The sequence below is a fragment of the Actinosynnema sp. NPDC059335 genome, from assembly GCF_042752395.1.
Lineage (GTDB): Bacteria > Actinomycetota > Actinomycetes > Mycobacteriales > Pseudonocardiaceae > Actinosynnema.
Window position 1 is genome coordinate 31767 of the sequence record NZ_JBHYXZ010000014.1, and the last position, 56430, is coordinate 88196.

56 protein-coding genes and 1 riboswitch (1 of these 57 cut by a window edge) are annotated in these 56430 nt (G+C 73.1%); of the genes, 42 read left to right on the top strand and 14 right to left on the bottom strand.

Annotated features, from left to right (window positions below; all coding sequences use genetic code 11):
* Together ACFXGA_RS06940 and ACFXGA_RS06945 are read left to right on the top strand one after the other, a co-directional pair.
* Positions 1 to 737, top strand: a 737-nt coding sequence (locus tag ACFXGA_RS06940) for a hypothetical protein (RefSeq protein WP_378084973.1), incomplete at its 5' end; no start/stop codon positions are given.
* Positions 738 to 966: 229 nt separating this feature from the next.
* Positions 967 to 2211, top strand: a complete 1245-nt coding sequence (locus ACFXGA_RS06945; RefSeq protein WP_378084975.1) for a uracil-xanthine permease family protein — start codon at positions 967 to 969, stop codon at positions 2209 to 2211.
* 6 nt (positions 2212 to 2217) lie between these two features.
* On the opposite strand, the gene ACFXGA_RS06950 is transcribed toward ACFXGA_RS06945, so the two are convergent.
* Positions 2218 to 2373, bottom strand: coding sequence for a hemerythrin domain-containing protein (locus tag ACFXGA_RS06950; protein ID WP_378085078.1), 156 nt, complete (start codon positions 2371 to 2373; stop codon positions 2218 to 2220).
* Between the two features lie 57 nt (positions 2374 to 2430).
* On the opposite strand from ACFXGA_RS06950, the gene ACFXGA_RS06955 reads away from it, so the two are divergent.
* On the top strand, positions 2431 to 2826 hold the full coding sequence (locus tag ACFXGA_RS06955) for a MarR family winged helix-turn-helix transcriptional regulator (RefSeq protein WP_378085080.1): 396 nt from the start codon (positions 2431 to 2433) through the stop codon (positions 2824 to 2826).
* Position 2827: 1 nt separating this feature from the next.
* Here ACFXGA_RS06955 and ACFXGA_RS06960 read toward each other — a convergent pair whose 3' ends face one another.
* Genes ACFXGA_RS06960 through ACFXGA_RS06975 form a run of 4 tightly spaced genes read right to left on the bottom strand, consistent with a single transcriptional unit; the run spans position 2828 to position 6107 of the window.
* Positions 2828 to 3850 (bottom strand): quinone-dependent dihydroorotate dehydrogenase, encoded by a 1023-nt coding sequence (locus ACFXGA_RS06960; protein WP_378084978.1) that lies wholly within the window; start codon positions 3848 to 3850, stop codon positions 2828 to 2830.
* A 10-nt stretch (positions 3851 to 3860) separates the two neighbouring features.
* A complete protein-coding gene (locus ACFXGA_RS06965) occupies positions 3861 to 4655 on the bottom strand; it encodes a DNA-formamidopyrimidine glycosylase family protein (protein WP_378084980.1) in 795 nt (264 codons plus the stop codon).
* Positions 4642 to 5274, bottom strand: a complete 633-nt coding sequence (locus tag ACFXGA_RS06970; RefSeq protein WP_378084982.1) for a LysE family translocator — start codon at positions 5272 to 5274, stop codon at positions 4642 to 4644. Before ACFXGA_RS06970 ends, ACFXGA_RS06965 begins: the two co-directional genes overlap by 14 nt.
* On the bottom strand, positions 5271 to 6107 hold the full coding sequence (locus ACFXGA_RS06975) for a ParA family protein (protein ID WP_378084984.1): 837 nt from the start codon (positions 6105 to 6107) through the stop codon (positions 5271 to 5273). Before ACFXGA_RS06975 ends, ACFXGA_RS06970 begins: the two co-directional genes overlap by 4 nt.
* 34 nt (positions 6108 to 6141) lie before the next feature.
* Between ACFXGA_RS06975 and ACFXGA_RS06980 the strand changes: the two genes are divergently transcribed.
* The 3 genes from ACFXGA_RS06980 (at position 6142) to shbA (ending at position 8355) form a co-directional block, all read left to right on the top strand.
* Positions 6142 to 6864: a class I SAM-dependent methyltransferase gene (locus ACFXGA_RS06980; protein ID WP_378084985.1), complete on the top strand. Its 723-nt coding sequence runs from the start codon at positions 6142 to 6144 to the stop codon at positions 6862 to 6864.
* 78 nt (positions 6865 to 6942) lie between these two features.
* Positions 6943 to 7533, top strand: coding sequence for a sigma-70 family RNA polymerase sigma factor (locus ACFXGA_RS06985; RefSeq protein ID WP_378084987.1), 591 nt, complete (start codon positions 6943 to 6945; stop codon positions 7531 to 7533).
* Positions 7534 to 7743: 210 nt separating this feature from the next.
* A complete protein-coding gene (gene shbA / locus ACFXGA_RS06990; protein WP_378084989.1) occupies positions 7744 to 8355 on the top strand; it encodes an RNA polymerase sigma factor ShbA in 612 nt (203 codons plus the stop codon).
* A 7-nt stretch (positions 8356 to 8362) separates the two neighbouring features.
* Here the strand turns inward: shbA and ACFXGA_RS06995 are convergent, their stop codons facing one another.
* On the bottom strand, positions 8363 to 9694 hold the full coding sequence (locus tag ACFXGA_RS06995; protein WP_378084991.1) for a glutamine synthetase: 1332 nt from the start codon (positions 9692 to 9694) through the stop codon (positions 8363 to 8365).
* Positions 9695 to 9730: 36 nt separating this feature from the next.
* Here ACFXGA_RS06995 and ACFXGA_RS07000 point away from each other — a divergent pair, with 36 nt between their 5' ends.
* The 6 genes from ACFXGA_RS07000 to ACFXGA_RS07025 all read left to right on the top strand — a co-directional run bounded on the left by ACFXGA_RS07000 (position 9731) and on the right by ACFXGA_RS07025 (position 16135).
* Positions 9731 to 10831: an amidohydrolase family protein gene (locus tag ACFXGA_RS07000; protein ID WP_378084993.1), complete on the top strand. Its 1101-nt coding sequence runs from the start codon at positions 9731 to 9733 to the stop codon at positions 10829 to 10831.
* A 39-nt stretch (positions 10832 to 10870) separates the two neighbouring features.
* Positions 10871 to 12154 (top strand): DNA polymerase IV, encoded by a 1284-nt coding sequence (locus ACFXGA_RS07005; protein WP_378085082.1) that lies wholly within the window; start codon positions 10871 to 10873, stop codon positions 12152 to 12154.
* 239 nt (positions 12155 to 12393) lie between these two features.
* Positions 12394 to 13035 (top strand): Crp/Fnr family transcriptional regulator, encoded by a 642-nt coding sequence (locus ACFXGA_RS07010; protein ID WP_378084995.1) that lies wholly within the window; start codon positions 12394 to 12396, stop codon positions 13033 to 13035.
* 85 nt (positions 13036 to 13120) lie between these two features.
* Entirely contained in the window at positions 13121 to 13387 is a 267-nt protein-coding gene (locus ACFXGA_RS07015) for a hypothetical protein (RefSeq protein WP_378084997.1), read from the top strand.
* A 168-nt stretch (positions 13388 to 13555) separates the two neighbouring features.
* Entirely contained in the window at positions 13556 to 14473 is a 918-nt protein-coding gene (locus tag ACFXGA_RS07020; protein ID WP_378084998.1) for a hypothetical protein, read from the top strand.
* A 1278-nt stretch (positions 14474 to 15751) separates the two neighbouring features.
* The gene (locus tag ACFXGA_RS07025) at positions 15752 to 16135 is read left to right on the top strand and encodes a DUF3040 domain-containing protein (protein WP_378085000.1); all 384 of its coding nucleotides are present in this window, start codon (positions 15752 to 15754) and stop codon (positions 16133 to 16135) included.
* Between the two features lie 345 nt (positions 16136 to 16480).
* On the opposite strand, the gene ACFXGA_RS07030 is transcribed toward ACFXGA_RS07025, so the two are convergent.
* Genes ACFXGA_RS07030 through ACFXGA_RS07040 form a run of 3 tightly spaced genes read right to left on the bottom strand, consistent with a single transcriptional unit; the run spans position 16481 to position 21327 of the window.
* On the bottom strand, positions 16481 to 18949 hold the full coding sequence (locus ACFXGA_RS07030; RefSeq protein ID WP_378085002.1) for a DUF3488 and DUF4129 domain-containing transglutaminase family protein: 2469 nt from the start codon (positions 18947 to 18949) through the stop codon (positions 16481 to 16483).
* Between the two features lies 1 nt (position 18950).
* Positions 18951 to 20216 (bottom strand): DUF58 domain-containing protein, encoded by a 1266-nt coding sequence (locus tag ACFXGA_RS07035; RefSeq protein WP_378085004.1) that lies wholly within the window; start codon positions 20214 to 20216, stop codon positions 18951 to 18953.
* A gap of 1 nt (position 20217) precedes the next feature.
* Positions 20218 to 21327, bottom strand: coding sequence for an AAA family ATPase (locus ACFXGA_RS07040; RefSeq protein WP_378085006.1), 1110 nt, complete (start codon positions 21325 to 21327; stop codon positions 20218 to 20220).
* A gap of 462 nt (positions 21328 to 21789) precedes the next feature.
* On the opposite strand from ACFXGA_RS07040, the gene mraZ reads away from it, so the two are divergent.
* From mraZ to murD, 8 genes are all read left to right on the top strand, one after another.
* The gene (gene mraZ, locus ACFXGA_RS07045; RefSeq protein ID WP_073899631.1) at positions 21790 to 22221 is read left to right on the top strand and encodes a division/cell wall cluster transcriptional repressor MraZ; all 432 of its coding nucleotides are present in this window, start codon (positions 21790 to 21792) and stop codon (positions 22219 to 22221) included.
* 165 nt (positions 22222 to 22386) lie between these two features.
* Positions 22387 to 23334, top strand: a complete 948-nt coding sequence (rsmH, locus tag ACFXGA_RS07050; protein ID WP_378085009.1) for a 16S rRNA (cytosine(1402)-N(4))-methyltransferase RsmH — start codon at positions 22387 to 22389, stop codon at positions 23332 to 23334.
* A complete protein-coding gene (locus ACFXGA_RS07055; RefSeq protein ID WP_378085011.1) occupies positions 23331 to 23978 on the top strand; it encodes a hypothetical protein in 648 nt (215 codons plus the stop codon). The genes rsmH and ACFXGA_RS07055 overlap by 4 nt, the downstream gene beginning before the upstream one ends.
* 46 nt (positions 23979 to 24024) lie before the next feature.
* On the top strand, positions 24025 to 25929 hold the full coding sequence (locus ACFXGA_RS07060; RefSeq protein ID WP_378085013.1) for a peptidoglycan D,D-transpeptidase FtsI family protein: 1905 nt from the start codon (positions 24025 to 24027) through the stop codon (positions 25927 to 25929).
* Positions 25930 to 26396: 467 nt separating this feature from the next.
* The gene (locus ACFXGA_RS07065; RefSeq protein WP_378085084.1) at positions 26397 to 27974 is read left to right on the top strand and encodes a UDP-N-acetylmuramoyl-L-alanyl-D-glutamate--2,6-diaminopimelate ligase; all 1578 of its coding nucleotides are present in this window, start codon (positions 26397 to 26399) and stop codon (positions 27972 to 27974) included.
* Positions 27971 to 29431, top strand: coding sequence for a UDP-N-acetylmuramoyl-tripeptide--D-alanyl-D-alanine ligase (gene murF / locus ACFXGA_RS07070; protein ID WP_378085015.1), 1461 nt, complete (start codon positions 27971 to 27973; stop codon positions 29429 to 29431). Before ACFXGA_RS07065 ends, murF begins: the two co-directional genes overlap by 4 nt.
* Positions 29428 to 30516, top strand: a complete 1089-nt coding sequence (gene mraY, locus ACFXGA_RS07075) for a phospho-N-acetylmuramoyl-pentapeptide-transferase (protein WP_378085017.1) — start codon at positions 29428 to 29430, stop codon at positions 30514 to 30516. Before murF ends, mraY begins: the two co-directional genes overlap by 4 nt.
* 2 nt (positions 30517 to 30518) lie before the next feature.
* The gene (murD, locus tag ACFXGA_RS07080; RefSeq protein ID WP_378085019.1) at positions 30519 to 31883 is read left to right on the top strand and encodes a UDP-N-acetylmuramoyl-L-alanine--D-glutamate ligase; all 1365 of its coding nucleotides are present in this window, start codon (positions 30519 to 30521) and stop codon (positions 31881 to 31883) included.
* Here the strand turns inward: murD and ACFXGA_RS07085 are convergent.
* A complete protein-coding gene (locus tag ACFXGA_RS07085; protein ID WP_378085020.1) occupies positions 31871 to 32164 on the bottom strand; it encodes a hypothetical protein in 294 nt (97 codons plus the stop codon). The two genes, murD and ACFXGA_RS07085, sit on opposite strands and share 13 nt — an antisense overlap.
* 103 nt (positions 32165 to 32267) lie before the next feature.
* On the opposite strand from ACFXGA_RS07085, the gene ACFXGA_RS07090 reads away from it, so the two are divergent.
* The 17 genes from ACFXGA_RS07090 to ileS all read left to right on the top strand — a co-directional run bounded on the left by ACFXGA_RS07090 (position 32268) and on the right by ileS (position 49004).
* On the top strand, positions 32268 to 33113 hold the full coding sequence (locus ACFXGA_RS07090) for a helix-turn-helix domain-containing protein (protein WP_378085022.1): 846 nt from the start codon (positions 32268 to 32270) through the stop codon (positions 33111 to 33113).
* A complete protein-coding gene (locus ACFXGA_RS07095) occupies positions 33103 to 33375 on the top strand; it encodes a DUF397 domain-containing protein (protein WP_378085024.1) in 273 nt (90 codons plus the stop codon). The genes ACFXGA_RS07090 and ACFXGA_RS07095 overlap by 11 nt, the downstream gene beginning before the upstream one ends.
* A 244-nt stretch (positions 33376 to 33619) precedes the next feature.
* A complete protein-coding gene (locus ACFXGA_RS07100) occupies positions 33620 to 34084 on the top strand; it encodes a DddA-like double-stranded DNA deaminase toxin (protein WP_378085026.1) in 465 nt (154 codons plus the stop codon).
* A complete protein-coding gene (locus ACFXGA_RS07105; protein ID WP_378085028.1) occupies positions 34081 to 34518 on the top strand; it encodes an Imm1 family immunity protein in 438 nt (145 codons plus the stop codon). Before ACFXGA_RS07100 ends, ACFXGA_RS07105 begins: the two co-directional genes overlap by 4 nt.
* Before the next feature lie 80 nt (positions 34519 to 34598).
* The gene (gene ftsW, locus ACFXGA_RS07110) at positions 34599 to 36050 is read left to right on the top strand and encodes a putative lipid II flippase FtsW (RefSeq protein WP_378085030.1); all 1452 of its coding nucleotides are present in this window, start codon (positions 34599 to 34601) and stop codon (positions 36048 to 36050) included.
* A 41-nt stretch (positions 36051 to 36091) separates the two neighbouring features.
* Complete coding sequence (gene murG / locus ACFXGA_RS07115; RefSeq protein ID WP_378085032.1) at positions 36092 to 37195, top strand: undecaprenyldiphospho-muramoylpentapeptide beta-N-acetylglucosaminyltransferase; 1104 nt, start codon at positions 36092 to 36094, stop codon at positions 37193 to 37195.
* Entirely contained in the window at positions 37192 to 38589 is a 1398-nt protein-coding gene (murC, locus tag ACFXGA_RS07120; RefSeq protein WP_378085034.1) for a UDP-N-acetylmuramate--L-alanine ligase, read from the top strand. Before murG ends, murC begins: the two co-directional genes overlap by 4 nt.
* Positions 38586 to 39344, top strand: a complete 759-nt coding sequence (locus ACFXGA_RS07125; protein ID WP_378085036.1) for a cell division protein FtsQ/DivIB — start codon at positions 38586 to 38588, stop codon at positions 39342 to 39344. Before murC ends, ACFXGA_RS07125 begins: the two co-directional genes overlap by 4 nt.
* Before the next feature lie 84 nt (positions 39345 to 39428).
* Positions 39429 to 39941, top strand: coding sequence for a DinB family protein (locus ACFXGA_RS07130; protein WP_378085038.1), 513 nt, complete (start codon positions 39429 to 39431; stop codon positions 39939 to 39941).
* 209 nt (positions 39942 to 40150) lie between these two features.
* A complete protein-coding gene (gene ftsZ, locus ACFXGA_RS07135) occupies positions 40151 to 41479 on the top strand; it encodes a cell division protein FtsZ (RefSeq protein WP_378085040.1) in 1329 nt (442 codons plus the stop codon).
* A 250-nt stretch (positions 41480 to 41729) separates the two neighbouring features.
* Positions 41730 to 42434 (top strand): peptidoglycan editing factor PgeF, encoded by a 705-nt coding sequence (pgeF, locus tag ACFXGA_RS07140; protein ID WP_378085042.1) that lies wholly within the window; start codon positions 41730 to 41732, stop codon positions 42432 to 42434.
* On the top strand, positions 42431 to 43129 hold the full coding sequence (locus ACFXGA_RS07145; protein ID WP_378085044.1) for a YggS family pyridoxal phosphate-dependent enzyme: 699 nt from the start codon (positions 42431 to 42433) through the stop codon (positions 43127 to 43129). The genes pgeF and ACFXGA_RS07145 overlap by 4 nt, the downstream gene beginning before the upstream one ends.
* A 70-nt stretch (positions 43130 to 43199) precedes the next feature.
* Positions 43200 to 43817 carry a cell division protein SepF gene (locus ACFXGA_RS07150; RefSeq protein WP_378085046.1) on the top strand — a complete coding sequence of 206 codons (618 nt, stop codon included), beginning with the start codon at positions 43200 to 43202 and terminating at the stop codon, positions 43815 to 43817.
* Between the two features lie 20 nt (positions 43818 to 43837).
* A complete protein-coding gene (locus tag ACFXGA_RS07155; RefSeq protein ID WP_233812844.1) occupies positions 43838 to 44122 on the top strand; it encodes a YggT family protein in 285 nt (94 codons plus the stop codon).
* Positions 44123 to 44167: 45 nt separating this feature from the next.
* Complete coding sequence (locus ACFXGA_RS07160; protein WP_378085048.1) at positions 44168 to 44983, top strand: DivIVA domain-containing protein; 816 nt, start codon at positions 44168 to 44170, stop codon at positions 44981 to 44983.
* 28 nt (positions 44984 to 45011) lie between these two features.
* Entirely contained in the window at positions 45012 to 45611 is a 600-nt protein-coding gene (locus tag ACFXGA_RS07165) for a hypothetical protein (RefSeq protein WP_378085050.1), read from the top strand.
* A gap of 285 nt (positions 45612 to 45896) precedes the next feature.
* Positions 45897 to 49004, top strand: coding sequence for an isoleucine--tRNA ligase (gene ileS / locus ACFXGA_RS07170; protein ID WP_378085052.1), 3108 nt, complete (start codon positions 45897 to 45899; stop codon positions 49002 to 49004).
* Between the two features lie 412 nt (positions 49005 to 49416).
* Here ileS and ACFXGA_RS07175 read toward each other — a convergent pair whose 3' ends face one another.
* The 3 genes from ACFXGA_RS07175 to ACFXGA_RS07185 all read right to left on the bottom strand — a co-directional run bounded on the left by ACFXGA_RS07175 (position 49417) and on the right by ACFXGA_RS07185 (position 51163).
* Positions 49417 to 49983 (bottom strand): RNA polymerase sigma factor, encoded by a 567-nt coding sequence (locus ACFXGA_RS07175; RefSeq protein WP_378085086.1) that lies wholly within the window; start codon positions 49981 to 49983, stop codon positions 49417 to 49419.
* A 98-nt stretch (positions 49984 to 50081) separates the two neighbouring features.
* Entirely contained in the window at positions 50082 to 50642 is a 561-nt protein-coding gene (locus ACFXGA_RS07180; RefSeq protein ID WP_378085054.1) for an RNA polymerase sigma factor, read from the bottom strand.
* Between the two features lie 68 nt (positions 50643 to 50710).
* Positions 50711 to 51163: an SRPBCC family protein gene (locus tag ACFXGA_RS07185; RefSeq protein ID WP_378085056.1), complete on the bottom strand. Its 453-nt coding sequence runs from the start codon at positions 51161 to 51163 to the stop codon at positions 50711 to 50713.
* A gap of 70 nt (positions 51164 to 51233) precedes the next feature.
* On the opposite strand from ACFXGA_RS07185, the gene ACFXGA_RS07190 reads away from it, so the two are divergent.
* Both ACFXGA_RS07190 and ACFXGA_RS07195 read left to right on the top strand, forming a co-directional pair.
* Positions 51234 to 51782 (top strand): TetR/AcrR family transcriptional regulator, encoded by a 549-nt coding sequence (locus ACFXGA_RS07190; protein ID WP_378085058.1) that lies wholly within the window; start codon positions 51234 to 51236, stop codon positions 51780 to 51782.
* Positions 51775 to 52056, top strand: coding sequence for a DUF167 domain-containing protein (locus ACFXGA_RS07195; RefSeq protein ID WP_378085060.1), 282 nt, complete (start codon positions 51775 to 51777; stop codon positions 52054 to 52056). Before ACFXGA_RS07190 ends, ACFXGA_RS07195 begins: the two co-directional genes overlap by 8 nt.
* Here ACFXGA_RS07195 and ACFXGA_RS07200 read toward each other — a convergent pair.
* On the bottom strand, positions 52053 to 53003 hold the full coding sequence (locus tag ACFXGA_RS07200) for a M28 family metallopeptidase (protein ID WP_378085062.1): 951 nt from the start codon (positions 53001 to 53003) through the stop codon (positions 52053 to 52055). The two genes, ACFXGA_RS07195 and ACFXGA_RS07200, sit on opposite strands and share 4 nt — an antisense overlap.
* 208 nt (positions 53004 to 53211) lie before the next feature.
* On the opposite strand from ACFXGA_RS07200, the gene ACFXGA_RS07205 reads away from it, so the two are divergent.
* From ACFXGA_RS07205 to lspA, 3 genes are all read left to right on the top strand, one after another.
* Positions 53212 to 54693 carry a potassium/proton antiporter gene (locus ACFXGA_RS07205; RefSeq protein WP_378085064.1) on the top strand — a complete coding sequence of 494 codons (1482 nt, stop codon included), beginning with the start codon at positions 53212 to 53214 and terminating at the stop codon, positions 54691 to 54693.
* 67 nt (positions 54694 to 54760) lie between these two features.
* Positions 54761 to 54875, top strand: a riboswitch (SAM riboswitch).
* A 39-nt stretch (positions 54876 to 54914) separates the two neighbouring features.
* Positions 54915 to 56249 carry an aminotransferase class V-fold PLP-dependent enzyme gene (locus ACFXGA_RS07210; RefSeq protein ID WP_378085066.1) on the top strand — a complete coding sequence of 445 codons (1335 nt, stop codon included), beginning with the start codon at positions 54915 to 54917 and terminating at the stop codon, positions 56247 to 56249.
* Between the two features lie 23 nt (positions 56250 to 56272).
* Positions 56273 to 56430: the 5' end (the start) of a signal peptidase II gene (gene lspA / locus ACFXGA_RS07215; RefSeq protein WP_378085068.1), read on the top strand. 427 nt of this gene lie beyond the right edge of the window; the window shows 158 of its 585 coding nt (coding positions 1-158); its start codon is at positions 56273 to 56275; its stop codon lies beyond the right edge, outside the window.

Consider the following 56430-nt stretch of genomic DNA (forward strand, 5'->3'; position numbering starts at 1 on the left):
GGGCGGCCAACCCCCACCCCAAACCCGGGAACATGGTCAACCGCGGGACCCCGCCCAGCAACCACCCCCCCGCCAAGCTCCCCCGCGGGACCGCCCGGACGCGCCGCGTGCTGACCTTCTGGCTGATCGTGCTGGCCCTGCTCGCGGTCGTGGGCACGCTCACCCTGGTGGGTGTGCTCGGCGCGGGCGCCGGCGTCGCCGCGGCCCTCGGGTTCGCCGGCACGTCCGTGCTGGCCGTGCGCACGAACCTGAAGATGAGGGGCATCGACGCCGCCCGCAAGCAGCTGGAGGTCGCGCCGGTGCGCGAGCCGCTGCCCGCGCGCTCGTCGGCCGCGCGCCAGCCGATGGAACGGCTGGAGGACGCCGAGGACACGCTGCGGGAGCTGCTGCGCCAGCTCGACTCGGCGGCGCTGACGTCCATCCCCACCGACTCGGTCGAGCAGGCCCGCGCCACCGGCGCCGAGGCATCCTCCGCGATCCGGGCCGTGTCCCGCCAGCTCCAGGCCGTGGAACGGGCGCGCGACACCGCGCCGCCGCTGGACCGCGCACCGCTGGTCGAGGGCGTGCGCCGGCTGCGGGCGCAGCTGGACGAGGGCGTGGACGGCTACTGCGGCCTGGTCGCCGCGGCCGGTCGGGTGCTCGCCGAGAGCACCGCGTCCAACCCCCGGCAGGTGCTGGGCGACGCGACGGACCACCTGGCCGGTCTGGCGTCGGCGTTGCGCGAGCTGTCGCGCTGATCACGCCCCCGGTGCGGATCCCTGCACCCGGTGGCCGCGCGGCCATCTGCACGAACGCCGACTACGTCACGTTGCGTAACGAAGTTGGGCCAACCTCGCCGCCACAGTGGCGTACGCTGCTGCGATCGTGTGATTATCAGACCGTTACATAGCTGCGGCCACTACTTGGCGTGGCAGGATCCTCGGGTCGGACAGCGTGGTCCGTCCTGGTCGCCGGGGAGGTCGTTGAGTGGCGTTGTGGACCGTGCGCGGTGATGGCCGCCCCACCGATGGCGACGCCGTCGCGCCGCAGGAGCGGCTGAGCTGGCCGCGCACCATCGGGTTCGGCGCCCAGCACCTGGTCGCGATGACGGGCGCCACGATTCTCGTCCCCGCCACCACCGGGCTCCCCGTCAGCACCACGCTGCTGTTCTCGGGCGTCGGCACGCTGCTGTTCATCGTGATCACCCGCAACCGCGTGCCCAGCTACCTCGGTGCGTCGTTCGCGTTCATCGCGCCGCTGTCGGCCGCCCGCGACGAGGGCATCGCCGCGCAGCTCGGCGGCGTGCTCGCGGCCGGCCTGCTGGTGATCATCCTCGGGGTCGCGGTGAAGGCGCTGGGCGTGCGGCTGCTGGAGGCCGTGATGCCGCCGGTGGTGACCGGCGCGGTGGTCGTGCTGATCGGGCTGAACCTGTCGCACCGGGCCACCGACTCGTTCGCCCAGCAGCCGCTGCCCGCCGTGGTGACGATGGGCATCATCCTGCTGTGCGGCGTGCTCGGCCGCGGCTCGGCGTTCCGGTTCTCCGTGCTGATCGGCGTGGTCGCCGGGTGGGCGCTCGGCTTCGGGCTCGGCCTGGTCGACACGGCCGCGGTCGGCCGCGCCGCCTGGTTGGGCCTGCCCGAGTTCCACGCGCCGGAGCTGCGCCCGACGGTGACGCTGCTGGTGCTGCCGGTGGTGATCGTGCTGGTCGCGGAGAGCGTCGGCCACGTCAAGGCGATCGGCGCGCTGACCGGCCGCAACCTCGACGGCAACGTCGGCGACTCGATCATCGCCAACGGCGTGTCCACGGCCCTGGCGGGCTTCGGCGGCGGCTCGGGCACCACGACGTACTCCGAGAACATCGGCGTGATGGGCGTGACCAAGGTCTTCTCCACGGCCGCGTACGCGGTGACCGGCGTGGCCGCCGTGCTGATCTCGTTCTCGCCGAAGCTCACCGCGCTGCTCTCCACCGTCCCGGCGGGTGTGGTCGGCGGCGCCACGCTCGTGCTGCTGGGCCTGATCAGCCTGGTCGGCGTGCGGGTCTGGATGGACAACCGGGTCGACCTGACCAACCCGGGCAACGCGCTGGTGGGCGGCGCGGCCCTGGTCGCGGGCGTGGGCGACCTGACGCTGGAGCTGGGCGACATGGAGCTGGGCGGCCTGGTCTGGGGCTCGCTGCTCGTGGTGATCCTGCACCCGGTGCTGCGCTGGCTCCGCGCCGCCCGCGGCGTCTGACGCCCCTCAGCCGAGGTGCTCCTCCTCGTAGGCGTAGTGCGCCTCCAACCGCTCCTCCAGGCGGTCCAGCTCGGGCCGCAGCCGCTCCGGGTCGCCTGACAGGGCGGCGATCTCCGCGATCACCCCGGCGACGACGCGGTGCTCCTCGCGCAGCCGCCGCAGCCGCGCCGCTGCCGGGTGTCAACCACCGATGACGCCATCCGGGCGTTGCTGCTGCTCATGCCGCGCATCGTCGGCCGGGCGAAGCGGCTCAAGGTGCCGGACGAGCCGGCGTCCCTGGCGCTCGCGCCGCGGCACCTGTCGCTGCTGTCCTACCTGCTGTTCGACGGCCCGGCGACGGTGAACGACCTGGCCGAGCGGCTGGAGGTGGCGCCGACGACGGTCAGTCTGATGGTGGCCGAGCTGAGCCGCAAAGGCGTGCTGGAACGCCGTGAGGACGAGCGGGACCGGCGCAGGCGGATCGTCAGCATCACCGACGCCCGGCGGCCCGCGATCGACGCGTGGCTGGCCAGGGGAGCGCGGGCGTGGCGGGTCGCGCTGGAGCCGCTGACGCCCGAGCAGCGCCGGGTCTTCGTGGAGACCTTCAGGGCCTACGAGGACGCGTTGGACGCGTGAGTCACCGCAGCGCGCGGGTGATCCGCCGCACCAGGCCCGGCCCCTCGTAGATGAACCCGGTGTAGAGCTGGACCAGGCTCGCGCCCGCGTCCAGCATCCGCTTGGCGTCGTCGGCGCTCGCGATGCCGCCGACGCCGATGATCGGCAGCGCGCCGTCGGTCTCCCGGCTGACGAACCGCACCACCTCGCGCGCCCGCGCGGCCAGCGGCTTGCCGCTCAGCCCGCCCGCCTCGTCCGCGAGGCGCCGGTCGGCCGGGGCCAGGCCGTCGCGCGACAACGTGGTGTTGGTCGCGATCAGGCCGCTGACCTCGTGCGCCGCGCACACCTCCAGCAGCTCGCCGATGGCCTCGTCGGTGAGGTCGGGCGCGATCTTGACCAGGATCGGCTTGCGCGGCGCGGACCCGGCCAGCTCGTGCGCGGTCGCGTTGAGCGCGGACAGCAGCTCGGTCAGCGCGCCGCGGTCCTGGAGGTTGCGCAGGCCTGGGGTGTTGGGCGAGCTGATGTTGATCGCGAAGTAGTCGCCGTGGCGGTAGAGCGCGCGCAGGGACGTGCGGTAGTCCTCCACCGCGTCCTCGACCGGCGTGACCTTGGACTTGCCCAGGCTGATGCCCAGCGGCACGGACAGCGGGCCGAGGCGGTCGAGCCGGTTGGCCAGCTCCAGCGCGCCGTCGTTGTTGAAGCCCATCCGGTTGATGATCGCCTCGCTGTCGCGCAGCCGGAACAGGCGCGGCTTGGGGTTGCCCGGCTGGGGGTGCCGGGTGACCGTGCCGACCTCGACGAACCCGAACCCGAGCGCGCCCCACGCGGGCAGCGCGCGACCGTTCTTGTCCAGCCCGGCGGCCAGGCCGACCGGGTTGGGGAACCGCACGCCGAACACGGTGCGCGGCGCGACCGGCCCGCGGCGCACGAGCTTCGCCGCCGGGCTCAGCTTCTCCAGCACGCCGAGGGTGGTCTCGTGGACCCGCTCCGCGTCGCCGCCGTGCATCCGGAACAACGCCTTGCGCACCACGCTCTTGTAGACCACGGCGGCCACCCTAAGCGATCGGCCCTGGCTGGCAGCGCGGGCACCAGTACGCGGGGCGCTCCAGCACCCCCGCGCCCTGCCCGCCCACGCGGACCTTCGTGCCGCAGCGCAGGCACGGCCTGCCCGCCCGTTCGAACACCCAGTGCTGCCGCCCGCGCCCCGGCAGCCCGGTCGTGTTCTGCTCGGGCCGCCACGCGTTGGCCAGCAGCAGCTTGCGCGCCAGCCGGACGGCCTCCGCCGGGTCCACCGCCGACACCGGGCTCCACGGCGAGACGCCCAGCAGGAAGCACACCTCGGCCTTGTAGAGGTTCCCCACGCCGGCCACGACCCGCTGGTCCAGCAGCGCCAACCCCAGCTCCCGGTCGGGGTCGGCGGCGAGCCGGGCCACCGCCTCGGCGGCCCGCCCGTCGTCCCACTCGCCGAGCAGGTCCGGACCGAGGTGGCCGACCAGCCGCGACTCCTCGCCGGTCGGCAGCAGCTCCAGGTCGTGCAGCGCGAAGCCCACCGCGACCCGGTCCGGCACCTCCAGCAGCGCGCGCACCTGGTGGCCGGGCCGCCGCCAGCGCTCGCCCGGCCGGTAGAGGTGCCACGCGCCGTCCATCCGGAAGTGGCTGTGCAGGCTCAGGTCGCCGGAGAACCGGGTGAACAGGTGCTTGCCCACCGAGCGCACGCCCAGCACGTCCCGGCCGCTCAGGTCGGCCGTCGCCCACCTCGGGTGGCGCAGCTCGCCGCGCAGGAGCCGGCGGCCGGCCAGCGCCTCGTTCAGGCGCTGCCCGGCCAGGAAGACCGTGTCACCCTCGGGCACCGGGGTCGAACGCCACCTTCAGGCCGAACCCGACCAGCACGGACGCGGTCAGCCGCTCGGTCCAGCGCCGCACCCGCGGCCTGGTCAGCACGAGCGCCGCCCGGCCGGCCGGCCACACGACGACGACCTGCCACACCTGGCCGATGCCCACGTGCACGCCGACCAGCAGCGCGCCCCACCCGGCCGACGCCTGGTCGGCGGGCAGGAACTGGGGGAGCAGGCTCAGGTAGAACACGCCGATCTTGGGGTTGAGCAGGTTCGTGGTGAACCCGGTCCGCAGGGCCTGGCCCGGCGTGATCGGGGGCACGTCCGCGGGCCGGTCGAGCGCGCCGCGCCACGACTTCCACAGCGCCGAACCGCCCAGCCACAGCAGGTACGCCGCGCCCGCGTAGCGCACCACGTCGTAGGCGAACCGCGACGCGACCAGCAGCGCGGTCAGGCCGGCGATGCTCGCCGCGCCCCACACCAGGCAGCCCAGCGTGGTGCCGAACCCGCCCACCAGCCCGGCTCGGCGCCCGCCGCCCAGCACCATGCGCAGCAGCATCATCGTGTCCAGGCCGGGCGTGATCGTGAGCAGGAGCGCCGCGACGGTGAACGCGGCGAGCGCCGTCGCGCTCACGCCTCCACCGCCTCCTCGATCTCCTCGTCGTCGAAGTCGCGGTGCACGGCCCGCCGGCGGCTGCGGCTGATCCGCAGGATCCGGGCCAGCAGCAGGTTGAACGCCAACGCGACCTCACGCGCGCCGGGCGTGCCCCACTCGTGGATCGGCATGCACGCGCCCTGCGCCTGCTGCACGGCGAGCCGGTCCGGCAGCGCCACCGGCATCACCAGCGGCCCGAAGATGTCGCGCAGCTCGTCGATGCGGAACTGGTGCTCGTGCGACCGGGGCCGCACCCGGTTCACCACCACGCCGAGGGGTTGCAGGTCGGCGTTGTGCTCGCGCTCGGCCTGCACCGCCTCGAACGCCCGCTGCACGCCCGCCACCGCGAACATCGTGGGTTCGGTGACCAGCAGCGCGCGGTCCGCCGCGACCAACGCCGACCGGGTGAGCTGGCCCAGCGACGGCGGGCAGTCCAGCAGCACGAGCTGGTAGGGCTCCTCGTCGTCCTGGAGCAGCCGCAACGCCTCGCGCAGCCGGCCGAGCCGGGTCTCGCCCGGGTCGGGGTGGTTCAGCGACTCCGCGTCTTCCGACCCGGCCAGCACGTCCACGCCGTCGCCCCACGCGCTCGGCGCGATCGCCTTGTCCAGCGTCTCCCGGCTCGGGTCCCGCAGGACGTCGTAGATGCTCGCCTCGGTGTCGCCGGGTTCCAGCGTCGAGGTGGCGTTGCACTGCGGATCGAGGTCGATGACCAGCGTCCGGACGCCGCGCCGCAACGCCGCCGACGCGAGACCGAGCGCGACCGTCGTCTTCCCAACGCCACCCTTGAGGCTGAGCACCGCCACCGTATGCACGTAGTGCAGCCTACGGCCCTTACGCTCTACGTCCATGCGACCGGACGCCGTACACAGGGTGCTCGACGCCGAGCTGGCCGCCGCGCGCGACCGCCGGGGCGGTGAACCGCCGCGGGTGCTCGACGTGGGCGGCGGCAGCGGCGTGTGGGCCGTGCCACTGGCCGTGGCCGGGTGCGCGGTGACGGTGGTCGACCCGAGCCCGGACGCGTTGGCCACGTTGCACCGCCGCGCGGCGGACCAGGGCGTGTTGGACCGCATCACGGCCGTGCAGGGCGACACCGACGCGCTGGACCGGGACGGTTCGGCGGACCTCGTGCTCGGTCACGGGCTGCTGGAGGTCGTGGACGACGTCGGCGCGGCGCTCGCCGCCCTGGCCGCGGCGGCGACGCCGGGCGGCGCGGTGTCCCTGCTGGTGGCGAACCGGTACGCGGCCGTGCTGCACCGCGCGATCGCGGGCCGGCTGGTGGACGCCCGGCGGTTGCTGGACGACGAGGCCGGTCAGCTCGCCGGCACCCGCGACCCGCTGCTGCGCCGGTTCGACGTGGCCGGGCTGGAGGCGCTGGTCCTGGCCGCCGGGCTGAAGGTCGAGCTGGTGCAGGGCCACGGCGTGGTGTCGGACCTGGTGCCGGGGTCGGTGCTGGAGTCCAGCCCCGGCGCGGCCGAGGCGCTGGCCGAGCTGGAACTGGCCGCGTCGACGCGGCCGCCGCTGCGGGACGTCGCCGCCCGTCTGCACGTCCTGGGCCGCAGGCCGGCCTGAGTGCGGTAGAACGGAGCTTCCGCCGCCTACCGCAGAGGACGCCGCCATGGGAGACCCGCACTTAGCCGGGGCCGGCTGATGGCCGGACCCGCGCCCGAGGACCTGGACGCCGCGGTGCGCGCGGCCGTCGCCGGGGACCGCCGGGCCATCGCCTCGGTGCTCGCCGTCGTCCGCCCGCTGGTCGTGCGCTACTGCCGCGCCCGCGTGGGCAGGCAGGAGCGGTCGTTCACCTCCGCCGACGACGTGGCACAGGAGGTGTGCCTGGCGCTGCTGACCGCGTTGCCGACGTACCAGGACCACGGTCGGCCGTTCCTGGCGTTCGTGTACGGGATCGCCGCGCACAAGGTCGCCGACGCGCACCGCGCCGCCCTGCGCAGCCGGTCCGAGCCGGTGCCCGAGGTGCCGGACGCGCCGGACGACGAGACGGGACGCCCCGAGCAGACGGCGTTGCGGCTGGAGCTGACCGAGCGCATGGGCGAGCTGCTGCGCCGGCTGCCCGAGAAGCAGCGGGAGATCCTCGTGCTCCGGGTGGTCGTCGGGCTCTCGGCCGAGCAGACCGCCGCCGTGGTGGACGCCTCGCCCGGTGGGGTCCGGGTCGCGCAGCACCGGGCGCTGACCCGGCTGAGACGCGAAATCGAGCGCTCGTTGATCACGCAGCGCAGAACATGAGTGGGATTCGTTGCTCCGTTCGGGTTCCAAACGCGGCCATTCGGCGTAACTTCCCGTGACTTGCGTCATCTGGGAGTGGGACCGGCGTCGCGTTCGCATGTGCCCCCGAGGGGCGTCCAGCGCGCGGACGCCGAGGAGCTCGCGATGGCAGCAGTGGTGGTGGGTTGTGCGGTTCCGCCGGGATTCCGCGGTGATGCGGGGAGGGCGGTGATGTCCGTGCAGTGCGAGGACGTCGCGTCCTCTTCACCGGTACGAGTGGAAGGAGGGCCGGAGTCTCACGTGGCCGCGGCGGTCCGCGGTGACCGGCGTGCGGTCGAGGCGTTGCTGGCCGAGATCAGACCCGTGGTCGTGAAGTACTGCCGGGCCCGGGTGGGCGGCGGGCAGCGGTGGTCGGCGTCGGCGGAGGACGTGGCCCAGGAGGTCTGCCTCGCGGTGCTGAAGGCGTTGCCCGGCTACCGGGAGCAGGGCCGGCCGTTCCTGGCGTTCGTGTACGGGATCGCGGCGCACAAGGTCGCCGACGCGCACCGGGCGGCGGCGCGCAACCGCGCCGAGTCCGTGCCGGAGCTGCCGGACAGCGCGGGCCCCGAGCCGGGTCCCGAGCTGCGGGCGTTGCAGGGCGAGCTGTCGGACCGGATGGGCAGGCTGCTGGACGTCCTGCCGGACCGGCAGCGCGAGATCCTGGTGCTGCGCGTCGTCCTGGGCCTGTCCGCCGAGGAGACGGCGGACGCGGTCGGCTCGACCCCCGGCGCGGTCCGGGTGGCGCAGCACCGGGCGTTGGCGCGGCTGCGCAAGGTGCTGGACGAAGCCCGGCAGGGCGCCTGACGGGGCCTCAGTGCCGCCAGCGGGTCAGCGCGGCGACCTCCTCCGGTGAGCAGTCGGCGAACCGGGCGATCTCGCCGCGCCGCACGTCGGCGATCGTCGCGGCGAACTCCGCGCCGAACGCCTCGGTCAGCACCTCGTCCGCCTCGAACGCCGCCACGGCCTCCTCCAGGCACGTCGGCAGGCGCTCGGCGCCCGGCACGTCCGCCGGGTCGACCCCGACCGGCTCGGGCAGCCGCGCGGAGTCGACGATCCCGGCCAGGCCCGCCGCCATCGTGGCCGCCACCACGAGGTAGGGGTTGGCCGACAGGTCGTAGCACTTGACCTCCAGGTCGCGGCCCGCCACCAGGCGCAGCGCCGCCTCCCGGTTCTCCAGGCCCCACACCGCGAACGCGCCCGCCCACTGCCGCGGCACGAGCCGCAGGTAGCCGGCCACCGAGGGGACGCCGATCGCGCACAGCGCGGGCAGCCGCCGCAGCACGCCGGCGGCGAACGCCTCGGCGTCGGCGGTCAGGCCGAACCAGCCCTCCCCGCCGCCGAACAGGTTGCGGCCGTCGCGCCACAGGCTCAGGTGCAGGTGACCGCCGTTGCCGACGCCGTCGGCGGTGACCTTCGGCGAGAACGACGCGCGCATGCCGTGCCGGAGCGTGATCGCCCGGACAGTCTCGCGGACCAGCACCGACGTGTCCGCCGCGTGCACCGGGTCCTCCGGCGCGGTGGACAGCTCGAACTGGCCGGGCGCGTACTCGGGGTGGAACTGGAGCACCTCGACGTCCTGCTCGGCCAGCGCGGACAGCAGGTCCGCGGCGTAGTCGGACAGCTCGACCTGGCGGGCGTGGCCGTACGCGGGCCCGGTGGTGGCGGGCCGGAACTCGTCCGTGCCGCCGCGGCCCACCACCCACTCCACCTCGAACCCGGCCCGGACCTCGTAACCGTGCACGGTGAGCCGGTCGGCCACCGCCCGCGCCAGGCCGCGCTCGTCCTGGGGGTGCGGCTCGCCCTGCCGGTCGAAGCGGTCGGCCGGGGCCCACGCCCAGCCCGGCTGGGCGGCCAGCGCGGTCAGCCGGTCCAGGTCCGGGAACAGCCTCAGGTCGCCCACCGGGCCGCCCGCGTGCCGCCCGGCGATGATCGTGTCGTCCAGCAGGAACGCGTCGAACACCGGGGACGCGCCCACGCCGTCCGCGGCGGCGCCGGGCAGCGCGGCGAGCGGCACGGACTTGACCCTCGTGATGCCGCTGTGGTCCACCCACGTGAGCGCGACCGCGACCACGTCCTGCTCCAGCAGGTCGTCCACGAGGTCGGCGGCCAGGGCCCGCCGGTGCTCCCGCTCCGCAGTGTCCATCTGGCGTGGTTACACCAGGTCACTACTGTTCAACAAGTGGACCCGCTGCTGCCGTGCGTGGCGTCGTTGCGCCTCGTGGACCACCACTGCCACGGGGTGCTCGGCACCGACCTGGACCGGGACGGCTTCGAGTCGAACCTGACCGAGGCCGACTCGGTGTCACCGCTGGGCACGTCGTTGTTCGACTCGTCGCTCGGCCTGGCCGTGCGGCGCTGGTGCGCGCCCCTGCTCGACCTGCCGCCGCTCGCGCCGCCCGACGAGTACCTGGCGCGGCGGCGGTCGCTGGGGGCGGCCGAGGTGAACCGGGCGATGGTGTCGGCGGCGGAGATCTCCACGTTCCTGGTGGACCGCGGCACGTGGCCGGAGGGCTTCGTGCTGCCCACCAGGTTCACCGGTTCGCGTGAACTCTCCGTGCTGCGGCTGGAGCGCCTGGCGGAGGACGTCGTGGCCGGGGGAGCGGCGGCGTTCCCGACGAGGGTGCGGGAGGCGTTGAACGCGACGCCGGCGGTCGCGGCGAAGTCGATCGCGGCCTACCGGGTGGGGCTCGACCTCGACCCGGCCCGGCCCTCGGACCGCGAGGTCGTGGCCGCCGCCGGCCGGTGGCTGACGTCCGGCTCGACCCGGTGCGCGGACGCCGTGATCAGCCGGTTCCTGGTGTGGGAGGCGCTGGACCGGGGGCTGCCGGTGCAGTTCCACGTCGGCTACGGCGACGCCGACCTGTCCCTGCACCGGTGCGACCCGCTGCTGCTCACGGACCTGCTGCGGGCCACCGCGCCGCTCGGCGTGCCGGTCATGCTGCTGCACAACTACCCGTACCACCGCCACGCCGCGTACCTGGCGCAGGTGTTCCCGCACGTGTTCGTGGACGTGGGCCTGGCCACGCACGCCGTGGCGCACCGGGCGAGCCGGGTGCTCGCGGAGGCGCTGGAGATCGTGCCGTTCGGCAAGTTCCTGTTCTCCACGGACGCGTTCGCGCTGGGCGAGCTGTACTACCTGGGCGCGTTGTTCTTCCGCCGCGCGCTGTCCGATTTCCTGTCCGCCGGGCTGCGGGAGCATGCTTTCGCCTTGGCGGACGCCGAACGCGTCGCTCGCCTGATCGGGTGGGAGAACGCGCACCGCGCGTACCGCTTGGAGTAGGGTTTCGAACGGGTGTTCGGCTCGGACGGGGGGTGGTCGGTGGGCCGCAGCGCCAACCTGCCGCGCGGTCTGGTCGACCGCTTCCGCGCCCGCGGCGACGTCTGGCCGGACGACACCGGCTGCTCGATGCTGCACGTGGACATGGACGCCTTCTACGCCTCCGTCGAGATCCGCGACCGGCCGGAGCTGGCCGACAAGCCGGTGGTCGTGGGCGGCACGGCGAACCGGGGCGTGGTCGCGTCGGCGAACTACCTGGCCCGGGAGTTCGGCGTGCGCTCCGCCATGCCGACCTCGCACGCGCGCAGGCTCGCGCCGCACGCGGTGTTCGTGCCGCCGAACTTCGCCCGGTACCAGGAGGTCTCGCGCGGGGTGATGGCGATCTTCCGCGACCTCACGCCGCTCGTGGAGCCGTTGAGCCTGGACGAGGCGTTCCTGGACGTGAGCGGTGCGCTGAAGCGGACCCGGCGGACGCCCGCGCAGCTCGCGCAGCTGATCCGCGAGCAGGTGGAGCAGGCGCACGGGATCACCTGCTCGGTGGGCGTCGCGCCGACGAAGTTCCTGGCCAAGCTCGCGTCGGGGATGTGCAAACCGGACGGACTCATGGTCGTGCCGCGGGACGAGGTGCTGGCGTTCCTGCACCCGTTGCCGGTGTCGGCGCTGTGGGGCGTGGGGCAGCGGACGGCCGAGGCCCTGGACCGGGTCGGGCTGGAGACGGTGGCGGACGTGGCCGCGACGCCCCTGCCCCGGCTGCGCCGGCTGATCGGCGTGGCGCTGGCCGAGCACCTGCACGCGTTGGCGCAGGGGCACGACGACCGGCCCGTCGTGCCGGTCACGCGGGAGAAGTCGATCGGCGCGGAGGAGACCTTCGAGGTCGACCACTTCGACCGCGAGCTGCTGCGCCGGGAGCTGCTGCGGCTGTCGGAGCGCTCGGCGGCGACGTTGCGGGCGCGGGGGCTGCGCGGGCGCACGGTGTCGATCAAGGTCCGGTTCTCCGACTTCACCACGATCACCCGGTCGCGGACGCTGCGGGTGGCGACGGACGTGGCGCACGAGGTCTACAAGACGGCGGCCACCCTGCTGGACGAGCAGGTGCCGCCGGGCGCGGTGCGGTTGATCGGGGTGCGGATCGAGCAGCTGGTCCAGGGCGACGACGGCGAGCAGCTGATGTTCGACGCGCCGGAGCGCGGCCGGCGCGAGGCGGAGCAGGCGGCGGACCAGGCGCGGTCCCGGTTCGGCGCGGCGGCGGTCCGCCCGGCGTCGCTGCTGAACCAGGGCCCGACCAGGTCGGGCCTGCGCGAGCCCAAACCGGACCGCGAACCCTGACCCCGCGCGCCCCGACCGCAGGCACCGGACCGCCGGTTCTGTTCGCCGGCCCGGCTCCCGGAGCACCGGCTCGTCCTCGAACCCGGCCGCGCACCTCGACCGGAAGCCCGGGTCGAGTGGTGCGGCGTTGGGCACCGGGTGGTGCGGCGTTCGGTTTCCCGTTCCGGGAACCGAGCCGTTCGGGTGGTCGCGGCGCGTGGACGGGGTCGTGCGCGTCGATCACCCGGCACAGTGGTGTCGTGGATCGGTTCTGGGGTCTGCTCACACCCGCCGAGCACGAGGTGCTCACGGCGACCGGTGTCGAGCGCGACTACCCGCCCGGCTCGGTGATCTGCCACGAGGGCGAGGTGACGCGGCACGTGCTCGTCATCCGGAGCGGTCTGCTGCGGGTGACCGCGACCACGGCCAACGGCAGCGAGAAGGTGCTGGCCGTGCGCGGGGCCGGTGACATCGTCGGTGAGCGTTCGGCGGTGGACGGTCGGCCGCGTTCGGCGACGGTGCGCGCGTTGAACGCGGTGCGGGCGCTGGTGCTGTCGGCGAGCGCGTTCGCCGCGCTGTGCCAGCGGCACCCGCGCATCGCCTGGACGGTGCTGACCGTCGTGGTGGCGCGGCAACGCGACACCGACCGCCAGCGCATGCAGATCAGCGGCACGGCCACGCAGCGCGTCGCGGCCGTGCTCATCGACATGGCGTTGCGGCGCGGGATCGCCGACCAGGGCGTGATCGCGTTGAGCCAGGAAGACCTCGCGGGGATCGCGGGCACGTCCCGCGAATCGCTCGTCCGGGTGCTGCGCGCGCTGCGCGAGGAGGGCATCATCAGCACCGGCCGGCGGAAGATCGACATCCACCACGTGAGCCGGCTCTACGACTTCACCACGTGAATGTGGCCTTGTGCGTCATCTGACGCAGAACTCGACGTCCGAACCTCCTACAAATGAGGCATCAGCCGAGTTCAGAGGGGGAGTCATGAGCCACATCGAGGAGCAGGCGAAGTCCCGTCGGCGGTTCGCCGAGCGGCTGGCGAGCACCCTCGCCCTCACCGCCGTCATGGCGTGGGCGACCGTGGTGATCGTGTTCGTGTCCGATGTCGACGGTGTGGTCGCGGCCGCCGTCTCGGTCGCCCTGGCGGGCGGCCTGGTCGCCGTCTACGACGCGTGGCGCGAGGTCCGCACCGCCCGCCCGGTCCGGGGCGAGCCGGACGTCGAGGTCGCCGAGGAGCTCGTCCGCCTGTAGAGCACGCGGCGGTCAACGAGGGGTGACCGCCGTCCACAGGGGCCTCCCGCAGACGGTCGGGTCTGCGGGAGGCCCCATTTCGCGTCGAGTTGTCCACAGGCCATCGAGTTGTCCACAGTTCGCGATCTCCCCATCGACCGACCCCGGCCCACGGCCGATGGTGGACCCATGCGCACCACGAACCGCACCACCATCGACCTGGACGCCCTGGGCGGCCTCTTCCCCCACCGCGTCGCGACCGCGTCCGAGCTGCTGGCCCTGGGCCTGCCGAGCGAGGAACTGGCCGTCCGCTGCCGCCCGCACGGGCCGTGGCAGCACGTCCTGCCCGGCATCCTGCTGCTGGCCCGAACACCGCCGACCCGTGCCCAACTCGCGCGGGCGGCGCTGCGGTACGGCGGTCCGGAGAGCCTGCTCACCGGCCTGGACGCGCTGCAACTGCACGGCATGCGGGCACTGCCCGCCACCGGCCCGGTCCAGGTCCTCGTCACCCGCCCGATCGAACCGGCCGCGAAGGTCCGCCTCACCCGCGTCCGCCGCCCACCGGACCCGGTGCTGCGCCGGGGCTTCCTGACCGCGCCCCTGGCCCGGGCCGCCGTGGACGCCGCCAAGGCCCTGCGCGTGCGTGACGACATCCGGGCGGTCCTGACCGAGGTCGTCCGCCACGGCGGCGTCCCGGTCTCCGACCTGAGACCAGGACTGGCCCGCGGATCCGAACCGGCCAGGCAAGTCCTCTCCGAACTGGCCGACGGCGTCCGCTCCGTCCCGCAGGCGTGGGCGAGGGCCGTCCTCGACGACCTACCCCTACCCCCACCCACGTGGGGCGCGCTCCTGAAGTCCGCCGACGGCCGCCCCCTGGGCGTCGCCGACGCCTGGTGGGACGGCCTGGCCCTGGCCTGGCGGTTCAACAGCCCACGCCCACCGCGCCCGGACCCCCTCTCCGCCGCCGGAGCCGTCGTCCTGCACACCACCCCAACCCGCCTGCGCCAATCCCCAACCGCCGTCGCCCAAGACCTGCTCCGAGCCGCCACCGAAGCCACCAACCGCCCCATCCCCCCAATCCACCGCACACCCCTCCACCACCTCTAACCCTCCACCCGGCCCCCTCACGCCCACCACCCCGAACCACCTCCACCCAAGCGGGCCGGGTACCTGGCGGCTGGGCGGCGGCGGAGCGACAGCGGCCGGCGGTCCGTGCACCCGTCACCCGGACAGTCCGCCTGGCAGCCGGTCTGACACCTGGCAGCCGGTCTGACACCTGGCGGACGGGCAGACACTTGGCGGGGCGGGGCGGGCCGGGTCTGGCCGGCCGGGCGAGTCGGCCGCTGTCGGGAACCGCGCCCCCCGGGCAGGCAGGCCGGGCGGGTCTGGCCGGTCGGGCGAGTCGGCCGCGCAGACCCCTGGCGGGTAGGGGCGAGCGGGTCGGCCGGTGCGGGGACCGCGCGCCGGGCAGGCAGATCGGGCGGGGCCGGCACCTCGGGCGAGTTGGCAGGGCAGGCCCTTGGCGGGGCGAGGGGCGAGCCGGTTCGCCAGGGCGAGCAGGTCGGCCGGTGTGGGGGAGCACGCGTGCCGGTCATGCAGACCGGGCGGGTCGGCGCGTCGGGCGAGTCGGGCGGGCGAGTCGGGCGGGGGCCGGGCGGGGTGGTGAGCCGGGAGGGCGAGTCAGCCCGGCGTGTGCGGGCCGGGCGGGGGTTGGGCAACAAGCGGGCCGGTGCGGCCGGCGGGGTGGTGAGCCGGGAGGGCGAGTCAACCCGGCGTGTGCGGACCGGGCGGGGGTCGGGCGACAGGCGGGTCGGGTGGGGGTGGGCGACAGGCGGGTCGGGTGGGGCCGGCGGGTGGTGAGCCGGGAGGGAGCGCCGGTCCGGCCCCGAGGCGGGCGGGGTGCCGCTTCGTGCTCCCGAACTCGATCTTCGGCAAGATCGGGAACCGGGAGCAGGCGGCGCGGCGCGGCTGTGATCTGCGTCTCGATCGTCTGCCGATCGCGCGGTCGCAAGAGAGTGACGTTGCGTAGTCGCGCGATGCCGAAAGGGCGACCCCGGGCGGGGCGAGTCGGGTGTCGGGCGGGGTGCAGGGGGATCGGCTCGGTGTGCATGCCCTCCGACTCACCCCCTCGGGGGAGTGAACGACCGGGCTTTCGCAGGTCTTGACAGTTGACCTCGGCCCGGCCCGCACGACCTCACGGTGGTCTGACCATTGCCCCGTGAGGATGATGGTGACAGAACGAACCGCTTAGGGGCACGGACTGGGTAGTCGGCGGGGCTCCCGAATCGTATCCTGGTTGTGACGCCCCCAGGGCGGGGCGTCCGCCGGGACCGGCGGCAACCGTGATTACCCGGCGCCCGCGACCGCTGTGCCGGAGGAGGAGCCATGCCACTCTCCGAGCACGAGCAGCGACTGCTCGACCAGATCGAGCGCGCGCTCTACGCCGAGGACCCGAAGTTCGCATCCACAGTGCGCGGTGCCAAGCTGCGCAAGCCGTCACGACGGCGTCGCATCCAGGGCATCGCGTTGTTCGCCGTGGGTGTAGCGCTGCTGGTGACGGGTGTGATGTTGCCGAAGCTCGCTGGTATCCCGGTGGTGAGCGTGGTCGGCTTCTTGTTGATGTTCTTCGGCGTACTGCTCACCGTGACGACGCTGCGTCGTGGTGACCAGGGTGCCGAAGAGCCCAGCCAAGAGGGAAGCCGGCCCAGCCGCAGCTCGTTCTCACAGAAGATGGAAGAACGTTTCCGTCGCCGTTTCGAGGACGAGTAGTCCGCGCGAGACAGCCCGACCGAACAACGCACACGGCCCGCCCCGATCACCTCCGGGGCGGGCCGTGTGCGTGCGGGACGATCCGGTCCGGGTCGCGGCCGGTGCGCGCAGGACAATTCCGGTCGGCAGAGGGCGGGAGAACCCAGGCCGCGGTGTGCGGCCAACCAGTGCTGGACGACCCCGTCCCCGGAGTGCGGGGCAGCCCTGGTCCGCAGGACAGCCCTGGTCCGCAGGACGACCCGGTCGCGGGGTGCAGAACAACCCCGGTCCGCGGAGTGATGAGACGACCCGGTCGGGCGGGTGTGCGTCCTGGACCGGCGAACCGGACCAGGACCCGTCACACCGTCACACCGTCGAACCGGCCTCCGCCGGCTCCGAATCGGCCGGCGCCTTCGGCTGGAGCACCGACCGGGGCAGGAGCTTCGCCTTCAACGCCAGCGGCGCGTTGCGGTTCAGGCTTTGGCGCACGTCCTCCACCGCGCCGGGCAGCGCCGGGTCCGCCGCCGAGTGCGCGCTGTACCAGGACCGCTCCACCGCCCCGACGACCGCGCGCAGCCCTTCCCGCCCCTGCTCGTCCAGGTTGTGCACCCGCACGAGCCGTCGCGCGGCCACCCGCACGGTCTCCGTGCTCGGCACCCGCGTGCCGCGGTCCACGGACTCGGCCACCAGCTCCTGCCACGCCGCGCTCGCCGCGTCCGGCCCCAACCCGGCCACCGCCCGCAACCGCTGCCGCCGACGCCACGTCCGCACCGCCGCCGGGGTCGCCGCCGCCACGAGCGCCAGCAGCGCCACCGCCAACCACCACGACACCAGCGCCACCAGCAGCCCGAGCACGACACCCCAGGCCACCGCCGCCGCCACGAGGGCCGCCGACCTCAGCCACACCGGCCCGGACCCGCGCCCGAATCGCCACAGCCGCGCACCGGCCACCACCAGCGCCGTCGCCAGCAACGCGATCAACCCAAGCACCGCCAGCGACACCACGTGCCAGGTGGGCGTCGGCTCCGCCGCCTGCGCCTGCCCGTCCTCACCGGTCAGTCCCGGCGTCGCCGAGGCGGACGCCGACGCGCCCGGCGTCGTGGTCGTGGTCGTGGTGGTCGTCGCGCCGGCGCTGGAACCGTCCTCCTCGTCGTCCGCCTCCAGACCGGAGATGTACGGCGGGGTCACGCCGCGCCCGTCCGACAGCGGCGTCGGGTCGAACGTCATCCAGCCGTGCCCAGGGAAGTAGATCTCCACCCACGCGTGCGCGTCCTGCGACGTGATCGTCTGCACGTCGCCGGTGGCGTACCCGGCGGTGAAGCCGAGCGCCACCCGCGAGGCCATGCCGACCGACCGCGCCATGATCGCCATCGCGGACGCGTACTGCTCGCAGAACCCCTTCTTGCCGTTGAACACGAAGTCTTCCAGCGCGTCCACCGACGTGTCCGTGTCCGCGGTCTGGGTCGTGTACTCGAAGCCCTGCGTCCCGTCCGTGAAGTACCGGTACAACGCGGTCGCCTGGTCGAACTGGTTGTCGTGCGGGGCCACGATCTGCCGCGCCAGCGCGGCCACCCGGCCCTCGACGCCCGGCGCGTCCAGGTACGACTGGTCGACGTCCACCGGGCCCGCCGCCCGCCGCAGCGTGTCCGCAGACGGTGTGTCGAACACCGTCTGCAACGTGTACTCCCCGGACCGGCGCGGCCGGACGCTGTAGATCATCCCGCGCTCCGGGTCGTACCTCCAGTTGTCCTCCGCGCCCTGGACGGCCCGCGGCTGTCCGTACACCGGCAGCCAGTTGTCCACCCAGTTCACCGGCTCGATCCGGACCCCGGTGACCTCGCCGTCGCCCGGGTCGCCGGGCTGCACGGGCAGCGGCCCGTTCGCGGGCACGCCCTCCGGCATGTTCCCGCCCAGCTCCCAGCCCTTGTCCGGCACGTACTGCCGCAACGTCATGGCACGCAGGTACGCCGACGTGGCCGGCATGTCCCGCACCCGGAACAGCTCGCGCGGCGCGCCCTGGTTGAGCATGCCCCGCAGCTGCGTCATCGGGTCGATGCCCAACCCGCCCGAACCGCCGCCGATCTCCTCACCGGTGCCCGGCAGCCGCCCGACCGTGCCGACCAGCGTGAAGCTCGCCCCGGCCACCAGCGCCACCACCACCGCGAGCCCGGCGACCGCGGTCGCCGCCGGCCCGGACCCGCTCTGCCCGCCGCTCGCCAACCGGCCGCGCCACGCCGAGTGCCGGTGCTGCCCGTCCACCGCCAGCAGCAGCGCGAACGCCGCCGCGCCGAACACGAACGTCCACAGCGGAAGCATCTCGTCGGCCAGCGACGCGGGCACCGCGAACACGCACAGCAGCACCAGCCCCGACGCCGCGGGCGCGGCCAGGCCGACGGCCAGCAGGTCGACCAGGATCGCGACCAGCCCGATCGCGACCATCACCAGGCACCGCATGGCCGGGCTGTCCGGCACCGGCGGCACCCCGGTCTGCACCTCGGCCATCGCGTCGCCCAGGACCGACACCAGGTCCTGCAAGGACTGCGGACCGGGCAGCACCACCAGCACACCGCTGCGCGTGAAGATCGTCACCAGCAGGCACATCAGCGCGACGAGCTGACCCAGCGCGACCACGGGCGTGGGCAGCCGGGTCGCCCGCAGCAGCACACCCGTGCCGCCCACGACCGCGATGGCCACCGCCAGGTACACCAGCCACAGCACGCCGGCGATCACGCTCGACAACGCGGTCGCCGCGCACAGCGTGGCCAGGCCGGCGACCGCGGGCGTCGCGCTCACCACCCAGTTGTCGCCGCCCACCGCGGACGTCCTGCCGGTCACGTCAGCCCACCTCCGCGCGCACCACCGGGCCGCGGTTGCCCGCGCTGTGGCACAGCTCCTGCCAGACCTGCCCCATCGGCGTGGACGGCCGCGCCACCACCACTCCCCACCCCGCGCCGCCGAGCAGCCGCTCGGCCTCGGCGGCGTCGGGCGCCGGGTCCTCCGACGGGGCGGCCCACGCCCGGACGTCCAGCACCACCGCCAGGCTGCGCATCCCGCGCGGCCGGTTGCGGATCAGCGAGTCGATCACCGACGGCGTGCTGCCGCCGAGGATCGCGATGACCTCCTGGCCCGCGCCGGGGTCCACGCCCACGGCGGGCTCGCGGCGGTGCGACGGCGGCAGCGCGGCCAGCGCGTCCAGCACCACCGAGTCGCTGTACCCGCTGTCACCCGGCCCGCCCGCCAGCACCCGGCCGTCGTCGCCGACCAGGCGCACCCGGTGGCCGTAGCGGTGCAGGTGCAGGCAGATCGAGGCGGCCATGGACACCGCCCACTCCAGGCTCGCGCCGGGGCCGCTGCCCCGGTGCGCGACCAGCCGGTGGTCCAGCAGCACGGTCGTGCCGCCGCGCCACGGCCGCTCCTCGACCCGGACCATCAGCTCGTCGCGCCGCGCGGTGGACCGCCAGTGCACCTTCCGCAGGTCGTCGCCGTGCCGGTAGGGGCGCACCACCGCGTCGTCCTCGCCCTGGCCGGCCCGCAGCCGGATCGAGCCGTCGTCGCCGGACCCCATCCCCGAACCGTTCGGCAGCCCGGCCAGCGGCACCACCCGCGGCACCACGACCAGCCGGCTGCGACCCGCCAGCTCGCGGTCGAACTCGGCCAGGCCGAACGGGTCGGTGATCCGCGCGAGCAGCGGACCGACCTGCTGGACGCCGCGCATCACCGGCTTGAGCGGGTACCGCAGCACGGTCACCGTGTTGCGCGGGAGCCGTTCCACCACGAACCGCGGGCGCGCGCCCAGCGCGTACGGCACCGCGTCCTCCAGCAGCAGCCCGCCGGTCGGCACCCGCCCGGCGCTGCGCAACTCCACCCGCACGTCGGTGGCCGATCCCACCTGGACGCGGCTGGGGTGCAGGAACCGGGTCGCGTGCAGCCCGACCTTGGCGCGCTGCGCGAGCCACGCCGCGAGCAGCGGCAGGGCCACCACGAACGCCGCCACGCGCAGCAGGTCCCGCTCGTTGAGCACGATCGCGCACAACCCGGCCGCGAACCCCGCGGCCAGGAGGCACCGGCCCCGGGTGGTCAGCCCGGACAGGGCCCCGCGCATGTCAGCGGTGGTGGTTGGGGTTGATGTTGTGCAGGAACTGCCCGGTGGGGTCCATCGCCGCCTGCGGCACCGGCACCCGCTGGACCAGTTGGCGCACCAGGTCGGCCGCCGACCGGCGGGCCGCCTGCGCCTCGGCGGTCAGCACCAGGCGGTGCGCCAGCACCGGCACGGCGACCGCGTGGAGGTCGTCGGGCACCACGAAGTCGCGGCCCGCCAACGCCGCCTGCGCCCTGGCCGCCCGCACGAGCTGGAGCGTCGACCGCGGCGAGGCGCCCAGCCGCAGCTCGGGCAGCCGCCGCGTGGCGCCGACCAGCTCCACCGCGTACCGGCGGATCTCCGGCGACAGGTGCACCCGCCGCACGACCTGCACCAGCCGGAGCACCTGCTCGGCGTCGGACACCGGCCGCAGGTCGGCCATCGGGTCGTGGCCCGCGTGCTCGTCCACCATCGCCAGCTCGGCCTGCGGGTCGGGATACCCGATGGAGACCCGCGCGGTGAACCGGTCGCGCTGGGCCTCGGGCAGGGCGTAGGTGCCCTCCATCTCGATCGGGTTCTGGGTGGCGATCACCATGAACGGCGAGCCGAGCGGGTAGGTCTGCCCGTCGACCGTGACCTGGTGCTCCTCCATGCACTCCAGCAGCGCCGACTGCGTCTTCGGCGACGCGCGGTTGATCTCGTCGCCCACCACGATGTTCGCGAACACCGGGCCGGGGCGGAACTCGAAGTCGTTGTCCTGCCGGTTGTAGATCGACACGCCGGTGATGTCGCTGGGCAGCAGGTCCGGGGTGAACTGGATGCGGCTGACCGTGCAGTCGATGGACCGGGCCAGCGCCTTGGCCAGCGACGTCTTCCCGACCCCGGGCACGTCCTCGACCAGCAGGTGGCCCTCGGCCAGCAGGGTGACCAACGCGACCCGGACCACGTCCGGCTTGCCGACGATGACCTTCTCCACGTTGGCGGCGATCCGGCCGACCGCGGCGTGCAGCTCGGCGAGCGCTTCCTCCGGCCTGCCCTGCGGGTGGGTCGCGTTGTTCGCGTGGTTCACCGCGGGCGCGGCGCCGCCGCCGTAGGAGTTCTCTGGCAGCGCGGCTGGCTGTGTACTCGGAGTCACTCGACCTCCTGGAGCAGGGCGCGGCCCTACCGCGACCGGTTCGCGGTGGCGGTGAGCGTTTCACGCAGTGTGTCAAACCAGGGCGAAGCGCCCTACACCGATTGAACAGTTTCGCGCTCGTGGATTCCACGGGCCCGCGGCCGGCGGCCGTCCACCCCGCTCCACCACGATTCCCCACCGGGACCGCCGGCGAACCGGTTTTGCCCGATTTCGTTGGTCCATCCGGGTGGAGTTCGGGCCGGATCGGCTCACCCGCGGAGGTGGTCGGCGTCGTCGTCCCCCACCGCGCTCCACGTCGGCCATCTTCGCTCTACCTGCGTAAACGCTTCGGCACGGCCGGTGCAACCACCCGTTTCAGCGTTGACTGTGGTGAAAAGTGGGGTACTGTGGCGGCCGGTGGGGCAGACGGGGGCCCCACTGGCGGTCGGAAGTGACGCTTCCGGCGTCGGGAGGTGTGGCGCCGTGTTCCTGGGCACGCACTACCCGAGGCTGGACGACAAGGGCCGACTGACGCTGCCTGCGAAGTTCCGGGACGCGCTAGCGGGGGGTCTCATGGTCACCAAGGGCCAGGACCACTGCCTCTACGTGTTCCCCCGGGCCGAGTTCGAGCAGATGGCGCGCAAGGTGGCGGAGGCTCCGTTCACGAACGAGGCGGTCCGCGCCTACCAGCGCTACCTGTTCGCCGGCACCGACGAGCAGCGGCCGGACGGCCAGGGCCGGGTGTCGATCGCACCGGAGCTGCGGCGGTACGCGGGCCTGACCAAGGAGTGCGTGGTCATCGGCGCGATCAACCGGCTGGAGATCTGGGACGCGCAGGCGTGGCAGCGCTACCTCGAGGAGCACGAGGACAGCTACGCCACGGCCCGCGAGGAGGTGCTGCCCGGCGTCTTCTAGCTCGACGGGATCGGCCGTTGTTCGAGGTTTCGGGTGCCGTGAGGCCTCGGTCCGCTCGGCTTTCGGCCCTGGCGCACCTTCCCCGGCGCCAGGTCCGACGGGCGGGCGGGGACCTGACGACACCCGAATTTTCATCTTGTGAGGGGGACCATCCAGGGAGGGGACGTGGTGGAGCGGGCTCGGCACGTGCCGGTGTTGCTCGATCGCGTCCTGGCCCTGCTGGCCCCCGCGCTGGCCGATCGGGACGCCGTGTTCGTGGACTGCACGCTCGGCCTGGGCGGGCACTCCGAGGCGGTGCTGCGGGCGCACCCGCGGGTGCGGCTGATCGGCCTGGACCGCGACCCGCAGGCCATCGAGCTGTCCCGGCGGCGGCTGGAGCCGTTCGGCGACCGCGTCGAACTCGTGCAGACGACGTACGACGGGATCGTCGCGGCGGTCGGCGGCGCGAAGGTGGACGGGATCCTGATGGACCTGGGCGTGTCCTCGCTCCAGTTGGACGCCGAGGAGCGCGGGTTCGCGTACGCCAAGGACGCGCCGCTGGACATGCGGATGAGCGCGGGCACCGGGATGACGGCGGCGGACGTGCTGAACACCTACTCGGTGGACGACCTGACCCGCGTGCTGCGCGACTACGGCGAGGAGCGGTTCGCCCGCAAGATCGCTGGCGCGGTGGCGCGGGAACGCGAGCGCGAGCCGTTCACCACCAGCGGCCGGCTGGTCGAGCTGCTCTACGACGTGGTGCCCGCGGCGACCCGCCGCACCGGCGGCCACCCGGCGAAGCGGACGTTCCAGGCGTTGCGCATCGAGGTGAACCAGGAGCTGGAGTCGCTGCGGCTGGCGCTGCCCGCCGCGCTGTCGGTGCTCGCCGTCGGCGGGCGCATCGTCGTGGAGTCCTACCAGTCGCTGGAGGACCGGATGGTCAAGCGGGCGTTCGCCGCGCTGGCCAGCTCCACGTCACCGCAGGACCTGCCGGTCGAGCTGCCCGGCCACGGCCCCCAGCTGAAGCTGGTGACCAGGGGCGCGGAGCAGGCGACCGAGCAGGAGGTCGAGGAGAACCCCAGGGCCGCTCCGGTGAGGCTGAGAGCGGCGGAACGCATCCGGGAGGCGACATGACCGCACCGGCACGGACCGGTGGCGGCGCGCCGTCCCCGGCCAGGTCGTCCAAGCCGCGCGAGCGGGCGCTCAAGGCCGTCCCGCCGGAGCGCCGCCGGTCCGCCGCGGCGGACCGCGCCTACGCGAGACGCGCGGCGCGCACGTCGCCGCGCAAGCGGTCGGTGACGCGGCAGCCCGTGGTGGCCCCCAAGGCCCCGTTCGTGGTGATGGTGATGCTCGTGCTCGGCGCGGGCATCGCGGCGATCATGTGGTTGTCCACCCAGGCGACGGCGGACTCGTACCGGTTGCAGGACGCGCGGGCCGAGGAGACCAGGCTCGCCCGGCAGGTCGAGCAGCTCCGGCGGGAGGTGGCGCTGGCCGAGTCGCCGCCGAGCCTGGCCGAGGCCGCGGCGAAGCTGGGCCTGGTCCCGGCCGGCGACCCGGCCCGGTTGCGGCAGCTGCCGGACGGGTCGGTCGAGGTGCACGGCAAGCCGTCGGCCGTCCAACCGCCGCCGACGTCGTCCACCGCGCCGCCCGCCGACGCCCAGCAGCCCACGGGCCAGCCGTCCGCGGGCCAGCCGACCACCGCCGCCCAGCCGCCCGAGCCGGGCCAGACCGGTGCGGACGCGCCCGGCCGGCAGGCGGGTCAGCAGCCGCAGGGCTAGGAACCAGGGAACACACCGTGGCACAGCCGGTACCAGGAGGTCAGTGATGCCGGGGCCCAGCCGGGGCAGACCCGTGCGCCGCCCGTTGTCCGTCCGCGGCCCCGCTCCCCGGCGGCGGCGCGGCGGCAACAGCAGGGTCCGCCTGGCGACGGGCCGGCTGCTGCTCGTGGGCGCGCTGCTCCTGGCGGGCATCAAGCTGGTGCAGGTCCAGGGCTTCCAGGCGGAGGCGCTGTCGGCGCAGGCGCAGCAGCAGCGCGCCACGCCGATCGACATCCCGGCCCCGCGCGGCTCGATCCTGGACCGCAACGGCAACCAGTTGGCGTTCAGCGTGGAGGCCCGCGCGCTCTACGTCGTGCCGCCGCGGATGCGCCAGGAGTGGGCGGCGGCGCAGGAGGCCAACCCGGACATCGGCACGTACCAGGAACGCCTCGCCGACATCGCCGCGTTCATCGAGCAGACGCTGGGCAAGGAGGTCGCCGGCCAGAAGACCGACCGGGACACCATGCTCGCCAAGCTGTCCCGCGACACCACCTACGTGGAGCTGGTGGACAACGTCGACCCGGCCAAGGCCGCCGTCATCACGGAGAAGTACAACAACGTCGGGTCCGAGTACCGGGCCGTGCGCGTGTACCCGAACGGCGAACTCGCGTCGAACATCATCGGCGCGGCGAACTGGCGCAAGGACACGGAGCCGCCCGCCACGCACGGCCTGCTCGGCCTGGAGATCGCGCAGGACAACCTGCTCGCCGGCCGCAACGGGCAGCGCATCGTGGACACCGTGCAGGGCAACGACAACGTCGTGATCCCCGGTCCCAACCGGTCGCGCGAGCTGGCCGCCGCCGTGCCCGGCAAGAGCCTGGAGCTGACGCTGGACGTGGACACGCAGTACGCGTTGCAGCGCATGGTCACCGACTACACGCGCAAGACCTCGGCGCGCAGCGGGTCCGCGGTGGTGATGGACAGCCGCACCGGCGAGATCCTGGCCATGGCCAACGACAAGACGTTCGACCCGAACGACTTCGGCAGGGCCGGCGAGGACCAGCTCCGCAACATCGCCGTCACCTCGGTCTTCGAGCCCGGCTCGGTCAACAAGGTGGTGACCGCCGCGACCGCCATCGAGGACGGCATCTACCAGCCGGACAGCGTGTTGCAGGTCGACGGCAGGATCAAGGTCGCCGACCGGGTGATCCAGGACTGGTGGCAGCACGGGCCGCTGGACATGACCTTCACCGGCGTGTTCGCGAAGTCGTCCAACGTGGGCACGCTGCTGACCGCGCAGAAGATCGGGCAGGACCGGTACGCGGACATGCTGCGCCGGTTCGGCCTGGGCGAGCGGACCGGGTCCGGGCTGCCCGGCGAGGAGGCGGGCTACGTGCCGCCGTTGCAGCAGTGGTCCGGCTCGACGTTCGGCAACCTGCCGATCGGCCAGGGCCTCAGCATGACGCTGCTGCAGATGACCGGGATGTACCAGGCGATCGCCAACGACGGCGTGCGCATCGCGCCGCGGATCGTGCGCGCCGAGGTCTCCGCCGACGGCGGCCGCAAGGAGATCGACCCGGCCGAGACCGAACGCGTGGTGTCCCCGCAGACCGCCAAGGCGGTGCGCGACATGTTCCGGGCGGTGGTGCAGAACGTGCCCGGCGACCAGGTGGAGAGCGGCACCGGGGCGCCGGCGGCGCTGCCGGGCTACCAGATCAGCGGCAAGACCGGCACGGCGCAGCAGATCGACCCCAAGTGCGACTGCTACAGCACTTCGCAGTACTGGATCACGTTCGCCGGCATCCTGCCCGCCGACAACCCGCGGTTCGTCGTGGGCATCATGCTCGACAACCCGACCGGCAACCCCCAGTCCGCCGCGCCGCTGTTCCACGACGTGGCGTCCTACCTGGCGCAGCGCTACCAACTCCCGATGTCCGCCGAACAATCCCCCGTCGTGCCGCTGGTGCGCTGAGCGGCATTCGGAGCGCCCCGATCCGGTGAAATCCCGCGCGTGGTGTGCCGCCTTCGCCCCGAGAGGGGTGGGCAGCCCATTCCGGGAACCGTCGGGGCGGGCTCGGTTCCGCCGTCGGCACGGGTGCGGCCATCGTGCCGCGGCAGGCCCGGGAGCGGGGAAGACGCCGTCGCGGGCATCGGGAACCGCCCGCGAGGGGAATGCGCGCGGCGGTGGCCGGAAGGGCCGGTGCCCGGATTTCGCCCGATCCCGGCGGAATGCGACCACGATTCGACGGCGCGCCGCGCGGCGCAACGCGTGGTGGCCGTGGCCGGCATGTCCGGTGGGGATTTCGGGGGATTCCGCGGCGCGGTCGGATCGCCCGAGCCGTCGGGAGGCGCGGTGGCGGGAAGCCGGCGTGCCCGCCCGTCCCCGAGTGGCGGATTCGCCGGTTGTGGCGTATTGCGGACCTGGTGGACAGGTCCGCAATGGACGTGCCGGGCGAACACTCTCCGTGCGCCGGTAGCCTTCCGCGCGTGCCTGCCAAGCTCGAGGGCAAGGTCGCGACCGCCCCGCCTCGCCCTTCCCGCACCCCGCCCGTTGCCGTGTCCGAGCTAGCCACGACCGTCGACGCGCACCTGACCGCCCCCGACCGGGCGCACGTCCGGGTCAGCGGCGTGACGTTGCGCGCCCAGCACGTGCGGCCCGGTGACCTGTTCGCCGCGCTGCCCGGCACGCGGGTGCACGGCGCGGACTTCGCCGCCCAGGCCGTCGGGCACGGCGCGGTGGCCGTGCTGACCGACGCGGAGGGCGCGGCCAAGGTCCGCGACGTGCCCGTGCTCGTCCACCCCGACCCCCGCGCGGTGCTGGGGCAGCTCGCCGCGCGCGTCTACGGCAACCCGTCCGCCGACCTGAACGTGTGGGGCGTGACCGGCACGTCCGGCAAGACCACCACCAGCTACATGATCGAGTCGGCGCTCCGCGTCGCGGGCCGCGCCACCGGGCTCATCGGCACCGTCGAGACGCGCCTCGCGGGCCGCCGGCTCGACAGCGCCCTCACCACCCCGGAAGCCCCGGACCTCCAGGCGCTGCTCGCCGTGATGGTCGAGAGCGGCACCACCGACGTGGCGATGGAGGTCTCCTCCCACGCGCTACGCCTGGGCCGCGTCGGCGGCGTCGGGTTCGCGGTCGGGGCGTTCACCAACCTCTCCCAGGACCACCTCGACTTCCACCCGGACATGGAGGACTACTTCCGGACCAAGGCCGAGCTGTTCGACGGCCGGGCCCGCACGGAGGTGGTCTGCGTGGACGGCGACTGGGGTCCGCGCCTGGTCAAGGACCACACCACGACGGTGGCGACCACCAAGCCCGCCGACTGGACGGCCACCGGCGTGACCGTCTCCACCACCGGCGAGCAGGCGTTCACCGCGCACGGCCCGGACGGGATCACCCTCGACGTCGAGCTGAGCCTGCCCGGGGACTTCAACGTCGCCAACGCCCTCCTGGCCATCGCCTGCCTGCACACCCAGGGCGTCCCGCTGGACGCCGTCCGCGAGGGCCTGCGGACCGTCCAGGTCCCCGGCCGGATGCAGCGCGTGGACGAGGGGCAGGACTTCACCGCCGTCGTGGACTACTCCCACAAGCCCGCCGCCGTCGCGCTCGCCCTCCAGGCGGTCCGCGCCCGCGCCACCGGCCGGGTCATCACGGTCCTCGGCTGCGGCGGCGACCGCGACACCGCCAAGCGCCCCCTCATGGGCGAGGAGGCCGCGCGGCGCAGCGACGTCCTGATCGTCACCGACGACAACCCGCGCAGCGAGGACCCGGCCGCGATCCGCGCGGCGATGCTGGCCGGCGCGCTGGCCGTGCCGGACGACGAGCGCGGCGAGGTCGTGGAGATCGGCGACCGGGGCCGCGCCATCGAGCACGCGGTGTCGCTCGCGCGCACCGGCGACGTCGTCGTGGTGGCGGGCAAGGGCCACGAGACGGGCCAGGAGGTCGCGGGCGTCGTGCATCCGTTCTCCGACGTGGACGCACTGACCGCGGCGATCAGAGGAGCCACCCGGTGATCCAGCTCAGCCTCGCCGAGATCGCCGAGGTCGTCGGCGGCACGCTGCACCGCGCCACCGGCGACGAGGTCGTCACCGGCACCGTCGAGTTCGACACGCGCAAGGTCACGCCCGGCGGCCTGTTCCTCGCGCTGCCCGGCGAACGGGTGGACGGGCACGACTTCGCCGCCCAGGCGGTGGCGCAGGGCGCGGTCGGCGTGCTGGCGGGCCGGGAGGTCGACGCGCCCGCCGTCATCGTGCCCCCGGTCGAGCGCGACGGCGGCAACGCCTACGTGCTGTCCGGCGACACCGACGGCGCGGGCGCGGCCGTGCTCGCCGCGCTGGCGAAGCTCGCCCGGCACGTCACCGACCGGCTGCCGAACCTCACGATCGTGGGCGTCACCGGGTCGTCCGGCAAGACGTCCACCAAGGACCTCATCGCCCAGGTGCTCGCGCCGCTGGGGCCGACCATCGCGCCGCCGGGGTCGTTCAACAACGAGCTGGGCCACCCGTGGACGGCGTTGCGCGCCGACGAGGACACCCGCTTCCTGGTGCTGGAGCTGAGCGCCCGCGGCGTCGGGCACATCGCCAAGCTGTGCCGGGTCGCGCCGCCCCGCGTGGGCGCGGTCCTCAACGTCGGCAGCGCGCACGTCGGCGAGTTCGGCTCCCGCGAGGGCATCGCCCAGGCCAAGGGCGAGCTGGTCGAGGCCCTGCCCGAGGACGGCATCGCCGTGCTCAACGCCGACGACCCGCTCGTCGCGGGCATGGCCGACCGCACCAAGGCCAAGGTCGTCTTCGTCGGCGAGAACGCGAACGCGCAGGTCCGCGCGCGGGACATCGAGCTGGACGAGCAGGCCCGCGCCCGCTTCACGCTCGTCACGCCGCAGGGCGAGGCGGCCGTCCGGCTCGCCGTGCACGGGCCGCACCAGGTCGGCAACGCCCTCACCGCCGCGGCCATCGCGCTCGAACTGGGCGCGACGCCGGATCAGGTCGCGCAGGGCCTCGGCAACGCCGAACGCGTCTCCGCGCATCGCATGGCGGTCTCCGAACGTCCTGACGGTGTGACGATCGTCAACGACGCGTACAACGCCAACCCGGAGTCGGTGCGTGCGGCGCTCAAGTCGCTCGCCACCATCTCCCGCTCCACCACGCCCGCCCGCCGGAGCTGGGCGGTGCTCGGTCCGATGGCCGAACTGGGCGCGGACTCGGTCCGCGCGCACGACGAGATCGGCCGGCTCGCGGTCCGCTTGGACATCAACAAGCTGGTCGTGGTCGGTGAGGACGCCCGCGCGATGCACCAGGGCGCGCACCTGGAAGGATCTTGGGGCGAAGAAGCGATTCTGGTGCCCGACGTGACGGCGGCCGTCGAGCTGCTGCGTGACCAGGTGCGGCCGGGTGACGTCGTCCTGGTGAAGGCATCCAACTCATACGGCCTGTGGCGGGTTGCCGAGGCTCTCCTGGAGGCGGTCAGCAAGTGAAGAGCATCCTCATCGCGGCGGCCATCGCGCTGATCGCGTCGATCATGCTGACGCCCTACCTGATCAAGATCTTCTCCCGGCAGGGCTTCGGCCAGGAGATCCGCGAAGAGGGTCCGCAGAGCCACAAGACCAAGCGCGGCACGCCGACCATGGGCGGCGTCGCGATCCTGGTCGCGATGTGGGCGGGCTACCTCGGCGCGCACCTGGTGAACTCGATGTCGGCGTCCGCGCAGGACCAGACGCCCAGCGCGTCCGGCCTGCTGGTGCTGATGCTGACCACGTCGCTCGGCATCGTCGGCTTCCTGGACGACTTCATCAAGATCCGCAAGCAGCGCAACCTGGGCCTGAACAAGACCGCGAAGCTGGTCGGCCAGTTCGTCGCCACGATCATCTTCGCGATCCTGGTCATGCAGTTCCCGAACCGGGAAGGGCTCACGCCCGCGTCGGTGAACCTGTCGTTCGTGCGCGACATCGCCGTGGTGTCGTTCGGCGTCGTCGGGTTCGTGGTGTTCTGCTACGCCGCGATCAGCGCGTGGTCGAACGCGGTGAACCTGACCGACGGCCTGGACGGCCTGGCGGGCGGCACGTCCGCGATGGTGCTCGGCACCTACGTGGTGATCAGCTTCTGGCAGTTCCGCTACAACTGCTCGAACCTGCTCGTGGCCGGCTGCTACGAGGTGCGCGACCCGCTGGACCTGGCGCTGGTGGCCGCCGCCGCGATGGCCGGCTGCATCGGCTTCCTGTGGTGGAACGCCGCGCCCGCCAAGATCTTCATGGGCGACACGGGCTCGCTCGCGCTGGGCGGCCTGGTCGCCGGCCTGTCCATCGCCACCCGCACCGAGCTGCTGATGGTCGTCATCGGCGGTCTGTTCGTGGTCGAGGCGCTGTCGGTGGTGCTCCAGGTCGCGGTCTTCCGCACGTCGAGACGGCGGTTGTTCCGCATGGCCCCGTTCCACCACCACTTCGAACTCGCCGGGTGGGCGGAAACCACGGTGATCATCCGGTTCTGGCTGCTCGCGGGCATGTGCTGCATGCTCGGGCTCGGCCTGTTCTACAGCGAGTGGCTCACCGCGGTCGAGAGCTGACGATGGGGTTCCTCGCAGGTCGTCACGTCCTGGTCGCCGGCGCCGGCGTGACCGGGCGGTCCGCGGCGGAGGCGTTGCTGGCGGCGGACGCGGCGGTCACCGTGACCGACGGTTCGGCCGACCGCCTCGCCGCGCTGGAGCAGTTGCTGCCGGGCGTGACGCTCACGCCCGGCCTGGCGGAGCCGCCGCCCGGCACGGACCTGGTCGTGACCAGCCCGGGGTGGCGGCCCTCCAGCCCGCTGCTGGAGGCGGCGACGGCGGCCGGGATCGAGGTCATCGGCGAGGTCGAGCTGGCCTGGCGGATGGGCCTGGAGCTGGCCGACCCGCCGACGTGGCTCGCGGTGACCGGGACGAACGGCAAGACGACCACGGTCGGCATGCTGGAGTCGATCCTGCGGGCGGCCGGGATCGACGCGGTGGCGTGCGGCAACGTGGGGCTGCCCGTGGTCGACGCGCTGCTGGCCGGCCGCCGGGTGCTGGCGGTCGAGCTGTCGAGCTTCCAGCTGCACTGGTCGCCGTCCGTGCGGCCGTTCGCCGGGGTGCTGTTGAACCTGGCCGAGGACCACCTGGACTGGCACGGCACCTTCGAGGCGTACGCGTCGGCGAAGGCCGGGGTGCTCACCGGCGAGGTCGCCGTGGGCGGTGTGGACGACCCCGTGGTGGCGTCGCTGCTGGCGTCGTCGCCGGCCGCCGCGCACGTCGGGTTCACGCTCGGGTCGCCCGAGGAGGGGCAGCTCGGCGTCCACGACGGGCAGTTGGTGGACCGGGCCTTCGGCGCGTCCGACGAGGTGCTGCTGCCGGCCGCCGACGTGCACCCCGGCGGGCCGCCCGGGATCGCGGACGCGCTGGCGGCGGCCGCCCTGGCGCGGGCGCACGGCGTGTCGGCCGACGCGGTGGCGCGCGGGCTGCGCGACTTCCGGCCGGGCGCGCACCGGGCCGTGCTCGTCGCCACGGACGGCGGGGTGTCGTACGTCAACGACTCCAAGGCCACCAACCCCCACGCGGCGGCGGCGTCGTTGCGGTCGCACGCGAGCGTGGTCTGGGTGGCCGGCGGGTTGCTCAAGGGCGCGTCGGTGGACGAGCTGGTGCGCGAGGAGGCGCACCGGTTGCGCGGCGCGGTGCTGATCGGGGCGGACCGCGGGGTGATCGCGGAGGCGTTGGCCCGGCACGCGCCCTCCGTGCCGGTCGTGGTGCTGGACGACGCCACCATGGAGGATGCCGTGCGCGCCGCCCGGTCGATGGCGCGGGACGGGGACGCGGTCGTGCTCGCCCCGGCGGCGGCGTCGATGGACATGTTCACCGACTACGCGCACCGCGGGCAGGCGTTCGCCGACGCGGTGCTGGGGATCGTCGGTCAGCGCGGGTAGATGCTGTCCGGGTCCTTCAGGTAGGCGTGGGCGGCGTCGATCACCGGGCACGGCCACGGGGTCGGCGCGCAGCCCCGGCACCGGCCGTCCGGGTCGGGCTGGTGGTCGCCGAGCGTGCCGCGCAGGGCGGCGATCAGGCGCGGGACCTCGGTGCGGGCCACGGCGAGGACGGTGGCGTCGTCGGACTCGTGTTCGTCGGTCAGCAACTCGACCGCGTCGAGGTAGCCCAGCATGTCCTGGTCGAGCAGGTGGAAGGCGCGAGCCAGCGCAGGTGAAGTCATGCGGCCAAAGGTGCACTTCACCGCATTGCGGTGCAACGCGGCATCCTGCGTATTCGCAGAACTTCACCCGATCGGTGGGCCGCTTTCCCGCTAATGTCGCACCATGCCGCAGAACCAAGGTCCGGGAGTCCGGCGGCGCGTCCTGGCGAGCGCGCTGACCCAACTCCGCGAGGAGGCCGGGCTCGACTTCGATGACGTGGTCGAGCACCTGGGCTACTCGAAGTCGAAGATCAGCCGCATCGAGTCGGCGTACACCGGTGTGTCCATAGTAGACACCAAGGCGCTGGCCGAGCTGTACGGGGCCACGCCGGAGAAGACCGCCTGGTTGCTGCGGTTGGCGAAGGTCGCGAAGAAGCGCGGCTGGTGGCACGTGTACGGCGACGTGCTGTTCGACTGGTTCTCCGAGTACGTGGTCCTGGAGTCCGAGGCAGTCGCCATCGACACCTTCGAGATCGACCTGATCCCCGGCCTCTTCCAAACCTCTGCCTACGCCCGCTGGGTCATGCGCGCCCGGACTCCGGATGCGACCGACGAAGTCCTGCACAAGCGAGTCGAGTTGCGCCAGACACGTCAACGTCGAGTCGAGGACGGCACGCTTTCGGTGTGGGCGATCCTTGACGAGGCGACCCTTCGCCGGTTGGTCGGTGGCCGCGAGGTGCAGGAAGAGCAGCTTGCCCACCTGTTGAAGTTGGCAGAACTACCCAACGTGACCATGCAGGTCCTGCCGTTCGGCAAAGGGCAGCACATGGCGATGGGAACGGCCTTCACGCTCCTCAAGTTCGTGGACTTCCCGAGCGTCGTCTACATCGACAACCTGACCGGCGGCCTCTATTTGGATGAAGCTGCCGAAGTCGAGCGGTATAGCCTGGTGCTGGATCACCTACGAGCCACAGCGCTCGACCCGCAGGAGTCGATCGCGCTGATCAGGCAGGTGATTGGTGACCTCTAGCTCGACCGAGGAGAGCGCGATGTGGTCGGAGTGGCGTAAGAGCAGCCGCAGCAACGGCGGCGGTGAGTGCGTCGAGGTGGCCGTGTGGCGCAAGGGCAGCCGTAGCAACGGCACGGGCAACTGCGTGGAGGTGGCCGCGTCGGCGGGCGCGTTCCGGGTTCGGGACAGCAAGAACGCCACCGGTCCCGTCCTGGAGTTCAGCGGGTCGGCGATGGCGGTCTTCCTGAACGGGGCGAAGCGGGGCACTCTCGACCAGTCTTGAGGCGGTAGCCGACGCGCTCCGTCGCGTCCTCGACCTGGTCGACCGGATCGCCTCCGTTCTCGGGCAGTCGGCCGACCTGCTGGACGACGCCCACACCGACCTGTCAACGGCGACCGCGGGCACCACCCAACCGGAGGTCGAGCAGGTCGTCGGCACGTTCGCCGAGTCCCGGCAGCACAACACCGACCTCCTCTCGCAGTGCCTCCGCCTCCGCACCGCCGTCGAGGCGATCCTCACCAGGATCGTGGGGCTCACCGGCGACCACCCACCGCTCCCCGTACCCGAAGACCGCGTCCAAACTGCCCGCAGAGACCTCCGTCCAGCCGTGCCCGGGGCACAAGCCGCCGGTTGGTGGCTTCGCTCCGACGGCAGTCGGACACGGGTCTTGAGCGGCGTGGACGACGATCCCGATGGGTGGCAGAAGCAGGCCGAGCGGTTCCTGAGGAACGCGTTCCCCGGTGAGGGGCGTGGCCTGCTGGCGCTCTCCAGGCATGTTGAGATCAAGATCGCCATGCGGTTGATGGGCAAGTCGCCGACAGATGAGGTGGTGGTGATGGACCGGGTGGTGTGCGGGCGTGATCCGGACACCGCAGCGCTCGACTACACCTGCGACAAGGTGTTGCCGGCGATCCTGGAAGAGGGCACTACGTTGACCGTGATCGAACCGGACGGCACCCGAGTCGCATATCGAGGCAGGCGGAAACGATGAAGATCGAAGCGCGCTGGGCTGATCTCGAGCCGGGAACTGTGCTGAAGAAGCAGTTCCACGAAGAGATCCTCGGTGGGCGCGCGGAGGTGGAGTTGTTCGTCCAGCGGCTCGCGCGGCCCGACACGGGTGAGGCGTACCTGCTGCACCCGGATCGACCTCGGAGGACCAGTTCGTTCGACGGCCGGAGCGTCCCGGATCACAAGGTCGTCGTAGCCGTTCGGGACGCCTTCGGGTACATGGAGTTCTCCGACGACGATCACTTCTGCCAAAGCCTGGGATCGCCGGAGTCGCCCGGCTGGACCACGACGGCGAGTGACTACTTCCACCCGGGGACGGGGGTTTCCCTGTCCACCCTGGTCGACCTGATCGACGAGTTCCGCACCACCGCCGCTCGCCCGACCGCCGTCCGGTGGCGGGACGCGCTGGGCGAATAATCGACTTCGATCACGGCCGCGTCGCGCGACACGCGAGCGATTGACGGGTTTCGCCGCCCCCGCCGGGAGACGATGGGCGCATGACTGCGGTGGACCGGAAGCCGGTGGGGGAGCGACCGCCCAGGGCACAGCGCACCAAGCGCGTGGTCGCGGTGCGCACGTCGTTGACCGCCTGGCTGGGTCGCCCGCTCGCGGACTTCCACCTGTTGCTCGCGATCTTCGGCATGCTGACCGTGCTGGGCCTGATCATGGTGCTGTCCGCGTCCGCGCCGGGCGAGGTGGCGGAGGGCGCGTCGGCCTACAGCGTCTTCAAGAAGCAACTGCTGTACGTGGGCGTCGGGGCGGTCGTCTTCCTGATCGTGCTGCGCGTGCCGCTGCGCGCGGTACGGCACGGCAGCACGATGGCGATGCTCGCCTCCGTCATCCTGCTCGTCCTGGTCCTCACCCCGCTGGGCACGGTCCTGAGCGGCGCGCAGTCGTGGTTCACGATCGGGCCCATCTCGTTCCAGCCGATCGAGCCGGCGAAGCTCGCCCTGGCCCTGTGGGGCGCGCACGTCCTGGTCACCAAGCGCGCCCTGCTGGACCAGTACCGGCACCTGCTGGTCCCGGTCGTGCCGGTGGCGATGCTGGTGTTCGCCCTCGTCATGCTCCAGCCCGACCTCGGCGGCACGATCACGCTCGGTGTCGTGCTGATCAGCCTGCTCTGGTTCGTCGGCGCGCCCATGCGGATCTTCGGCATCATCGCGATCGGGGCCGTCGCGGGCGCGCTCGTGCTCGCGCTCGGCGCGCAGTACCGGCTCCAGCGGGTGCAGACGTTCCTCAACCCGGAGGCGGACCCGCAGGGCGCGGGGCTCCAGGCGTTGCAGGCGCTGTACGCGCTGGCCGAGGGCGGGTTCTTCGGCAAGGGCCTCACCAACGGCAGCTCGAAGTGGCGCTACCTGCCGAACGTGCACAGCGACTTCATCTTCGCCGTCATCGGCGAGGAGCTGGGCTTCATCGGCTGCCTGCTGGTGCTGGGCCTGTTCGCCCTGCTCGCGGTGGTCGGCCTGCGGATCGCGGCGCGCAACACCGACCCGTGGATCCGCATCGTGGCCGCGACGCTGACCGTCTGGCTGGTCGCGCAGGCCGCGATCAACATCGGTTACGTCGTGCAGCTGCTCCCGGTCACCGGCATCACGCTGCCGATGATCTCCTCCGGCGGCACGTCGGTCGTCACCACGATGTTCGTGTTCGGCATCCTGGCCAACTGCGCACGTCACGAGCCGGAAGCGGTCTCGGCGCTGCGGTCGCTCGGCCCCGGCCGGGTCGGCGGCGTGCTGAAGCTGCCCGCGCCCGAGGTCTACAAGCCGCCGCCCAAGCGCCGCCCCGTGCGGCCCTCGCCGCCGCCCCGCAACCGCAAGGCCGCGCCGCCGCCGGTGGACGAGCGGAGGATGGCCGGCCGTCACGCTCCGCCGTCGGAGTACCGTCGTCGCGACTCCCGTAAGGCCGGCCAGGACCGGGACGTGCGGTCCAGGCGGCGTGACGGGCGCTAGCCACACCCACAGAGCGGTACATCGACGCGAGGAGGAAGTGCGTGACCGGGGTTCCCCAGCAGGCCGGACCGTGCGTGGTGGTCGCCGGAGGCGGCACCGCCGGGCACATCGAGCCCGCCCTGGCCCTGGCCGACGCGGTCATGCGGCTCCGGCCCGACGCGCGGGTGGTCGCGCTCGGCACGGAACGCGGTCTGGAGAACAGACTCGTGCCGGCCCGGGGCTACCCGCTCGAGCTGATCCCGCCGGTGCCGATGCCGCGCAAGCCGACGCCGGACCTGCTCAAGCTGCCCCTGCGGGTGCGCGGCGCGGTGAAGCACACCCGCGAGGTGCTCGAACGCGTCCACGCCGACGTCGTGGTCGGCTTCGGCGGGTACGTGGCGCTGCCCGCGTACCTCGCCGCCCGCGGCCGGGTGCCGATCGTGGTGCACGAGGCCAACGCCAAGGCCGGCCTGGCCAACAAGGTCGGCGCGAAGTTCGCCGCCCGGGTCGCCGCCGCGGTGCCCGACTCGGGCCTGACCGACGCCGAGATCATCGGCATCCCGCTGCGCTACTCGATCACCTCGCTCAAGCGGTCCGAGCTGCGGCAGCAGGCCCGAGCCCACTTCGGCCTGCACCCGACCGCGCCGACGCTGCTGGTGTTCGGCGGCTCGCAGGGCGCGCGGTCGATCAACAACGCGGTGTCCGGCGCGGCGTCCGCGTTCGCCCAGGCCGGGATCGCGGTGCTGCACGCGCACGGCCCGAAGAACACCGTCGCGGTGCAGAGCGTGCCGGGCGCGCCGCCGTACGTGCCGGTGCCGTACCTGGACCGGATGGACCTGGCCTACGCCGCCGCGGACGCGGTGCTGTGCCGGTCCGGCGCGATGACCGTCGCCGAGGTGTCCGCCGTGGGCCTGCCCGCGGTGTTCGTGCCGCTGCCCATCGGCAACGGCGAGCAGTCGCTCAACGCCCAGCCCGTGGTCGCCGCCGGCGGTGGCCTGCTGGTGCCCGACGACCAGCTCACGCCGGAGTGGGTCTCGGCGAACGTGGTCCCGCTGGTCGCCGACCGCAACCGCTTGGCCGCGATGACCACGGCCACGCTGAGCACCGGGTACCGCGAGGCGGACGAGGTGCTGGCCCGCATGGTGCTCGAGGTGGTCGAGAAGTGAGCGACGTCCTGGAGCGCGTGCACCTCGTCGGCATCGGCGGGGCGGGCATGAGCGGCATCGCGCGGATCCTCCTGGCCCGCGGCGGGCAGGTGTCCGGCTCGGACGCCAAGGACTCGCGCACCGTGCTCGCGCTGCGGGCGCAGGGCGCGGAGATCGCGGTCGGCCACGCCGGCGCGAACCTCGACCTCCTGCCCGGCGGTCCCACGGCGGTCGTGGTGTCCACCGCGATCCGCGAGGACAACCCCGAGCTGGTCGAGGCCCGCGCCCGCGGCGCGGTCGTGCTGCGGCGTGCCGAAGCGCTGGCCGCGCTGATGCTGGACCACCGGGTGGCCTGCGTCGCCGGCACGCACGGCAAGACGTCCACCACCTCCATGCTCACGGTCGCCCTCCAGCAGTGCCGGATGGACCCGTCGTTCGCGATCGGCGGCGACCTCAACGAGTCCGGCGCGAACGCCCACCAGGGCACCGGCGGCGTGTTCGTCGCCGAAGCCGACGAGAGTGACGGCTCGTTCCTGTTCTTCTCGCCCTCGGTCGCCGTCGTGACCAACGTCGAGGCCGACCACCTCGACCACCACGGCACCGTCGAGGCGTACGTGGCGGTGTTCGACTCGTTCCTGGAGCGCATCCGGCCCGACGGCGTGCTGATCGCGTGCGCCGACGACCCGGGCTCGGCGGCGCTCGCCGAACGGGCCGCCGGCCGGGGGCTCCGGGTGCGCACGTACGGCCGCACGGCCACCGGCCCCGGTTCGGCCCGCCTGGCCGACTACCAGCCCGCCGACTCGGGCGGCGTGGCCAAGGTGGAGCTGGACGGCGAGGTGCTCGACGTGCGGGTGGCCGTGCCCGGCGAGCACATGGCGAACAACGCGATCGCCGCCCTGGTCGCCGCGCTGGAGCTGGGCGCCGACCGCGAGGGCGTGCTGCTCGGCCTGGCCGCGTTCGGGGGCGTCCGCCGCCGGTTCGAGTTCAAGGGCCAGGCGCGGGGCGTGCGGGTGTACGACGACTACGCCCACCACCCGACCGAGGTGGCCGCCCAGATCACCGCCGCCCGCCCGGTCGCGGGCGACGGCAAGCTCGTCGTGGTGTTCCAGCCGCACCTGTACTCGCGGACCAGGCTGTTCGCCGAGGAGTTCGCCGCCGCGCTCGGCCTGGCCGACGCGGTCGTGGTGCTCGACGTCTACGGCGCGCGGGAGGAGCCGGAGCCCGGCGTGACCGGCGCGCTGGTCTCGGGCCTGGTGCCGCTGGACGTCGGCCAGGTCGTCTACGAGCCGTCGTTCGACCGGGTGCCCGCGCTGGTCGCGGGCATGGTGACCGAGGGCGACGTGGTCGTGACCATGGGCGCGGGCGACGTGACCATGCTCGGGCCGGAGATCGTCGGGGAGCTGGACAGGACATGAGCACGCAGGCGGCGCGCCGCCGTCCCGGCGCGGCCAACCCCGGCTCCCGTCCGGCGGCGCGTCGCCGCCCGCCCCGCCGCCCCACGCGCGCCGAGCTGCACCGGCGCCAGGTGGTGCGCCGCCGGCTGGGCGCGATCCTCGTCATGCTCGTGGTCACGGTCGTGGTCTGCACGGTCTGGTTCACGCCCGTGCTCGGCGTGCGCGAGGTCCAGGTGCGGGGCACCGTCAACCTGACCGCCGACGAGGTCCGGGCGGCGGCGGCGGTCGAGTCCGGCACGCCGCTGGTGCGCGTGGACGTCGACGCGGTCGCCGCGCGGGTCCGCGAGCTGCCCCGCGTCGCCGGGGTGGTGGTGGAGCGGGCCGTGCCCGGCACCGTGCGGCTCACCGTGGACGAGCGGGAGCCGGTCGGCGTGATCATGGCCCCGGACGGGGCGCACCTGGTCGACGTGACCGGCAAGGACTACGCCACCGTGGCGCAGCCGCCCGCCGGGCTGCCGGAGCTGCGGGTGGCGGGGGACGCGGTCGTCGCGGCGGTGGAGGTGCTGACCGGGATCCCGGAGGGGCTGCGCGCGGACGTGCTGAGCGTCACGGCGGACTCGCCGTCGGACGTGCGGCTCGCCCTGAGCGCCGGTCGCGAGGCCCGGTGGGGCTCGTCCGCCGACACCCCGCGCAAGGCCGCCGTGCTCCAGGTGCTCATGACCCGCAAGGGCACCGTGTTCGACGTGTCCAGCCCGGAGCTGCCGACCGTGTCCTAAACGCGGTGGGCCGGTGAAACCCGCCACATCGCGTATCCGCGAAAGTGGATCGTCGTGCCGCGTTCCCGCGGCGATACTTCGGGAATGACCCAGACACCGGTGGACAACCGGATCGAGCTGCCCCACACCGGGGACGAACGCACCCTGTTGTGCGGGTTCCTCGACTTCCTGCGGGGCACGATCGAGTTCAAGTGCGCCGGCCTGTCCGACGCGGACGCCGCCCGGTCGGTGCTCCCGTCGCAGCTCAACACGGCCGCGGGCATCGTGAAGCACCTGCGCTGGGTCGAGCACCACTGGTTCGAGGTGGCCCTGCACGGGCGGCCGTCGCGCGCCCCCTACACGAGGGAGGACCCGGACGCCGATTGGCGCATCGAGCCGGGCGAGACGATCTCCGGATTGCTCGCCGACTACGCTTCGCAGTGCGCGGTGAGTCGGGAACTCGTCGCGGGCCTCGACCTCGACCACGAGGTGGTGTTCCGCGGCGACAAACGGCTTTCCGCGCGCTGGGTGCTGATCCACATGATCGAGGAAACGGGTCGGCACGCGGGACACCTGGACGTGGTGCGGGAGCTGCTCGACGGCGTGACCGGCGAGTAGGGACCGCTCACCCGGTCAGGACACAACACGGCGTGGCTGCTGGACCGAGGCATTCGTGGTGCATAACGTCCAGCAGGAACATACGGGGTTGACATAACTCTGAACCTCTGGTTGAGAGTTTCAATCCGGGTGGAGATCCGTCCGGGCTGTGACACCGGTGGTCATCCACTCCAGCACATGAGCACGGACACGATCAGGAAGGCGGACCGATGACGCCCCCGCACAACTACCTCGCGGTGATAAAGGTCGTCGGCATCGGCGGTGGCGGTGTCAACGCCGTCAACCGCATGATCGAGGTCGGGCTCAAGGGCGTCGAGTTCATCGCGGTGAACACCGACGCCCAGGCGCTGCTCATGTCGGATGCCGACGTGAAGCTCGACATCGGCCGCGAACTCACCCGCGGCCTCGGCGCAGGCGCCAACCCCGAAGTCGGCCACAAGGCCGCCGAAGACCACCGCGAGGAGATCGAGGAAGTCCTCAAGGGCGCGGACATGGTGTTCGTGACCGCCGGCGAGGGCGGCGGCACGGGCACCGGCGGCGCGCCCGTGGTCGCCTCGATCGCCCGCAAGCTCGGCGCGCTGACCATCGGCGTGGTCACGCGGCCGTTCTCGTTCGAGGGCAAGCGCCGGGCCAAGCAGGCCGAGGAGGGCATCCAGGCGCTGCGCAACGAGTGCGACACCCTCATCGTGATCCCGAACGACCGGCTGCTGCAGCTCGGCGACATCGGCGTCTCGCTGATGGACGCGTTCCGCTCGGCGGACGAGGTGCTGCTGTCCGGTGTCCAGGGCATCACCGACCTGATCACCACGCCGGGTCTGATCAACCTGGACTTCGCCGACGTGAAGTCGGTCATGTCCGGTGCGGGCAGCGCGTTGATGGGCATCGGCTCGGCGCGGGGCGAGGGCAGGGCGGTGCAGGCCGCCCAGAAGGCCATCAACTCGCCGTTGCTGGAAGCGTCGATGGAGGGCGCGCACGGCGTGCTGCTCTCGATCGCCGGCGGCAGCGACCTCGGGTTGTTCGAGATCAACGAGTCCGCCTCGCTGGTGCAGGAGGCGGCGCACCCCGACGCGAACATCATCTTCGGTACGGTCATCGACGACTCGCTCGGCGACGAGGTCCGCGTGACGGTGATCGCGGCCGGGTTCGACAGCGGCGGGCCGACGCACAAGAAGCTGGAGCCGCAGGCGCTGTCCAGCCCACCGCGCGGCACACCGGTGGCGCCGGCCACCGCGGGTCAGGTGAACCACGCCCAACCCCAGCCGGTGCAGCAGGCGGCGCAGCCCGTGCCGCAGGCGCAGCCGGCCCAGCCGCAGCCGCAGGCCGTGCCGCCGGTGGAGCAGCCGCCACCGGTCGTCCCGGCGCGGCCGACCGTGCCGCCGCAGCCGCAGTCCGGCCAGACCTCGCCGTACTCCACGCCGCAGCCCGCCATGCCGCGGTCGCTGTCGCCGAACACCGGCGGCTCGCTGCCGAACCGCGCCGTCCCCGTGACCGACGACCCGGACGACGAAGTCGACGTCCCCCCGTTCATGCGCCGCTGACCCGAGAGTCCAACCTCCAGCGCGCGTGAGTCCTACGTTCACGTCGCGTGAGTCCTACGTTCAGGACCCCCGAGTTCAACGCTCACGGCCCGCCCGGTCGGCCCGGACGCGTGACCTCGGGGGTCCTGAGCGTTGAACTCACGGTGCGCGAGCGTTGGACTCACGCGCCGCGAACGTTGGACTCTCGCGCCGTGAGCGTTGGACTCACGCGGGTTGGGGGTTGGACTCTCGGGGATGGGAAGCTTGGGGGGTGCGCATCCGTCGTGTCGTGACCACCCGTGAGGGTGGGGTGTCCCAGGCTCCGTTCGACTCGTTCAACCTCGGTGACCACGTCGGGGACGACCCGGCCGCCGTCGCCGCCAACCGGCGCCGGCTGGCCGAGGGCATCGGGCTCGCCCCGGACCGGCTGGTCTGGATGGAGCAGGTGCACGGCCGCACGGTCGGCGTCGTGGACGGACCGGTGGACGAGCCGCTGGAGGCCACGGACGCCGTCGTCACGACCCGGGAACGGCTCGGGCTCGTCGTGCTCACCGCCGACTGCGTCCCGGTGCTCCTGGGCGACCCGGAGGCGGGCGTGATCGCCGCCGTCCACGCCGGCCGCGTCGGCGCGCGGGTCGGCGTCGTCCCGGCCACCCTGGACCGCATGGTCGAGCTGGGCGCGGCCAGGGAGCGCATCGAGGTGCTGCTGGGCCCCGCCGTCTGCGGCCAGTGCTACGAGGTGCCCGCCGCGATGCGCGACGACGTCGAGAAGCACCTGCCCGGCAGCGCGTCGAAGACCCGCTCCGGCAAGCCCGCCCTCGACCTGCGCGCCGGCATCTGGCAGCAGCTCGCCGACGCGGGCGTGGCCCGGATCGGCGTGGACCCCCGCTGCACGGTCGAGGAGAAGTCCCTGTTCAGCCACCGCCGCGACCCGGGCACGGGTCGGCTCGCGGGCGTCGTCTGGATGGAACCGTGAACCGGCGCGAGGAGCTGGCCCTGTCGCTGGCCGAGGTCAGGGAACGCATCGCGAACGCCTGCGCGGCCGCCGGCCGGTCGCCGGACGAGGTCGAGCTGCTGGCCGTCACCAAGACCTTCCCCGCCGAGGACGTGGCCCTCCTCAGCGACCTCGGGCTCACCGCGTTCGCCGAGAACCGCGACCAGGAGGCGGGTCGCAAGACCGCCGAGTTCGCCGAGCTGCGCCCCGGCGCGCCGGCCCGCTGGCACATGGTCGGCTCGCTCCAGCGCAACAAGGCCAAGTCCGTCCTGCGCTGGGCCGACCGGATCGACACGATCGACTCGATCCGGCTCGCCGACGCCGTCGCCAAGGCCGCCACCGAGCCCGTCGACGTGCTCGTCCAGGTGAGCATCGACGGCGACGAGGCCCGGGGCGGTCACCCGATCGGTGACCTTCCGCGATTGGCCGATCACGTAGCACGATCGGATGAACTTAATCTGCGTGGTGTGATGACCGTCGCACCCATTGGGATGTCTCCAGAACGGGCGTTTGCTGCTCTATACGAAGCGGTAACCCGCTTGCGGGCCGATCATCCCGATGCCACCGTGATCTCGGCGGGGATGAGCGGTGACCTGGAGGATGCGATCGCGCACGGATCCACGTGCGTGCGTGTCGGAACAGCGTTGCTGGGCAGCCGGAGACTAGCCTCGCCGTAACTGTCCGGAACCTCTGGGACGGCCGCGACGTCCTTGCGGGTAGGGATCTCGGCGGAGGAAGGGCTCGAGCATGAGCGGGTTTCACAAGCTGAAGGCCTACTTCGGGATGGTTCCCGCCGAGTACGCCGACGACCCGGCCGCCTACGAGGACGACCGGCGCTACGCGGACTACCGGTCCGGGTACGCCGACTCCGACGACTACGAGCCGTACCCGGAGCAGCGCAGCCCCCGTCGGCGCTCGTTCAACGGCTACCGCGCCGAGCTGGACGAGGCGGACGACTACGAGCCGGAGCGCGGCGCCCGTCCGCGCCGGCCGTGGAGCGCGGACACGCACGGCGCGCTGGCCGTGGAGCCCCAGCGCGAGCCGGTCAGCAGGCCGCGCTCCGTGCCGGAGCCGGCGAGCCACCCGCTCGGCCGGATCACCACGCTGCACCCGCGCAGTTACAACGAGGCGCGGACCATCGGCGAACACTACCGCGACGGCACGCCGGTGATCATGAACCTCACCGACATGGATGACGCGGACGCCAAGCGGCTGGTCGACTTCGCGGCCGGGTTGGCCTTCGCCCTGCGCGGCTCGATCGACAAGGTCACCAACAAGGTGTTCCTTCTCTCACCGCCGAACATCGACGTCACGGCGGAGGACCGGAGGCGGCTCGCGGAGGGCGGGTTCCTCAACCAGGGCTGACTGGTGGCACAGTTGAGCATGTGGATGCCCTCTGGCTCGTGGTCTACTACGTGTTGTTCTCGTTCTGGCTGCTGCTCACGGCGCGTGTCGTCGTGGAGCTTGTCCGTAGTTTCGCCAGGGGATGGCGGCCTGCGGGCGGTGTCGCGGTGGCGCTTGAGACCGTCTACACCGTGACCGATCCTCCGGTCCGCCTGCTGCGTCGGCTCATCCCGACGGTGCGGATCGGCGGCATCGGTCTGGACTTGTCCATTATTGTGCTGTTGCTGGTCGTTATCATTCTGATGCGAGTAGCCGATCCCAGGTGAGGGGACCAGGGATGTCCACAGCCCAGGAGTGCGTGAGGTGATCTGATGCCGTTGACCCCCGCGGACGTGCACAACGTCGCGTTCAGCAAGCCGCCGATTGGCAAGCGGGGCTACAACGAGGACGAGGTGGACGCGTTCCTCGACCTGGTTGAGGGCGAGCTGGCCCGCCTGATCGAGGAGAACAACGACCTGCGCCAGCAGGTCGAGCAGCTCGACCAGCAGGTCGAGACCGCGCGTGCCGACCTCGAGGACGCTCGGGCGAAGGTTGCCGCAGGCGTCGGCCCCAGCCGCGTCGTGGACGAGCCGCGCCGGCTCGCACCGGTGCCGCCCCCCTCGGCGCTGGAGCAGACCTCGCCCGGCGGTGGTGGCGACCACCACGTGCAGGCCGCCAAGGTGCTCGGCCTGGCCCAGGAGATGGCCGACCGGCTGACCGGCGAGGCCAAGGCCGAGGCCGACGGCATGCTGTCGGAGGCCCGGACCAAGTCCGAGCAGCTCCTGTCGGAGGCGCGGGCCAAGGCCGACACAATGGTCAACGAGGCGCGCACGCGTGCCGAGACCATGCTCAACGACGCGCGGACCCGCGCCGAGACGCTGGAGCGGCAGGCCCGCGAGAAGGCCAGCGCGCTCGACCGCGACGCGCAGCGCAAGCACGCCGAGGTGATGGGCAACATCACCCAGGAGAAGAACACGCTCGAGAAGCAGATCGACAAGCTGCAGACCTTCGAGCGCGAGTACCGCACCCGGCTCAAGACGATGCTGGAGTCCTCGCTGCGCGACCTCCAGGACCGCGCCCCCGCGGCGCCGTCCGAGGGACGTCAGCAGGGCGGGTACTCGTTCGGGGCGCGCGCCGAGGCCGGCTGATCGGCGCAGCTGATCTAGTCTGCTGCACGTGCTCTCCATAGTCCTGCTGTTGGTGCTGGCAGCCCTGGGGTTGCTCGTGCCCGCGCTCACCAGCGCCCAGACGTACTGGGCCTGGCTGTCCGTGGGCGCGAGCGGGGCCGCTGCCGTGGTCTTGGCGCTCGACTGGTGGCTCCGCCGCCGGTCGGGCGCCAGGGCTGCCGGCGCCGCAGCCGTTGATCACCAGGTTAGCGGTGGTGATCACGCCGCGGCGCTCGGGGGCGCTGCGGTCGAGGCCCCCCGAAGTTCACCTGATCAGGCAGAACCGGAGCCGGGCGAGGAGGACACGGACGCCGCCGACGCGTTGGTCGTGAGCGATCTCACGGACGAGGTGCGGGTGGTGGACGAACGCCCGCGCTACCACCTCGCGGGGTGCTCGTGGCTGGCCGCACGGCCCTCGCTGGGACTGCCGGTGAACGAGGCGCGCCAGCTCGGCTTCACGCCGTGCGCGGTGTGCCGCCCGGACGCCGGCCTCGCGGCCGCGCGACGAGCCGCGACCCTCCCCTCGGCCGACCGGGATCCGGCCGACAGGGACCGCGCCGGCGAGCAGGGGTCGACGGCCGACCGCGAGCGGGCCACCGGCCAGGACTGAGCACCGGGCGAGCCGCGGCGAGCCTCCAGCGCGGGAACCCGGAGAAGTGGTTTGCGCGGTTCGGCTACCCTGGGTGCAGCACGGCGTCGATCCGGCCATCACCGGGGAGCCTCCGGAAGAACGGGTCCAGCGGACCTCAGTAGAACCGGACGGGTGCGGCCCGTCACAGCCGTCGAAAAGAGAGGCCAGAGCCTTCGCGCCCTGGCAAGCGGGGTGGTACCGCGGTGCGCCGTGCCCGGCGTGTCGTCCCCGTGAGCCGGTTGGACGCACGCGAGGAGCTGCACGATGGCCTACCCGAAGGCAGGCGAGGGGTCCGTTCCCTCCCAGCCGTCCTTCCCCGCCCTCGAGGAGGGCGTGCTCGACTTCTGGAAGTCCGACGGGACGTTCCAGGCGTCGATCGAGGCCCGCCCGGCCGGCGACAACGGGGCGAACGAGTTCGTCTTCTACGACGGCCCGCCCTTCGCCAACGGCCTGCCGCACTACGGCCACCTCCTCACCGGGTACGTCAAGGACGTCGTCCCCCGCTACCAGACCATGCGCGGCAAGCACGTCGAGCGCCGCTTCGGCTGGGACACCCACGGCCTGCCCGCCGAGGTCGAGGCGGAGAAGCAGCTCGGGTTCTCGTCCAAGAGCGAGATCGAGGCGTTCGGCATCGAGAAGTTCAACGAGGTCTGCCGCACGTCGGTGCTCCAGTACACCGACCAGTGGCGCGACTACGTGACCCGGCAGGCCCGCTGGGTGGACTTCGACAACGACTACAAGACCCTCGACCTGGACTACATGGAAAGCGTCATGTGGGCCTTCAAGACCCTGTGGGACAAGGGTCTGGTCTACGAGGGCTTCCGGGTGCTCTGGTACTGCTGGCGCTGCGAGACGCCGCTGTCCAACACCGAGACCAAGATGGACGACACCTACCGGGACCGGCAGGACCCGGCGGTGACCGTCGGCCTGCGCCTGGAGACCGGCGAGCTGGCCCTCGTCTGGACCACGACCCCGTGGACGCTGCCGTCGAACCTGGCCGCCGCCGTCCACCCGGACGTGGACTACGTCACGGTCGAGGCGAACGGCGAGCGCTACCTCCTCGCCGAGGCCCGCGTCGCGGCGTACGCGCGCGAGCTGGGCGAGGAGCCGCCGGTCGTGGCCCGTTGCAAGGGCTCCGACCTGGTGGGCCGCAAGTACACCCCGCCGTTCGGCTTCTTCCTCGGCCGGGAGAACGCGCACCAGGTGCTGGCCGCCGACTACGTCACCACCGAGGACGGCACGGGCATGGTGCACATCGCGCCCGCCTTCGGTGAGGAGGACAAGGTCGTCACGGACGCGGCGGGCATCGAGGTCGTCGTGCCGGTGGACGCGCACGGCCGGTTCACCTCCGAGGTGCCGCCGTACGAGGGATTGCAGGTCTTCGAGGCGAACAAGGCGATCATCCGCGACCTGAAGGAAGCGGGCCTGCTGCTGCGCCACGAGACCTACGACCACCCGTACCCGCACTGCTGGCGGTGCGACAACGCGCTCATCCAGCGCGCGGTGTCGTCGTGGTTCGTCGCGGTGACGAAGTTCCGGGACCGCATGGTCGAGCTGAACCAGCAGATCAACTGGGTGCCCGAGCACATCAGGGACGGCCAGTTCGGCAAGTGGCTGGAGAACGCCCGCGACTGGAACATCTCCCGCAACCGGTTCTGGGGCTCGCCGATCCCGGTGTGGGTGTCGGACGACCCGGAGTACCCGCGGGTGGACGTGTACGGCTCGCTGGACGAGCTGGAGCGCGACTTCGGCGTGCGCCCGACCGACCTGCACCGGCCGGTGATCGACACCCTGACCCGGCCGAACCCCGACGACCCGACCGGGAAGTCGACCATGCGCCGGGTGCCGGAGGTGCTGGACTGCTGGTTCGAGTCCGGCTCGATGTCGTTCGCGCAGGTGCACTACCCGTTCGAGAACGCGGAGTGGTTCGAGGACCACTACCCCGGTGACTTCATCGTCGAGTACAACGGCCAGACGCGCGGCTGGTTCTACACCATGCACGTGCTGGCGACGGCGTTGTTCGACCGGCCCGCGTTCCGCAACTGCGTGGCGCACGGGATCGTGCTGGGCGACGACGGGCAGAAGATGTCCAAGTCGCGCAAGAACTACCCGGACGTCAACGAGGTGTTCCGGCGGGACGGCTCGGACGCGATGCGCTGGTTCCTGATGGCGTCGCCGATCCTGCGCGGCGGCGACCTGGTGGTGACCGAGCGCGGCATCCGCGACGCGGTGCGCCAGGCCGTGCTGCCGCTGTGGAACTCCTGGTACTTCCTGGCCCTGTACGCCAACGCGGAGGGGGTCGAGGGGCGCTGGCGGACGGACTCGCAGCACGTGCTGGACCGGTACGTGCTGGCGAAGACGCACGACTTGGTCGCCGGGGTGACCGCGCAGCTCGACGCCTACGACATCTCGGGCGCGTGCGCGTCGATCCGGGAGTTCCTGGAGGTGCTGACCAACTGGTACGTGCGGCGTTCGCGCGACCGGTTCTGGTCGGGCGACCGGGACGCGATCGACACGCTGCACACCGTGCTGGAGGTGGTGAGCCGGGTGGCCGCGCCGCTGCTGCCGCTGACCGCGGAGTCGGTGTGGCGGGGGCTGACCGGCGGCCGGTCGGTGCACCTGACCGACTACCCGGTGGCGGCGGACCTGCCCGCGGACGACGCCCTGGTGGCCGCGATGGACCAGGTGCGGCAGGTGGCGTCCACGGCGTTGTCGCTGCGCAAGTCGAACAAGCTGCGGGTGCGGCTGCCGCTGGCCAGGCTGGTGATCGCGGCGGCGGACGTGGCGCAGCTGGAGCCGTTCACCGAGGTCCTGCGGGACGAGGTGAACGTCAAGGAGGTCGAGCTGACCACGGACGTGGACGCGCACGGCCACTTCCAGCTCGCGGTCAACGCCCGCGCCGCCGGGCCCCGGCTGGGGCCGGACGTGCAGAAGGTCATCAAGGCCGTGAAGGCCGGTGACTGGCAGGAGGTGGACGGCAAGGTCGTGGCCGCCGGGATCGAGCTGTTCCCGGAGGAGTACGAGCAGCGGCTGGTCGCCACGGACCGGGGCGCGACGGCGGCGCTGCCCGACAGCGGCGGGCTGGTCGTGCTGGACACCGAGGTGACCGAGGAGCTGGCCGCCGAGGGCGTCGCGCGCGACCTGGTGCGCGTGGTGCAGCAGGCGCGCAAGGACGCCGGGCTGGAGGTGTCGGACCGGATCGCGTTGACGTTGCGGCTGCCCGACGCGGTGGCGGACGCGGTGCGCCGGTTCGAGGCGTTCGTGCAGGAGGAGACCCTGGCGGGGTCCGTCGAGTACGGCGAGGTCGACCACGGGTCGGACGGTGTCGTCGGCGACGGGCAGAAGGTCCGGGTCGCGGTCGCCCGGATCTGAGCACCACGCCCGGTCGCCCGGATCTGAGCACTGCCACCTACGCCGCGCAGGGGTCCCCGCCAAGGGGACCCCTGCTTTTGTCCTGCCGGCGGGGGAGGACGAAGTCAGCCGCTCGGCGCTGACCTGTGGACAACTCGTCGACCCCGCTGCGCGGGGAGCCGGGGTCGGTGGACGCGCGGCTCGCGGTTCGTCGTCCGGGGCGAGGTCCGTCTCCAAGGGCTGATCAGCACCTGGCGGTCGTGCGCGACCGCGCGGTGACGCTGTTCCGGCACTGCGAACCCGACGCCGTGCGGGAGGCGGTCGCCGCCCGCGTCGGCATGGATGTGTCCCGGTTCCCGCCGGACTCGGTGTGGGTGGACAGCGCGTTCCCCGCCGAGCTGGTGCCGCGGGGGCGGCCGAGCCGACCGGGCCGTCACAGCACGTCGTCGCGCTCCAGGCTGTTCCGCAGCTGGGTCAGGCACCGGCCCCGGGTCGGGCCGATGGAGCCGCGCGGCATGGCCAGGGCCTCGGCCACGGCCCGGTACTCCGCCCGACCCGCCAGCACGGTCAGGCGGAGCAGTTCCTGGCAGCGGCGGGACAGGGCGTTGAACGCGCGCCAGAGGCGGCGGTCGCGGTCGTCGCGCAGCGCCTCCGGCTCCGGCAGCCAGCGGTCGTCGGGCATGTCCACGGCCGAGTCGGTGGACAGGGCGGGGCGGCCGTTGCGGTCGCGCCAGGCCCGCTGCGCCTCGCGCCGGGTGGCGACGATCAGCCAGCCGGCCACGGCGCGCGGCTCGGTCAGCCGCTCCAGGTGGCGCAGGAGGCTGAGCCACACCGTCTGCACGACGTCCTCGGCGGTGGTCTCGTCCAGGCCGTTGCCCCGGGCCACGTGCCACACCAGCGGGGTCAGCTCGGCGACCAGGGAGTCCAGCGCGGCCTTCGAGCCCTCCTGCGCGGCCACGACCAGGGCGGCCTGCCGCTCGTACCGCGACGCCTGCGCCATGATCGCCGCCACGCCCAGCTCGTCCCGGCCGGGATCCTCCGGGATGGCCTCGGCCAGCTCCGCGCGCAGGTGGTCCAGCCGGGGGTCCAGCTCGTCGCTCATGACGTCTCCTTCCCGCGCTGGGAGCCGCGCACCCGGCGTTCGGTGTTGCCGACCTGCTCGCTGACCTTCGCCCTCGCGTGCGACACGTACCGCCGCACCGACGACCGCCGGCAGCCCAGCACGTCGGCGATCTCGCCGTCGTCGAAGTCCCAGAACCGCAGCACCAGCGCCGTGCGCAGGTGGTCCGGCAGGTTCGCGACCGCGGCCAGCGTGCTGACCAGCTCGTGCCACGTCTCGGCGTCCCGCTGCCGGGGCACCAGGACGCGGTACGTGCCGCGCTGCCGGGCGACGACCTCGTCGGTGAGGTCCCCCGGCAGCTCCCGCCGGCGGGCCTGGTCCACCAGCAGGTTGCGGATCGTCCTCACCAGCCAAGCACGTCTGGACCTCGGGGCGATCACCGGCCAGTGGCGCCACGCGGTCACGAACGCCTCCTGCACCGCGGACTCGTGGTCCAGGTGGGGGGACATCACCGCCGCGAAGCGGAACAGCCTGGTGCGCTCCCGGTGGTAGAAGTCGCTGAAGGTGGCCGCGTGGTCGTCGGGATCCTCCGGCGTCACGAACCCTCCCCCCTCTGGTCCCGGTACCGGGAAGACGGACGAGACCGGGGGTTGTGGAGGAAAGACGGTCAGGCGGGTCGCCGGTCACCCCTCCTGGCCGCCGCCGTGCGCAGCAGCCGGACCCACGCCGACCACCGGGCCGGCCGGGCGGGCGGCCGACCGGCGGCGCGGGCCGCGTTGTCGAGCAGGTCTTCGATGAGCGCGTCGTGCAACCACCGCACGGCCAGCGGCCAGGCCAGGCGCATCAGGCCGCGCGGCCGACCGGTCAGAGTGTGCCGCAACCCGCCCGGGACCGCTTCCAGCACATGGGTGCCGACCATGCCGATGGTCGGGTCGAACGCGAACTCGACCCGTCGGCCGGGCACGTGCGCGGTGCAGCGGTAGCGGACGAACCCGTGCCCGCCGTCCGCGCCCACGCCCAGCGGGCGGTCGAGCACCAGCGCGGGCCACCGGTCGGACGGCCACAGCTCGACCAGCCGGTCGACCAGCGCCGCGCTGTCGGGGATCGGGCGTGTGTGCACGTTCCGGATCATCACGACCACCTCCGTACGGGACCGTATGGTCCGACACCATACGGTAGCGTATGGAGTCATGGCACGGCGGACGCGCGACGACTGGACCGCGGTGGCGTTGCGGGCGCTGGCGGAGGGCGGCGTCGCGGCGGTCGCCGTGGAACCCCTCGCGGCCAGGCTCGGCGCGACCAAGGGGAGCGCCTACTGGCACTTCCCCAACCGCGAAGCCCTGCTCAAGGCCACCCTCGAACGCTGGGAGCGCGAGCACACCGAGGCCGTGATCGAGCTGGTCGAGTCGGTGGCGGAGCCGGCGGCGAGGCTGCGGCTGCTGTTCGGGACCGTGCTGGAACGCACGCGGCACAGCGCGGTGGAACTGGCCATGCTCGCCGCCAAGGACGACCCGGCGGTGGCCCCGGTGCTGCGGCGCGTCACGGACCGCCGGCTCGGCTACCTGGAGGCGTTGTTCGGGGAGCTGGGGTTCCCCGCCGACGTGGCGCGCCGGCGGGCCGTGCTCGCCTACTCCGCCTACCTCGGGCAGGCGCAGTTGCTGTCGGCCGCGCCGGACGTGCTCGGGGAGCGCCCGGCGCTGCTGGAGGAGACGCTGGCGGCGGTGGTGTCGCGTGCCTGACCCGTTCCGGTTCGCGGTCCGGGTCAAGCCCGGCGCGAAGCGCGAGGCCGTCGGCGGCCGGTGGGGCGACGGCGCGCTGGTCGTCGCGGTCGCCGCGCCGGCCGTGGAGGGCAAGGCCAACGAGGCCGTGCGGCGGGCGCTGGCCAAGGCGTTCGGCGTGCGCCGGCAGGACGTCGCGGTGGTCGCGGGCGAGCGCGGCCGGGACAAGGTCGTGCTGGTGGACCCCGCCCCGGCCGCCGCCGCCGAGGTGCTGGCGCGGCTGCTGGGGGACTAGGCCGCCAGCGTCCACACCGCGTGCGCGATGGCGTCGGTGTTGCGGTCCAGCGCGGTCGCGTTCACGTTGGCCGTGGTGTCGCACGAGCGGTGGTAGCAGCGGTCGAACGCGGTGCCCGCCGTGCCGCCCCACTTCTGCGCCTGGGCGGACGTCTTGATGCCCTCCGCGCCGGTGAACGTGCCGCCGACGGGGATGCCGGCCCGTGCGAACGCCGCGTGGTCGGACCGGCCGCCCACGCTGGTCAGCTCGGTCTGCACGCCGATCGAGGTGAAGTAACCCTGCAACGTCTGCTGGAGGGCCAGCGACCCGGACGGCTGCCCGGACGCGCTGTAGACGAAGTAGCCGGGGTTGGGCGAGCCGATCATGTCGAAGTTCAGGTACGCGTCGATCCGCGAGCGGTCCGTGGTGGACAGCGAGTTCACGTAGTACGTCGAGCCGACCAGGCCCAGCTCCTCCGCGCCCCACCAGGCGAACCGCAGGTGCTTGGTGGGCTGGAAACCGCTCGACCGCACGGCCAGCGCGACCTCCAGCAGCCCGGCCGAGCCGGTGCCGTTGTCGTTGATGCCCGGACCGGCCGTCACGCTGTCGAGGTGCCCGCCGACCATGACCACGTTGTTCAGGTCGCCGCCGGGCCAGTCGGCGATGAGGTTGTAGCCGGTGGCGCCGCTGCTGGTGAACGACTGCACCCGGGTGGTGAAGCCGGCGGCGTCGAGCTTGGACTTCACCCAGTTCACCGACGCCAGGTAGCCGGGCCGGCCGTGCGCCCGGTTGCCGCCGTTGGCGGTGGCGATGCTCTGGAGCTGGGCGAGGTCGGCCTGGACGGCGGAGACCGGGATGTTCGGCCCGGCCAGGGCGGACGGCGGTGGCGCGGCGGTGGCCGAGCCGAGGCCCGAGCCCAGGAGCGCGCCGGTGGTGACCAGCGCGATGGAGATCGTGCGCAACTTCACGGTGACTCCCGCAGGGAAGGTGTCTCGGGGACGGTAGGGAGGTGACCGGGGCGGCGGACCCGATCTTCACCGTGCCCGGTTCGGCGGGCGTCGCGCTAGGGGCGTTCGACTGGTGACGCTGCGTCGCGGTGCCGGATTAGTCCATATCGGGGGGACCAGGGAGAATGACCCCGTCGAGTGACGAGGGTGGACGACGCGTGGAGGTCGAGTGGGCGGTGTGACGGGCTACCTGGGCATCGCCGCCGCGGTTCTGCTCATCTCGGTCATCGCGGTGCGGGTCTCGATCCGGCTCGGTCTGCCGTCGCTCCTGCTCTACCTCGGCATCGGCGTGCTGCTCGGCGAGGCGGTCCTGGGCATCCAGTTCGAGGACGCGGACCTCACCCGGTCGCTGGGCACGGTCGCGCTCGTGCTGATCCTCACCGAGGGCGGCCTCACCACCCGGTGGAACGCCGTGAGACCGGCGCTGGGCCTGGGCATCACGCTGTCCACGGTGGCCGTCGGCGTGAGCATCGCGGTCACCGGGTTCGCGCTGCACTTCCTGCTGGACATGGACTGGCGCACGGCGCTGCTGTGGGGCGCGGTGCTGTCGTCCACCGACGCCGCGGCGGTGTTCAGCGTGTTGCGCGGGGTCGGGGTCGGCAAGCGGCTCATCGGCGCGCTGGAGCTGGAGTCCGGCATCAACGACGCCCCGGTCTACATCGCCGTCGTGCTGCTCGCCTCGCCCGACCCGATCACCTGGACCGCGCCGCTGCTGATGGTCTACGAGCTGGTCGCCGGCGGGCTGATCGGCATCGCGCTCGGCTGGGTCGGCGGCGTCGCGCTGCGCCGGGCCGCGCTGCCCGCCACGGGCCTGTACCCGCTGGCCACGGTCGCCGTCTGCCTGCTCGCCTACACCTTCGGCGACCTCGCCCACGCGTCCGGCTTCCTCGCCGTCTACACCGCCGCGCTGGTGCTCGGCAACGCGCGGCTGCCGCACCGGTCGGACACCCTGTCGTTCGCCGAAGGGCTGGGCTGGGTCGCGCAGATCGGGCTGTTCGTGCTGCTCGGCCTGTACGCCTCGCCCGACCGGCTGCTCGACGCGCTGGTGCCCGCGCTGGTCGCCGGCGCGGTGCTGGTGCTGCTGGCCCGGCCGCTGTCGGTGTTCTTCGCCTCGCTGCCGTTCCGGGTGCCCTGGCGGGAACAGGTGTTCGTGTCGTGGTCCGGGCTGCGCGGCGCCGTGCCGATCGTGTTCGCCCTCATCCCGCTGATCGGCCAGGTGCCGGGCGCGCAGCGGCTGGTCGACGCGGTCTTCGTGCTGGTCGTCGTGCTGACCGTGGTCCAGGGCACCACCCTGCCGTGGCTCGCCAAGTGGCTGCGGCTGGTCAAGTCCGGCGAGGCGCACGAGGTGCAGGTGGACTCGTCGGCGCTGGACGCGCTCGGCGCGGAGCTGCTCCAGGTCCGCATCCAGCCCGGCTCCAAGCTGCACGGCGTCTACCTGTCCGAGCTGAGGTTGCCGCCGGGGTCCTCGGTGAGCCTGGTCGTGCGCGACGAGCAGGGTTTCACGCCGCAGCCGACGACCCGGCTCCAGGAGCACGACCAACTGCTCGTGGTGTGCACGGAGGCCATGCGCACGGCGACCGAGCAGCGCATCCGGGCCGTCGACCGGGCGGGCCGGTACGCCCGCTGGAAGGGCGACGTCGGCCTGCCCTGACGTTCCGCTCCCAGGATGTGAACGCCGCTCGACGGGAGCGAGCGGGCTGCGTTAGCGTCGGGGCGAAGGTCATGAGTGCCAGCGCGAAGCCCAGGCTCGCTGGCCGGCAACCCTCCAACCGCGGTGGGGTGCCCCTGGTGAGGACCTGGCCTGGCGCGCAGGGCGTCCGGCAAGCGCGGGCTCCCTCTGGTGACGGGGTCCCGGACCCTCCGGAGGGCGTCATGACGATCGCAGTTCCCCGCACCACGGTTGCCGGCCCCGAGCAGGCGGCGCTGCCGCGGGTGGTGGGCGCGTCGCTGCGCGTGCCGCTGGTCACCGGCGAGCGCGTCGAGTACGCCAACCTCGACCACGCGGCCAGCGCGCCGTGCCTGGAGCAGGTGCGCGACGCGGTGGACGAGGTGCTGCCCTGGTACGCGAGCGTGCACCGGGGCGCGGGCTTCGCCTCGCAGGTCAGCACCAAGGTCTACGAGCAGGCCCGCGCGTCCGTCCGGCGGTTCCTCAACGCCCGCGACACCGACGCCGTGGTGTTCGCCCGCAACACCACCGACGCGTTGAACCTCCTGGCCAGGAGCCTGCCCCGGCACACGGCCGTGATCCTGTTCGACACCGAGCACCACGCCGCGCTGCTGCCGTGGCGCGGTCCGCACGTGCGCCGCCTGCGCGCCCCCGCCTCGCCCGCCCAGGCGACCCTGGACCTGGACCGGGCGCTGCGCGAGGCCCCCGTCGGCCCCCGGCTGGTCGTGGTGGCCGGCGCGTCCAACGTGACCGGCGAGGTGTGGCCGGTCGCCGAGCTGGCCCGGGTCGCCCGCCGGCACGGCGCCCGGATCGCCCTCGACGCCGCCCAGCTCGCGCCGCACCGGCCGGTGGACGTGCGGGCGCTCGACGTGGACTACACCGTGCTGTCCGGGCACAAGGTCTACGCGCCGTTCGGCGCGGGCGCGCTGGTCGGCCGGTCCGACTGGTTGCAGGCCGCCGAGCCCTACCTGGTCGGCGGCGGCGCGACGGCCCGCGTCACCGACCACGGGGACCGGCTGGGCGTGGCCTGGTCGGCGGTGCCCGAGCGGCACGAGGCGGGCACGCCGAACGTGGTGGGCGTGCACGCCCTGGCCGTCGCCTGCGACGTGCTGGGCCGGCACTGGGAGCGGACCACCGCGCACGAGCGCGTGCTGCTGGCCAGGCTCCGCGAAGGGCTGCGGACCGTGCCCGGCGCGCGCGAGCTGGCGTTGTTCGGCCCCGACCACGACCGGGTGGGCGTGGTGAGCTTCACCGTGGGCGGCCACGACGCCGGCTACCTGGCCGCGGCCCTGTCCGCCGAGCACGGCATCGGCGTGCGCGACGGCGCGTTCTGCGCCCACGTGGCGGTGCACCGCCTCACCGGGGGCGAGCGGGCGCTGCGCGCGTCCATCGGGCTGGGCACCACCGAGGAGCACGTGGACCGCTTCATCGCCGCGCTGCGCAGGCTCGTCACCGAGGGTTCGCGGTGGGAGTACGAGCAGCGGGACGGCCGCTGGACCCCGCTGGACGACCAGCGCGCGCTCCCGCCGTTCCTGCGCTGACTCCGATGCTGGACAATGGCCCGGTGAGCACCGATCCCCACACCGAGCCGGACACGCCGGACCAGCCGGACGCCCCGTTGCCGAAGCGGCGGGTCCTGCTGCTGGCCGTCATCGCGCCGCTGGTGTTGGCGCTCGACCTGGTCACCAAGGTCATCGCGGTGGAGAACCTGGAGGGGCGCGA

Bases quoted from the DNA above. Each gene is read 5' to 3' on its own strand.
- ACFXGA_RS06980 (WP_378084985.1), top strand. From the start codon at position 6,142: ATGCGACCGGACGCCGTACACAGGGTGCTCGACGCCGAGCTGGCCGCC.
- ACFXGA_RS06955 (WP_378085080.1), top strand. From the start codon at position 2,431: ATGCCGCGCATCGTCGGCCGGGCGAAGCGGCTCAAGGTGCCGGACGAG.
- ileS (WP_378085052.1), top strand. From the start codon at position 45,897: ATGGCCTACCCGAAGGCAGGCGAGGGGTCCGTTCCCTCCCAGCCGTCC.
- ACFXGA_RS07025 (WP_378085000.1), top strand. From the start codon at position 15,752: ATGCCACTCTCCGAGCACGAGCAGCGACTGCTCGACCAGATCGAGCGC.
- ACFXGA_RS07015 (WP_378084997.1), top strand. From the start codon at position 13,121: ATGAGCCACATCGAGGAGCAGGCGAAGTCCCGTCGGCGGTTCGCCGAG.
- ACFXGA_RS06985 (WP_378084987.1), top strand. From the start codon at position 6,943: ATGGCCGGACCCGCGCCCGAGGACCTGGACGCCGCGGTGCGCGCGGCC.
- ACFXGA_RS07085 (WP_378085020.1), bottom strand. From the start codon at position 32,164: ATGACTTCACCTGCGCTGGCTCGCGCCTTCCACCTGCTCGACCAGGAC.
- ACFXGA_RS07190 (WP_378085058.1), top strand. From the start codon at position 51,234: ATGGCACGGCGGACGCGCGACGACTGGACCGCGGTGGCGTTGCGGGCG.
- ACFXGA_RS07065 (WP_378085084.1), top strand. From the start codon at position 26,397: ATGGACGTGCCGGGCGAACACTCTCCGTGCGCCGGTAGCCTTCCGCGC.
- ACFXGA_RS07020 (WP_378084998.1), top strand. From the start codon at position 13,556: ATGCGCACCACGAACCGCACCACCATCGACCTGGACGCCCTGGGCGGC.
- ACFXGA_RS07150 (WP_378085046.1), top strand. From the start codon at position 43,200: ATGAGCGGGTTTCACAAGCTGAAGGCCTACTTCGGGATGGTTCCCGCC.
- ACFXGA_RS06995 (WP_378084991.1), bottom strand. From the start codon at position 9,694: ATGGACACTGCGGAGCGGGAGCACCGGCGGGCCCTGGCCGCCGACCTC.
- ACFXGA_RS07090 (WP_378085022.1), top strand. From the start codon at position 32,268: ATGCCGCAGAACCAAGGTCCGGGAGTCCGGCGGCGCGTCCTGGCGAGC.
- ACFXGA_RS07035 (WP_378085004.1), bottom strand. From the start codon at position 20,216: ATGCGCGGGGCCCTGTCCGGGCTGACCACCCGGGGCCGGTGCCTCCTG.
- ACFXGA_RS07105 (WP_378085028.1), top strand. From the start codon at position 34,081: ATGAAGATCGAAGCGCGCTGGGCTGATCTCGAGCCGGGAACTGTGCTG.
- ftsW (WP_378085030.1), top strand. From the start codon at position 34,599: ATGACTGCGGTGGACCGGAAGCCGGTGGGGGAGCGACCGCCCAGGGCA.
- ACFXGA_RS07210 (WP_378085066.1), top strand. From the start codon at position 54,915: ATGACGATCGCAGTTCCCCGCACCACGGTTGCCGGCCCCGAGCAGGCG.
- ACFXGA_RS07055 (WP_378085011.1), top strand. From the start codon at position 23,331: ATGACCGCACCGGCACGGACCGGTGGCGGCGCGCCGTCCCCGGCCAGG.
- ACFXGA_RS07125 (WP_378085036.1), top strand. From the start codon at position 38,586: ATGAGCACGCAGGCGGCGCGCCGCCGTCCCGGCGCGGCCAACCCCGGC.
- ACFXGA_RS07175 (WP_378085086.1), bottom strand. From the start codon at position 49,983: ATGGCGCAGGCGTCGCGGTACGAGCGGCAGGCCGCCCTGGTCGTGGCC.
- shbA (WP_378084989.1), top strand. From the start codon at position 7,744: ATGTCCGTGCAGTGCGAGGACGTCGCGTCCTCTTCACCGGTACGAGTG.
- murD (WP_378085019.1), top strand. From the start codon at position 30,519: ATGGGGTTCCTCGCAGGTCGTCACGTCCTGGTCGCCGGCGCCGGCGTG.
- ftsZ (WP_378085040.1), top strand. From the start codon at position 40,151: ATGACGCCCCCGCACAACTACCTCGCGGTGATAAAGGTCGTCGGCATC.
- ACFXGA_RS07160 (WP_378085048.1), top strand. From the start codon at position 44,168: ATGCCGTTGACCCCCGCGGACGTGCACAACGTCGCGTTCAGCAAGCCG.
- ACFXGA_RS07130 (WP_378085038.1), top strand. From the start codon at position 39,429: ATGACCCAGACACCGGTGGACAACCGGATCGAGCTGCCCCACACCGGG.
- ACFXGA_RS07060 (WP_378085013.1), top strand. From the start codon at position 24,025: ATGCCGGGGCCCAGCCGGGGCAGACCCGTGCGCCGCCCGTTGTCCGTC.